This is a genomic window from Nitrosococcus halophilus Nc 4, assembly GCF_000024725.1.
Taxonomy (GTDB): domain Bacteria; phylum Pseudomonadota; class Gammaproteobacteria; order Nitrosococcales; family Nitrosococcaceae; genus Nitrosococcus; species Nitrosococcus halophilus.
This window is the reverse complement of sequence record NC_013960.1, coordinates 2486061-2543731: the sequence shown is the minus strand read 5'-3', so window position 1 is coordinate 2543731 and position 57671 is coordinate 2486061. Positions and strand designations below refer to the sequence as shown.

Sequence of the window (57671 nt, the reverse complement as noted above, 5' to 3'; positions counted from 1 at the left end):
ATTGCTTGCGCGGGGTTGGCTTTCACCTTCCCCATAGATACTCAAGCGCGGCGATGGAACCCCCTTCTGCTCTAAATAGACGGCCACATTTGCAGCACGTCGTACCGACAAATCTAAATTATATTCCTCCGATCCAGTGCTGTCCGTATGCCCGATCACATGGACCACCGTTTTGTTATATTTTTTCAAGACATCGGCGATTTTATCCAAGGTAGGGAGGAAAGCCTGTTTTAAAGAGGCGCTATCGTGATCGAAGGAGACTTCGCTAGGAATATCGAGTTTCAAGCTCTCGTCTTGCAACCGCTGAATCTCTAGCTGATGGCGACGCCTCTCCTCAGCTAAGGCGGCTTCCATCTCCCGTTGCTGATCATTCATATAGCCCACAGCCGACCCCGTTAATCCACCAGCCACTGCGCCTGCCAAAGCTCCCCAGCCAGCACCACTACCCCCATCAATAGCCGCGCCAATAGCTGCGCCGGCAGCCGCGCCACCCGCCGTTCCCACCGCAGCTCCTTTTTGCGTGTTACCATACCGCCCATCGACGGCACAAGCCATCATTCCCATGCTAACGGCTAAAATAAACCATAAGGGTTTATGATTTATACTTTTACTGATCACATTCATTTCTCCTCTTTTGTCGATGACATAACAGAATCTTAAGCTGAGCCTAGGATAAATTTCGCCTATACAGAGCTTCGATAGGATCCCCACCCTTCAAATTAAACCAATTCCTCATGCATATACAAACCTGTACAAACCTGGGCATTAATCGCTTCATTCTTTCTTATCCTCCTACTGCTGATTTTGATTAATTCTAAGGTAAATGGAGGCTTTAAGGTCGAAACCTCTTGGAACAGATAGAGCAGCAAAACCTGGATTTTGTAAATATCATCGAAGAAGGCGAAATTGACCGTTTGAACGGCCTTATTCGTGTTTCTGTATCCACCAATAGCAGTAAACGCGACGCCCTCAAGAAGATGGAAGAACAAAAACTCTCTAATTTGCCTGTGGTCAATGAAGCAGGCCAGTTTATTGGAATCGTGGAACGGACTAAATTGATTAGCAGTATCCTTGTTAGTCTGATTACCCAACCCTAGAAGAAAATAAGATCATTTCCTTTCCTTCCACTATCTTTATATGGATATGGGGAGCTATACAAAAACATCCCTTCTCTAAGTGGTAAGGGCTAGCACCCGGAGCCGGTTTATGCTCCAGCCTGGAAGATAGCTACAGCTCGGCCACTTTGGAGCAAACTTCCCAATGATGGCCTCGACTGCAACGAGGTACTGGTTAATAAGGCAAGGAGGTGAGCGATGAAAAAAACTTATGGTTTTCTTGCTGCTTTGTTGATGGGTGGGATATGGCAGATACCAAGCTCCGAAGCCGGTGCTTTAGATCCAGAAAATGGTAGCGGTGCACTTAAGCTTTATGTAACGCTGGAGGGTCCGGACGCTTTAGGGATAGTTGATCCGGAGTCGAAACGCCGGCTGGGGACCATTTTGGTCGGAGGAAAACCCCACGACGTCATCTGCGCTCCGGATGGATCAACAGCATACATCACCAATCCCGAAACCAACGACCTGAGCATCGTAGATACATTGACGGACAAGGTGAAGAAAACCGTGGAATTTGGTGAGGAGGCCACGCCCTGGCATGTGGAAATCTCCCCCGATGGCTCTCAGGTATTTGCCGCGCTCCAGGACCAATCAGCGGTGAGTATCATCGATACCACACAGAATCGGGTAGCATCAAAAGTCTCCACCGCAAGCGGTCCCTGGGCAATTGCCGCCCCAAGAGACGATATCGTTTACGCTACCCTCAACGGCAGTGTCAGCAAAGGCACGGCGAATAAGGCACGCAGTGAAGACATTGCGGTCTTCGACCCGACGGAGGCTTCGCCAACAGCAAAGTATCTGACCCTGGCAGCGGATACGGCCAATGGCCCCCATGGGATCGTATCGGCGCCGGATGGATCAACAGTTTATATCGCTGCCCAGGCAAGTCACGAAGTATGGAAAATCAGCGTGGATGACAACCGCGTAGAACGGGTCGCTAAAATCCCAGACCCTAACCCCAACGGAACGCCACTCAATCCAGGCTTCCCCACCGACCTTGCCATCAGCCCTGACGGCAACACCCTCATTGCCGTCAACCATGACCTGGACTCCATCACGGTCATCAACCTAAGAACCCAGAAAATCATCGAAACGGTTAGCACGGGTGAAGGCAGCGAACCTTGGGGTGCGATTGTGGCACCAGATGGACAGACGGTCTATGTCTCCACCAACGGGATAGATAGCCTTGCCTTCTTTCCCATGAGCGAACTCACCGATGGCACTGAAGGTGCCAACAAGGACACGATTGCGGGCCTACCCACTTCAGATGGTCTCGCATGGTGTAAATTGGCTCAGTAAAACCCCTGGGAACTGATTTTGCGGGGCCCTTGATCCAAAAAAAATCCAGCACCTCAACCAATTTAAATTCATGAAAGAGGGCCTCGCAACGTCATTGGCGAAAAATCGACAGGGGAAACCAATAGCGCGGGAACCATCAACCAGTGAACTCTTCGAGGAGGCTTACCAAATCGTCGGCATGTTGCTCCTCCACGGCCAGAATTTCCTCTAGCATCCGACGGGTAGTCGAGTCACCATCACCAAGGTAAGCCACCATCTCTCGGTAACTGTCGATGGCAATTCGCTCCGCAACCAGATCCTCCTTTATCATCTCCAGAAGAGATTCCCCCTCGATGTACTCGGAATGACTTCGAGAAAGCAGCCCCTCTGGCGAGAAGTTTGGTTCCCCATGAAGTTGCACAATACGCTGGGCGATCTGAGCCGCATGCATTTGCTCCTCATTGGCATGCTCGAGAAATTCTGTAGCCGCCCCCTGGGCATTGAGGCCTGCGGCCATATAATAGTGGCGCTTGTAACGCAATACACAAACAATTTCCGTAGCCAATGCCTCGTTCAAAAGCTTGAGTACCGTTTTGCGATCAGCGCCATAGCTGGCCGTTATTGCTCCCTGCTCGATATGCTGCCGGGCTCGCTCACGCAGTGTTTTGATGTCAGTCAAAAACGGCTTCTCTGTCATCGCTTTCTCCTCTCTTCATATTGTCACCCTGAGAGTTTTAACTATGCCCCCAAATTCCGGGGGATACCAGAAAATCCCACAAGGAGGCAACAACCTTACACCAACTTTAGATAATACATGGGCTCGTTAAAACAATAGACCAAAAACTCAGGCAATTTTGCTCACGTCGATACCAAGCTGCCTGGCAACGCCCTTACCATAGTCCGGGTCAGCTTTAGTGCAATAGGCGATCCAGCGGCGTGCAATCTCCTCTGGTACTCTAGTCATGGCGCTCGCGGTATTGGCAAATGGGGCCTCTTTTTGCACCGCCGTCATGAGTCGGAAAAGATTGCCCGCCTGAGTATAGTCACCATTGCCCTCGCCCCTGATATTTAATTAATAAGTCTAAACAAAGTTAATTGTGCTTAACCCTTAGGCACGCGAGTCCGCCGTGTTCATGAGTTCGCTGCGGATAAACTCTCGAAATAGCCGCACCCGCGCCGGGGCCTCCAACCCACTTAGACTGATCGCATAGAGCTTACCTGCGGCGACGGCCCACCCGGGGAGAACCGGGACCAGGGGTCCACCGGCAAGACTGGCGGCTGCCACCATGCTGGTGGGAAGCCGCGGTCTTCACGGTCAATGCCCAGGCCCAACCCGGCCTGCTTTACGACTATGCGGGCTTCCCCGCCCATACCTACCGCCTCACCTGGCCCGCACCGGGTGCTCCTGCGTTGGCCGCGGAGGTTGGCGCACTGCTGGCGGCGGAGGGCTTTACGGTGGCCGAAGACCATGAGCGAGGTCTGGATCACGGGGTGTTTATCCCCATGAAGCTGGCCTTCCCGGAGGCCGATGTGCCGGTGGTGCAGTTGTCGCTACGATCAGGCCTGGACCCCGCCGAGCACCTCAAGGCAGGCCAGGCCTTGGCGCCCCTTCGCCGCCAGGGGGTGCTGATCGTCGGCAGTGGCATGAGCTACCACAATATGGCGCAATTGCGCCACGGCGGCACAGCCCTCGATCCCGCCTCGCAGCATTTCGATGCCTGGCTAGCGGAAACCGTGGCTTTGCCGCCCGCGCAAAGGGAACCACGGCTGCTCGATTGGGCCCGTGCGCCGGGGGCACGGGACTCCCATCCACGGGAGGAGCACCTATTGCCCCTCCATGTGGTGGCCGGTGCGGCGGATGGGGACTCAGGGTTGAAAGTGTTCGAGGACCAGGTGCTCGGCAGTGTCCAGTCCGCCTTTCTTTTTGGGGATACCTATGGCCAACCGTAACCATCTGAGTCAAAGATGACCTTTGTATTGCCACCCGCAAATCTTAGCGCTTACTGGATTTGCACCCTAGCGCTAAGATTTGGGTACAATTTAAGTATCACAGCTATGCTAAAAGTGTTTTCACTATGCCCCCCTCAAGAGACTTAGTCACCGGCGTCATTTTAGCTGGCGGGCGAGCCCGCCGCATGGGAGAACAGGACAAAGGGCTGCTCACATTAAGGGGTAAACCTCTAATAGAATACTCACTTGCCCGTTTAGAACCCCAAGTCGCCAAACTGATGATCAACGCTAACCGCAACATTGAACGGTATCAAGCCTATGGCTATCCCGTCATCACGGATAGGGTCAGCGGTTATGCCGGTCCCTTGGCCGGAATGTTAAGCGCTTTAGCCATGATTGACACCGAGTATTTATTAACGGTCCCCTGTGACTGCCCTTTATTCCCTAAAAATTTGGCTTTCCGCCTCTTTGCCGCGTTGGAGAAAACCGATGCTGAAATTAGCGTGGTTTCCAATGGCATTCGGCGACAACCGGTTTTTCTCCTGCTCCATCGCCGGTTAGAGCAAGATCTCGCAAATTATCTTAATCAAGGCGGCAGAAAAATTGATACCTGGCTAGAACAACATCCCTTGGCGGAAGCTGATTTTTCAGATCAACCTGATGCCTTTCTTAATGTCAACACACCTAGGGATATCAACGAACTGGAGTCCCGCCTTGAAAAAAACGCCCCTTTGAATTCCGCTCCAGATCGGGAGTAACGCCATGGAAAAGAAGCTATTTACCCCCGCCGCCAGCTGCGTTGACAGCCACGACAGCACTGCACTGCCCATAGCCGAGGCGCTACAGCTTATCAGTCAAGCGCTAAAACCCGTTCGTGGTTGGGAAAGTGTCGCTATTCGCAAGGCTTTGGATCGGGTATTGGCCCAGGAGGTGATTTCTCCTAGGGAAGTCCCCGCCCATACCAATGCCGCCATGGATGGTTATGCTCTCCAAAACCAGGATCTGCCACAGAGTGAACCGCGGATGCTCAAAATTGTTGGCACTGCTCTTGCTGGCCAGCCCTATGAAAACCAAATCCGTGCAGGTGAATGCGTTCGAATCATGACCGGGGCCGTTATTCCCATTGGCGCAGATACAGTGGTGATGCAGGAACAGGTAGAACGCTCCGCTGATCGCATCCGGATTTTTCCTGGACAAAAACCAGGACAAAATGTTCGCCAGGCGGGAGAAGATATTGCCCTTGGACAGCAGGTTTTGAAACCAGGACGGCGGCTTACACCTGCCGATATTGGCCTGCTTTCCTCTTTGGGATTCGCGGAGGTCAAAGTCTGGCGACGCCTCCGAGTGGCCTTCTTTTCAACCGGAGATGAACTCCGCTCTATAGGTGAAACACTAGCCCCAGGACAAATATACGATAGTAACCGCTACACCCTTTATGCCATGCTCCAACGCCTTAATATTGACATGATCGACATGGGCGTAATTCCCGACCAACCTGAAGCGCTGCAAGAAACTCTAACCACTGCAGCGGATAGCGCTGATGTCATCATTTCCTCGGGGGGCGTCTCAGTGGGAGAGGCAGATTATGTCAAAGAAGCCTTGGAAAACTTAGGCGAAATCCGCTTCTGGAAAATCGCCATAAAACCCGGACGCCCCCTTGCCTTCGGCCACATCAAGGATACGGTCTTCTTTGGTTTACCGGGCAATCCGGTTTCGGTAATGGTCACCTTCTACCAGTGCGTACAACCGGCCTTGCTCCAACTCATGGGGGAATCCCCCTCTACCCCCCTTACGCTCAAAGTCCCCTGCCACTCAAAGTTCCGCAAAAAACCAGGCCGAACAGAATACCAGCGGGGAATCCTCGAACGGGATGAGCAGGGACAGCTAGGGGTCAAAACGACAGGCCGACAGGGCTCTGGTCTCCTGACTTCCATGAGCGCCGCCAATTGTTTTATTATTCTTCCAAGGAATTCCGGCGATATTGAACCAGGCACTTGGGTTGAGGTACAGCCCTTTGCCCACTTGGTATAGGGTTTGATATTGGCCTAGTTTTATCGGTGCCCTTTGCGAAAACGGATGAGGCGTTTACGCTTTTGCCGCTGGCGTTGAGTCAAGATATTGACTCGTCCTTTAAAAGGATTTTTTACTGTTCTAAATTCCAATGCTATCGGTGTTCCCACCAAGGCGAAAGCAGTCCGGAAATAATTTATAAGATAACGTTTATAATTCACGGGTACCGCTTCTGCTTGACTGCCATGGATAATAATCTTAGGAGGATTGTGCCCCCCTTGATGGGCATAACGAAGCTTAATCCGCCGTCCTTTCACAACCGGCGGTGGATGCTTCTCAACCGCAGCCGCTAAAGCCTGGTTAAGCTCAGCCGTAGGAAGGTGGCAATTGGCCGACCGGTAAGCTTTATCAATGGATGGAAAAAGCTCTCCCACCCCACTGCCATGCAGAGCGGAAATAAAGTGTACCCTCGCAAAATCAAGAAACGGCAGACGTCTATCCAAATCTGCTTTGACTTTTCGCCGCTGGTCCGAGGATAAACCATCCCACTTGTTCACTGCAATCACAACTGCCTTTCCACTTTCCAGTATCAAACCTGCCAAATGCAAATCTTGCTCCACCACGCCCTCACGGGCATCAATCACAAGAATCACGACCTGAGCAGCCTCTATTGCCTCTAGGGTTTTAGCAATACTGAATTTCTCTAACATGTCCAAGATCTTGGAACGGCGACGTATTCCGGCCGTATCTACTAGCGTGTAGTCCTGACCCTGATGACAAAAAGGAATGGCAATACTGTCCCTCGTCGTTCCAGGAGCCTCAAAAGAGAGGACTCGCTCTTCCCCAAGGAGGCGATTGACAAGAGTGGATTTTCCTACATTAGGGCGACCGACAACGGCAAACTGGAGCCCTCTAGCCTGGATTCCAGCTTCTTCCTTTCCCTCCAGGGGTAAAAGGGTTGATAAATCTTGCAGCAACCCTCCGACTCCCTGGCCTTGCTGGGCTGAAATAGTAGCCGGTTCCCCCAACCCCAGGCGATAAAACTCAGAAGCCACCAGTTCCTGATCTCGTCCCTCAGTTTTATTAATAACCAGCTTGAGCGGCTTCTGAGCACGGCGTAGCTGCTCGGCAATGGTCTCATCCAAAGCAGATAACCCCTCGCGACCATCAACAAGGAATAAAATAATGTCTGCTTCCTCTATCGCCAATTGCGCCTGCACCCGCATTAGCTCTCCAACGCCAGACTCCTGCTCTGTAATCCCCCCTGTATCAACGACCAGAAATGATTGCTCACCATAGCGGGCAATACCATATTTCCGGTCACGGGTTACCCCTGGCTGATCAGCCACAAGGGCATCGCGGCTCCGGGTAAGACGATTAAAGAGAGTGGATTTACCGACGTTTGGGCGTCCAACCAAGGCAACAAGAGCTTTCATATTGGCAGATTAAATGAGGCGGGAGAAGCAAAAATTATAAGGTACGGATATTACTAAACAAACTTGCAACGCCGTACAGGGATATAAGGATATTTTGACATCCTTCCCGCCCTAAAGGACGGGAATTCCTTCCGCAAGACGGCGATGCCCCGCCGCGAGAATGTTCATGGCTGCGTTCACGTCTCTATCGTGATGCACCCCACACCCAGGGCATGACCATTCTCTTATTCCAAGACCTGCCCTACCTCTCGGACTACCGTTGCTGATACCGCCACAGCACGAACAGGCTTGGGTAGTGCACGCTTCGTTGATCTCTACAAACTCGGCTTGCATCGCTTTCGATTTATAATCAAGCTGAGTTTTCAGCATCAACCCGCCCGCATCTAAAACAGATTTAGCCCTTTTAGTTGTAGCAAGGCTGGAACTGCTGACATTACCCACGACGATGAATGCGTTTTCATGAACCACTTGGGTTGTGAATTTATGGAGGGCGTCTAAACGCCTATTTTTGATCTTGGCATGGTAGGAATAATCCGCCGTGATTTCGTTAGCCGCATTCCAGACCTGATTGACTTCAAAGGCCATGCGCTCAAGAACTGGCTTATGCTTATCCTTGACTCTGACTTTCAGGGTTTTTATGTTGGCCTTAAGTTTCATCACTTAATATTAACAGAACCGCCCTACATCCCCTCCCTGAAGGAAGGGGCTTTGGGCGGAATTTCGGTAAAAAAAACGCCCAAGCTAGCCTAAGCAGAGTCAGGGAATTCTAAACCACTCAACCTACCAAGGATAGCAAAAAAGAGAAGCCTATGGACCCTCCTAGTCGGCAACCTGAATGGCTTTTAAGACTCCTCCTTGACTCCTCACGTAAAGGATGTCGTCTACCACCAAGGGAGCATTGACAATCCCTTCTTCTTCTATTTCAGTACGGGCAACAAAACGGCCGTCATCCTTGGCCAGCCAATGAACATAACCCGCCAAATCACCCACCACGATATAGTCTTGATAGGAAACGGGCGCTGTTGGTTGCCGCCTAAGCAATTTAGATTGGCGCCAAAGGGAAGCACCGGTACGGCTTTCCAGCGCCCAAATATGCCCTTCCGTATCGGTGACATAGACGGTCTCTCCGTCCACGCCGATACCTGCATAGGAGGACATCTCTCGAGTCCAAAGAACCTCACCATCCGCTAGCCACACCGAAGCCACTCGGCCATTATAAGTGACGATATAAAGATATCTCCCCTGCACCACCGGTTCAGAATCGATATCCACTAATCGGTCAAGTTCAGTTCGGCCCCGGGGGACAACAATGGTCCGCTCCCACAGCAACTGACCGCCGTCTAAAGATAACGCCACCAACTTGCCCCCAGCTAAACCCATAATGACCTTACGGTCGGCAATGACGGGGGCTGCGGCGCCGCGGAGCGTTAGGACCGGGACGTTGCGTTGATAAACCCATAATGGGGAACCACTACTGGCATCCAGTCCATAAACCTGACCATCTCCGGAACGGGCCACCACCATACCACCACCCACCCCCGGTGCTGATAATATTTCGCTAGAAACAGTAGCTTGCCAAATGGGCGAGCCATCAACAACATCCAAAGCGACGACCAACGCATCCTCAGTTCCCACAACGACCAGGCCATCGCCCACGCCGGGTCCGCCGGTAATGGGCAAATCCAGTTTCGTCTCCCAAAGCCGCTCCCCCGTGAGGGCATCAAAAGCGCTTACCCGACCTTTATAATCCGCGGCAATCACCTTGCCATCGATGAAAGAAAGGGGAAGCCGAAGGTAGCGATCTCCCGTCCCCTTCCCTGCCTTAGCAGACCATAGAACCTCAACCCCGATTTCAGGAACAAATTCTGTCAACTCCATGGGAGGTTCGCTAGTATCAGACTCCGGGAGGTATTCCTGCAGAGCCGTGCACCCCACCACGGAAAGGAGCAATAAAACGAAAAAAAGTCGGCTAATCCCGACAGCACCTGCCTGAAGATTCCCCCGCACCAAACCCAAACGCGGAAGAGTTGTGTTTTTCATCAAGGCTGAGCGATATTATCAAGCTTCATGCTCAATATCTGTCGGCGCGGTTCACCCGGTCCTAAATCTAGCAACGCCTCCTGATAAGCCTGCCGCGCCTCGGGTAGTTGGCCTAGCTCCACATGAGCATCCCCCCGCAATTCCGCGTAAGCAGAAGCAAAACTACCTGGCTCAATTTCAGCCAGTGTCGTTAGCGCCTCCTCAGGATTGCCTTCCGCCAACAGCAAACGGGCCAGACGCAAGTATATCACTCGTCGAAGTCCAGTATTCTGGGTGTGCTCCAGTGCATTCTTAAAGCGTTCCGCGGCAGCTTCAGCATCACCCCGCGCTTGATCTTCCTTGGCTAACATCAACACACTAAATAATCCATAGGGGGTATCGCTGTAATCTTGAACAAGACGCTCCGCGCTATTGTAGATTTCAGCACCGGCTTCCTGCGCTTTTGCCGTCAGTATCTGCTGATAGAGAGACGAGGCTTCCCTAATACGGTTCTGCTTATATTCCGTCCAACCCCGTAGACCAAAGAGTGCTAAGAGGCCGATAATGATTCCTACTAGCACAGCGCGGGCGTTTTCTCGCCACCATTGCTTGATGGCTTCACTTTTTTCCTGATCTGATGCGTAAATATCTAATGCCATTTTCAAAACCGAAAGCGTTTTAAGTATTTCCCTACCGAATGATACCCCGGGTGGAATTTTCAAGAAAATTCAGAAAAATCCGAACCTCAGAGCTCTTCTCTGCCAGCCGCTTTAACTCCTTAACAGAATCCTCAAAGCGTAACCCTTGGCGGTAAAGCAGCTTATAAGCATGACGCAGATCGCGTATGACTTCTTCACTAAAGTTGGCACGCTTTAGGCCTATATGGTTAATTCCCACCGGCTTTGCCATATGCCCTGCCACCAAAACATAGGGAGGAACATCCTTGTGGACGACACTGGCAACAGAACAGAAACCATAGGTCCCTATACTAGAGTACTGAGCGACCAGGGCATATCCCCCTAGCGTCACATAGTCCTCGATAGTCACATGCCCCGCCAGGGATGCATTGTTAGCAAAAGTTGTATGGTGACCTACGATACAATCATGGGCAATATGCACATAAGCCATTATCCAATTGTGATGACCTACACGGGTGACCCCTCCCCCCTGAACAGTACCTCGGTTAATCGTTGTATATTCTCTTATGACATTTTCATTGCCAATCTCAAGGAGTGTATCTTCTCCACCATATTTCTTATCCTGGGGGATATCTCCGATAGAGGCAAACTGATATATCTTATTCTTTTTCCCGATGCGGGTTGGCCCGCGAACAACCACATGTGGACCAATCCAAGTTTCAGCCCCGATCTGCACATTTGCCCCAATAATTGAGTAAGGCCCGACAGTAACAGTTTCGTGAAGTTCAGCACTAGGGTCAATAACAGCTCGAGGATCAATCACTTATGGATTTCCTTGTAGGAACACATCACATCAGCCGAAGCTACAAGGCTCCCATCCACCGTCACTTTCCCTGTAAATTTCCATAGACGGCGTAAGCTGCGTACCAGTTCAACCTCTAGACGCATCTGATCGCCAGGCTCAACCGGGCGTTTGAACCGTGCCCGATCGATGCCTGCAAAATAATAGATTGCCTCCTGTGAAGGCAATGTTGCTTGTGTTTTAAAAGCCAGTATACCGGTGGCCTGAGCCAAGGATTCAAGAATTAATACCCCCGGCATGACAGGCATCTCCGGAAAATGGCCCTGAAAGTATGGCTCGTTATAGCTTACATTCTTGATGGCCACGAGCGACTTCCCCGGTGTACATTCTATAATTCTATCGATCAGGAGAAAGGGATAACGGTGGGGAAGGTGCTTAAGTATCTCGTGTATATCCAGTGTATCCAATGAAAAAAACCTTGAATTTAGAAAAAAACCTTAGATAAATCTCTGGTTGGCGCTGGCCAGAATATACCTCACCATCAGGATACCAAAAGAACTTTACTGATATGTTTTAGCTTTTACCAACACTATTTTTACTTTCTTGATACTATACTGAATTTTATGTATTCACCATAGTGTGCTCCAAACCAGCCCCTCACTCCTATAATGCTCAAAGGATAAACTCTAGCCCCACAACACATTCAAGGACAGATATTCACCACCTGACATAGGGATGCCTTCGGACTTATTATCAAGGCAGTTAGGCAGATATTCGGCACTGCAACGGATTCGGACCCGGATTGTCACTGCCGTCCTTACCGCTAGTGCTTGCTGCGGGAGCGCTAAAAATCCACTCCACGACCTAACTACCTACTTCCGATAGCTCTATAATAATTAAGGCTTGTATTGAGATTTCAATAACTTAAGTACATCAGCGGTAATATCGACTTTATCACTGGCGTAAATAACTCCCTCGTAGACGACCAAATCATACTTTTTTCTCTCCGCTAAACTCACAATTGCCTTAGCGATTTCTTCCTGCAATTTTCGAAACTCTTCATTTCGACGAATATTATAGTCTTCTCGAAATATCTCTTGATCACGTTTAAGATCGCGATTTTGATTGAGGATATCCCGTTCTAATGCTTTACGATCGGCCTCGCTCATAATGGCCGCATCACGGTTGAACCTATCTTCCAGCTCGCGCAGTTCTTTTTGTTTTGCTACCAATTCCCTATTGCGTGCTTCAAATTCCTTTTTTAACCTCTCCAGCGCCGCACCTTTTTGCGGTGCCTCATCTAATAACTTAACTGCATTTACCGCACCGATCTTCAAATCGACAGCTTCTGCTGGCGTAACAATCATTATACAGCCCAGCAGAAAAATACCTCCTAGCGCGATCAATTTATATAATTTATTCAACCTTACCATGAGGCTACCTCTAACATTTAACGTGGCTAATTGCGTCAATAAGGGACTGACTTACTATGCTGGTTTTAAAATAAATATCAATTGTAGAATACATCGAAAATACTTTATTTAGGAGATAAAGTTAGAATGAAGTCCCAAGGGAGAACTGGAATACTTGAGGCTCGTCATTTGATTGCTCATTAAATGCTTTTGCCAAACTAAACTGCATGGTGCCAAAAGGCGATAACCAAATAGCCGAGACTCCAGCCGAATAACGGAGTTCTCCGAGCGTAATATCTTGATCTATACCGTAGACATTACCGGCATCAATAAAAGTACTCAAGCGCACGGATTTGAGCTCTTCAGCAAAGGGAATAGGAAAGAATAACTCGACATTACCCACCACCTTGACGTTGCCTCCTAGCGCATTATTATCAGTATCTTTTGGACCCAACGTATTATCCTTAAAGCCGCGCACGCTATGTATACCGCCGGCAAAGAAATTTTCGAAGAAGGGGAATTCTTCGGTATCTCCGTAGGCATCTCCGTAGGCAACATCACCATTTAGCATCAAAGTAAGGGATTTAGTCAGGGGATAGAACCATCGGTGACGATAACCCACCTTAAAAAATTGCAGGCTGCCTATCGGCACAGAGATCTCACCAAAGAGCCTTTGAAAGCTACCACGGGTGGGTAAGAGAGCATTATCTCGGCGATCACGTGACCAACCTAAATTAACATTAAAGATATCAAAACTACTTCCCTCACTATTTACAAAATCTTGATATTCTTGGGGGGAAAGTTCAGTCAGATTAATTTCCGAATTCTGATAGCCAAAACCGAGACGTAGCGTATCATTTTCGGTGACTGGAATACCAAAGTGCATATCACCGCCAAAGGAATCGGTGCTAAAACGGGCAATGTTGGCGTTACTAGGGTCAGTCTCCCGGTAAAAAATATTAAACCCACGGCTGATACCATCGATGGTATAGTAGGGATTGGTATATCCAAAACTGTAAATAGTATTAACCTCGCTATTATTGAAGCTGAGGCTTATATGTTTACCACTCCCTAGAAAATTTCGCTGGGTAACACTGGTGTTAAAAATAAAACCTTGGGACTGGGAGAAACCTAAACCTGCCGATAGGGATCCGGAGGGGCGTTCCACGACACTAAAATTTACATCGACTTGATCCGTTGTTCCCGGAACAGGCACCGTCTCCACATTAACATCTTCAAAATAGCCTAAGCGTTGGATTCGTAACCGGGAACGATTAATGAGTTCGGTCGCGACCCAACCCCCTTCCTGCTGGCGTATCTCTCGACGAATGACTTGGTCCCGGGTTTTGGTATTCCCAGAAATATTGACTCGCCGAACATAAGCACGCTTTCCTGGATCAACGAAAAAAGTCAAATTTACCTTCTTCCCTTCCTCATCCACCTCCGGCACAGCATTTACATTGGCAAACGCATACCCCTTATTTCCTAACAGATCGGTAATATGAGTTGTGCTTTCCGCAACAGCTTTGCGTGAAAAAACTTTGCTTGAAGCTATAGTTAAAGCATCAAATAGCTTCTCACGGGGCAGCACCAAATCTCCGGCTAACTTAATTTCTCCAATCTGATAGCGATCCCCTTCGGTAATGTTGACTGTAATAAATACCCGCTTTTTATCAGGGGTTATGGAAACTTGGGTGGAATCAATATTAAAGTTGATATAGCCTCGATCCAAATAATAAGAACGTAAAGCCTCAAGATCTGCTGCCAATTTCTGTCGGGAGTACTGGTCATCATGGGTAAAAAACGATAACCAATTGGTAGTACTCAGTTGGAATGCGCCTTGAAGTTCTTCTTCGCTAAAAGCCTGATTACCTACGATATTAATACCACCAATTTTGGCAACTGCCCCCTCCTTAATATTCACTTTAATAGCCACCCGATTACGTGCCAGAGGCGTTACCGTCGTATCAATTTTGACACCATATTTACCACGACTAAAATACTGGCGTTGCAGCTCTAGTTCTACTTTTTCCAGCAGTGATCGGTCAAAAACTCGACCCTCTGCAAATCCCACCTGTTTAAGTGCTTGTGAAAGCTGATCACCTTTAAGGTCTTTATTACCTATAAATTGGATGTTGGTAATCGTAGGCCGTTCCACCACCACCACGACCAAAATATTGCCTTCACGTTCCACCCGCACATCCTTGAAAAATCGGGTCTTGAATAATTCCTGAATGATATCCTTAACCCGTTGGCTATCAACTGTATCACCTACTTTAACTGGAAGATAATTGAAGACGGTGCCAGCCGAGATCCGCTGAAGCCCTTCAACCCGAATGTCCTTAACTACAAATGCTTCAAATTCTGCTGCCAGTACCCGGCTAATTAAAGCCAACCCCAAAATAGCAATCGTTATTCGCTTTTTTACAAAGTTCAAAGGCGCCCCCATTTATTTTTTTTGATTACTAAAAAGCCTTTTATCAAGGCTCTACTTTTTGGGGTTTACTTCTTGGGGTTTACTTCTTGGGCCTGTAGCTTATGTGCTTGAAAAAAATAACAGGAAAAACTATATATTTTTTTAAAACTTAGCCTTCAGCGGTTTTAATCCCTGGATAATATTTTGTTTTAATTCCCTTCCGCTAAAAACTTAAGTGAATTCTCCCAAGAAAACAGGTAGGCTGCTTCAAAAAAACCAAGCCCATATCCGCTTTAATACCAATTTCATGTAATTTTGCATTGTATAGATGCAGTCTAAACAAGCACTTGAAGCCTTAATAAATTGCATTCTTTGATTAAATTGGTATAACTATCCAAACAAACGGGCTAGGTCATTGTAAAAAGCTAGGCACATCAGCCCAATTAGCGCCAAAATACCGATTTGTTGTCCCAGCGCTTGGGCCTCCTCTGACAAAGGCCGGCCGCGTATCCATTCAATGAAATAATATAACAAATGCCCCCCGTCCAATACGGGAACCGGCAAAAGGTTTAGTATTGCGAGGCTAATGCTGACTACCGCAAGGAAGTTTAGGAAAGGCACAAAGCCGATTTGGACACTATATCCTGCATATTGGGCAATCGTTATAGGACCACTAATAGATTTGGTCGATACCTCCCCTGACAGCATTTTTCCTAACATTACCAGAGTCAGTGATCCAATTTCCCAAGTCTTCTCAACCGCCTGGGATATCGCCGCTAAAGGGGAATATTTTAAAGTGGCTTGGAGTTCCTCCGGTAATTCGCCCGGCGGCTGCGGCGCCGCACCAATACGACCAACGGAACCTTCCTCCCCCTCTACTGCTGCCGGCTGCAAGGTTAGAACGAGACGCTCCCTTCCCCGCTCAATCTCAACATTGAAGGATTCGCCGGGACGATCTCGCACAAACTCCACCCATTCATCCCAGCTATCAATGGGCTGGCCCCCAGCTGAAAGAATTCGATCCCCCGGTTGAAAGCCTGCCTGTACTGCAGGTTCATCAGGCAACACCTTTCCAATGACTGGTGCCAACAACGGCCGTACTGGCTGCACACCTAGCTGTTGCAACATATCCCTGATTTTTTCCGGATCAGTCTCTACCTGGCTCAGATCCAGGCTCAAAACCTCTTCTCCCTCAGGACCAGAGACAGTCACTGAAACACGAGGCCCACCTTGGGAAGCCACAAATAGGGCATGGCGTACCGCTACCCAAGTAGGCGTGGCTTGCTCCCCTACAGCAATAATTTCTTCGCCAGCTCGGAAACCGGCCTTCTCTGCCGGCGTGTTGGCAGTGACTTCACCCACCAAGGGTTTGATTCCGGCAATGCCGAGGACAAACGCCAACCAGTAAGCAGCGATAGCAAACAGAATATTTGCCATAGGCCCGGCCACAACCACGGCACTCCTCACACCGAGAGACTGGCGATTGAAGGCGCGAGGAAGATCCTCCTCGGCAACTTCTCCTTCCCGCTCATCAAGCATCTTCACATAGCCGCCCAAGGGAAGCGATCCGAGCACGTACTCAGTTTGGTCCTTTCCACGCCAACGCCATAAGGGCCGGCCAAAACCAATGGAGAATCGAAGGACCTTGACTCCCGATCGCCGTGCTACCCAAAAGTGCCCGTATTCGTGCACTGTGACTAGCACCCCAATAGCGACCAGAAAAGCGAGTATCGTTAATGCAATGGACATGGGCACCACCGCTGGACTTGTTCTTCGGCGACTTGCCGCGCCACTGTATCACTTTCTAGCACGGCAGCAAGGGAATGAGCTGCAATGGGCGTCACCCTACCTAACGTCCACTCAATAAGCTCTGGGATCTGGGTAAATCGGATACGCTGCTCAAGAAAGGCTTGGACCGCCACTTCATTGGCTGCATTCAAAATAGTGCTACAGGTTCCCCCCTGCTCCAATGCACTATAGGCAAGTCCCAGACAAGGGAAACGTTGCAGATCCGGTCGGCTAAAGGTTAACTGGCCTATTGCAAACAGATCTAGAGGGGTAACCCCCGGTTCTATCCGCTCCGGCCAAGCCAGCCCATAAGCAATAGGTGTTCGCATATCAGGGTTACCTAGCTGTGCCAAGACAGAGCCATCCACATAATCGACCATGGAATGGATGACGCTCTGGGGATGCAAGACCACTTCGATCTGGTGGGCCGGGGCATCAAACAACCAGCGGGCCTCAATAACCTCAAGACCCTTGTTCATCATAGAAGCCGAATCAACCGATATCTTACGTCCCATATCCCAGTTAGGGTGAGCGCAGGCTTCATCTGGAGTGACGTTGTCCAGCTCGGAAAGTTCCCGGTCTCTAAAAGGCCCACCTGAGGCAGTCAACAAAATGCGCCGTATCCCTTTGCGGTGCAAGGGGAGCTCGCGCCTCCCCGCCGGCATGCATTGCCAAATAGCATTATGCTCGCTGTCAATGGGAAGCAGCTCAGCTCCACTCTTATTAACCGCGCTCATAAATAGCTCACCGCTCATCACCAGCGACTCTTTATTGGCGAGCAAAACCCGCTTCCCTGCTCGCGCTGCCGCTAAGGTAGGAAGCAAGCCCGCAGCGCCGACAATGGCTGCCATGACATAATCCGTATCCGGAGACTTGGCGATAGTTTCTAAAGCTTCGCTACCACTGCTGACCTCTATCTCCGGTGCCACCGGACGCAACCGCTGGCGTAACTGTTCAGCAGCATCAGGATCAGCCATAACCGCCTGAGCAGGAAAAAATTTAAGGCACTGCTGATAAAGTTGTTCCACGGAACTATTCGCGGATAGGGCTTGAACCCGGTAGTGATCTGGATAACGCGCCAACACATCGAGGGTGCTCATGCCAATGGAGCCGGTCGACCCCAATATGGTGACTCCTATCATTGTAGCTGTCCCAGTATCCAGACACCTAGTGCAAACACGGGTGCTGCCGCAGTTAAGCTATCGACCCGATCTAACACGCCACCATGGCCTGGCAGCAAGTGTCCGCTATCCTTAACCGCACCCATGCGCTTAAATAAGCTTTCCAGTAAATCCCCCATCACAGAAACAAGAAGGGTTAACAAGCCAAGACCTACAAACCCCCACCACGCTAGCCCAGAAAATGCAAACACTTCCCCCCCTATTAATGAAAGCAGCAAACCCGCAGCAAGGGCGCCATAAACGCCCTCCTTCGTTTTTCCAGGACTCAGCGCCGGCGCTAGGCGGGTATGCCCAAAACGCCGTCCGACTAAATAGGCTGCACTATCTGCTAGCCAGACCAATAGAAAGAGAAACAATACCATTTTCGGACCGACGGTGGGTAATGCATGAAGGCCTATGGTAGCCCGCCAAGCAGGCACCAAGACTAAAATTCCCGCGATCAACCCTAGCGCAGGCATGTTCTGTAGTAAGGGGGTAGCGGGTCTGTGTTGTGCCCACCGCAGCAGTAAAATCGTACAAATACCCCACCAAATCGCGCCGACTATCGCTATCCCTGCTAAAGGTAGGAAACGGCTTCCCCAAAGCAACAGTAACACCACCAGGGCATAAAGTAACCGCGCTCCTTTAGCCTGCAGTCGGACTAGACCTGCCCATTCCCAAGCCCCAATACCCATCACCAATGCCAATGGCCAAGCGATTACTCCGGTGGGAAGAAAAAGCACAGCCCATACAGTGAGGGGTACTAAAATAGCAGCCGTAATGAGCCGCTGCCTAAACACGGTGGAAAGACTCCACTTGATCCGAGGTCCGACCAAAACGGCGTTCCCGCTGCAAAAAAGTTTCGATAGCTACAGCGAAAGCCGTCTTGTCAAAATCAGGCCACAGAATATCCGTAAAGTAAAACTCAGTATAAGCCAATTGCCACAATAAGAAATTACTAACCCGCTGCTCGCCCCCCGTACGAATAAACAAATCAGGTTCAGGCAAATCAGCGATAGAGAGGTGCGCCGCAAAAACTTCGGGGGTAATAGAGTCACTTGTCATTTGTTTATTTTCCACTTTGACGGCAACTTGTTTTGCAGCTTGAGTAATATCCCAGCGCCCACCATAATTGGCAGCCACCACTAGAGTAATGCCCTTATTCGTTGCCGTCAGAGCCTCGGCTTTCGCTATTTCCGACCGTAGTTCTTCCGAGAGCCCATTCCGATCACCGATAATACGAAGGCGCACATTCCATTCTTGCAGCCGATCCAACCGGCTCGAGAGAGCAGACTTGAATAAGTCCATTAAAAGCTGAACTTCCTGAGACGGGCGGTGCCAATTTTCACTGCTAAAAGCAAACAGAGTTAACACCTGCACACCTGCATTGGTACATGCCTGCAGGATCTCTTCTACCGCCTCAACACCTGCTCTATGCCCATAAAAACGCGGTCGATTCCGCTGCTTAGCCCAGCGCCCGTTACCATCCATGATAATCGCAACATGGCGGGGTATTTTTGATGACCGGACTTCAACCTGTCCGCTATCCATAATACTGCCTAGCGTTTTGCCCACAAGAGGGGGCCTATTAAAGAGTATCAAACTTCCATGAGATCTCGCTCTTTCGCTGCTAAAATTTCATCGACTTTAGCAATATTGCTATCAGTGATTTTTTGGATAGCCTCCTCAGCACGGTGTTGATCATCCTCGCTAATTTCTTTCTCCTTAACCAATTCCTTGATGGTCTGATTGCTGTCACGCCGGATATTACGCACAGCCACCCGGGCAGCTTCCGCCTCTTGCCTGACAACACGGACCATTTCCCGTCGCCGCTCTTCGGTCAGAGGGGGTAGCGGTATCCGGATAACCATCCCCGCCGTGACCGGATTAAGCCCTAATTCAGAATTCCTAATGGCTTTTTCAATGGCCGGGACCATTTGCTTTTCCCAAGGCGTCACCGCCAAAGTTCGAGCATCTTCCACAGCGACATTGGCAACCTGATTCAGGGGAACATTCGTCCCGTAATAGGAGACGGTAATGTGATCAAGAAGACTCGTATGAGCCCGATTTGCCCGCAACTTAGCAAAAGCCTGTTTCAAAGCCTCAAGACTTTTTTGCATGCGTTGGGCAGCATCTGCACAGATCTCATCAATCATTGCTGTTACTCTCTGGAAACCAGTGTTCCCACGTCTTCGCCCTTGATAATATGCGTTAGAGATCCCACCTTATGCATGTCAAAGACACGCAATGGCAGAGAATGATCTCGACACATTATAATAGCGGTCGCATCCATGACTGCAAGGTTGCGTGCTATAACCTGGTCATAGCTCAAGCGGGGGAAAAACTGTGCGTTAGGGTCCACCATGGGATCAGCTGAATATACGCCATCCACCTTGGTCGCTTTAATGAGCAAATCCGCCCCGATCTCGATAGCACGAAGACTAGCAGCGGTATCAGTAGTAAAAAAGGGATTGCCCGTCCCCGCAGCGAAAATGACTAAACGCCCTTTTTCAAGGTGACGGATAGCACGGCGACGTAAATAATCCTCACAGACCTCATTGATCCGAATAGCAGACATCACCCGGCAGAAGACCCCTAACCTTTCCAAGGCATCTTGTAAGGCGAGGGCATTCATCACCGTCGCCAACATCCCCATATGATCTGCGGTGACCCGATCCATGCCCGCAGCGGCTAATCCAGCACCACGGAAAATATTGCCGCCACCAATAACCAAACCGATTTCGATGCCGATGCGGTTTAATTCCTGCAGCTCTTGAGCAATTTGCTGGACTAGCTTAGGATCGATACCGTAGTTGGCCTCACCCATTAGCGCTTCTCCGCTAAACTTAAGCAAGATACGCCGATACTTGGGTTCTATACCCTCCAATGGCACCTGATCAATCTCCCCGGGCCTGTAACCTTACCTCTTCAGCAAAATTCTCTACTTTTTTCTCAATCCCCTCCCCTACTTCAAAGCGGACGAAGCGGCAAACACTAGCACCCGCGTTTTTAAGCAATTTCTCTACCTTAATATCTGGATCCTTGACAAAGGGCTGACCCAACAAGGTGATCTCGCTTAAAAACTTTTGCAAACGCCCTTCAACCATTTTCTCTATGATCTCAGGTGGCTTGCCGCTATCCTTGGCTTGAGCGATCAAAATGTCGCGCTCTTTATTCAACGCCTCTGCTGAAATATCTTTCGGCGTAATGGCCTGAGGCTTACTTGCTGCAATATGCATGGCAAGATCTTTGGCTAAGGCCTCATCTCCTCCCTCTACAGCAACCAACACGCCAATCCGAGTACCGTGGACATAACAACCAATACGTCCGTTTTCTGCCTCCATAAAGGTGAAACGACGCACATTGATATTTTCACCAATCTTGGCTATCAGAGCTTGACGTTTCTCATTGATGCTCTCGCCACTATCATCCAAAGCCATGGCAAGGAGATCGTCTAAGGCTGCAGGATTAGAAACTAACACTTTTTGTGCCACATCCGCGGCAAATTGGCGAAAATCCTCGTTCTTAGCGACAAAGTCCGTTTCTGAATTAATTTCCACCATTGCTGCCTTGCGGGCGTCATCGCCAATGGCGGTAACAATAATTCCTTCGGAGGCTACTCGCCCCGCCTTCTTATCAGCTTTAGCTAATCCTTGCTTACGCATCCATTCTATGGCAGCTTCGATATCGCCACCAGTTTCCACCAGGGCTTTTTTGCATTCCATCATTCCGGAACCAGTACGCTCACGCAGTTCCTTGACCTGTGCCGCTGTGATTGCCATTATTCCATTCCTCTGCGGTAATCGGGGCTGAATCGGACGCAAGGACAACTATAAAGCCAGGGCCTTGCCCCCTTCTTATCAAACCAACTTAACTCTAAATTATTTGTGACTAACTACTACCAGTGTCTGCTGTGGCCGCTTCCCCCCCCAGTGATTCTGGGGCTGTTCCTCCCTCGCTGGCCTCTTCCATCTCCACAAACTCATCTTTGCCGGCTTTACTGGCACTCGTCGCGGCAGCGGTGGCCCGTGCCTCAACAATCGCATCCGCAATACCACGAGCATAGAGACGGAGAGCACGGATTGAATCATCATTACCAGGGATGATGTAGTCCACCTTCTTTGGGCTACTGTTGGTATCGACTACCGCGACTACCGGAATACCGAGCTTAGCTGCCTCATCCACCGCAATTCGCTCATGCTCTACATCAATAATAAATAACGCATCAGGAAGATGCGTCATATTTTTAATGCCACCGAGGCTATTCTCAAGCTTGTCCCGCTCTCGTCGCACTGTTAACGCCTCTCGCTTTTTGAGACGTTCCAAGCTACCGTCCTGGATCATGGCCTCTAAATCATGGAGACGTTTGATAGACCGTCGCACCGTCTGAAAATTGGTTAGCATACCTCCCAACCAGCGGCGGTTAACGTAAGGCATGCCGCAACGCTCCGCTTCCTCATGAATGGCCTCCTGAGCCGCCCGCTTGGTGCCCACAAATAAAACCGTACCCTTATTTGCGGCTAATCGGCCAAGAAAGTTGGTCGCTTCGTTATATAATGGCAGAGTTTCTTCTAAGTTGATAATGTGGATGTTATTGCGTTTACCGAAGATATAGGGTGCCATCTTCGGATTCCAATAACGGGCCTGGTGACCAAAATGGACCCCGGCCTCTAGCATTTGGCGCATCGTCACATTCGCCATGGCATTTACCTCAATTGTGTTGGGGTTATTCCTCCGCATATCCCATATATCGACCTAAACCCGAGGCACCCCGATACATGTGCCGATATGCGTGTGATTTCATTTGCTTTAAAAGCGCCGGATTTATACCATAAAGTACCCTACTGGGACAATGGCAGAACCCTATCCTTTGGCCTCTGTCTAAAGTCTAGGAAACTAAATTTTCTTAAAAATTACATAGCATTAAAACCCTATGCCAGTCACTATCAAAACTTCAGAGGAAATTGAAAAAATGCGGGTCGCCGGCCGTCTTGCCGCCGATGTCCTCCATATGATCCACCCTCACGTGAAACCTGGAGTCACCACCGAGGAGTTGGATGCCCTCTGCCATGATTATATTGTTAACGTACAAAAAGCTATTCCCGCTCCTCTCAACTATCATGGCTTTCCAAAATCCATTTGTACTTCAGTCAACCACGTCGTCTGCCATGGCATTCCCAACAAAAAGCGGCTAAAAAAAGGGGATATCGTTAATATCGATATCACTGTGATCAAGGACGGCTACCATGGTGATACCAGCAAAATGTTCTTCGTCGGGGAACCTAGCATCATTGGCAAGCGAGTATCCCAAGTCAGTTATGAATGTATGTGCATTGGCATCGAGATGGTAAAGCCGGGCATCCATTTAGGAGATATTGGTCATGCCATCCAAGCCCATGCCGAGGCTAATAATTTCTCTATTGTGCGGGAATTTTGCGGGCATGGTATTGGCCGTGCTTTCCATGAAGATCCTCAAGTACTCCACTATGGTACCCCTGGCACCAAGCTTAGGTTGGAACCTGGCATGACCTTTACCATTGAACCGATGGTCAATGCGGGTAAACGCCATGTAAAACTCCTACCGGATAAGTGGACAGTCGTCACTAAAGATCACAGCCCCTCAGCCCAATGGGAACATACGATATTGGTCACCGATGATGGTTTCGAGGTGCTTACGGTCAGACCTGGAGATAACCTCTAGGCCAGCCAACTCGATTCCTCAGCGTGCCAAATCTCACGGGAAATTGCAGCCAACCTGACGCCTTATTCGATCCCGGCGCTTTTGCTGATTGGGTTGATACCAGCGAGAATCCCTTACCCCTACTCCGTTCTTTCCTTAAAGACGGCATCGAAACGCTTAAACAACGCTTTCTGGTGGGGATTCCCGCCACTGAGCTACTCCCGCTCCATGCTTGGCTGGTGGATCAAATTCTCATCCAGGCTTGCCGACTTCATACCAAAAAATGCGCTGAGCAGGTCGCTTTAATTGCTGTCGGAGGTTATGGAAGAGGTACGCTGCACCCCTATTCCGACATTGATATCCTCCTGCTACTGGCGGACGAAACCGACTCTGTTTTACAAGAGGCCATCGGCCACTTTATTTCTTTATTATGGGATATCGGCTTGGAAGTGGGGCATAGCGTGCGCACGGTGGAGGAGTGCCAGGAAGCCGCTCGCAAGGATCTTGTATTTATTACTAGCTTGATGGAAGCTCGCTTGCTCTTTGGACCCGAACACCTATTCAAGCGCTTGCAGGTGGCTATCGCTCCAGAGCAAATGTGGGGCAGCCGCCAGTTTTTTCTCGCCAAGCGGGCCGAACAGGCCACGCGCCACCATAGATATCATGATACCGCCTATAACCTTGAGCCCAATATCAAGGAAGGTCCTGGTGGGCTGCGCGATATTCAGATGATCCAGTGGGTATCGAAGCGCTATTTCAATACGTGGTCCTTTGATAGCCTTCTCCAACATGGGTTTTTGACCCCCTTAGAGCGAAAAGAACTGTTAGAAAGCCAAGACTTTTTTTGGCAACTTCGCTATGGTCTGCACACTTTGACGGGGCGCAAGGAAGATCGCCTCTTATTCGACTATCAAATCGCGCTTGCCAAACAACTTGGTTACCGCGCTCAAGGCCCACACTTGGCAGTCGAGCAGCTCATGAAAGATTATTACCGAACCGCTGGGAACATAGGGCGTCTCAACGAAATGCTGTTGCAGTTGTTCGAGGAAGAGATTCTGTTGGTGAATGAGAAAGTGGATATTCGCCCTATTAATAAACGCTTTCAGATTCGCAATAAATTTCTAGAGGTCACTGACCCCCAAGTATTCAAACACACTCCTTCTGCTCTGCTGGAAGTTTTCCTCTTGCTCCAACGACACCCTGAATTAAAAGGGGTACGGGCTTCCACCGTCCGCCTTATCCGAGAACATTGCTATCTGATTGACGATAACTTTCGGGCGGATTCGTCTAACCGCAACCTGTTTATGGAGATTATTCGCCAACCCCGGGGCATCACTCACGAGCTCCGGCGCATGAACAAATATGGCGTGCTCGGAGCCTATCTTCCTGCCTTCGGTAAAATTGTTGGGCAAATGCAATATGACATGTTTCATGCATATACGGTTGATGAGCACACGTTGTTCCTCATCCGTAATCTGCGACGCTTTGCCCTCCCCCAATATGCCCATGAATTTCCCTTGTGTTCAGAAGTATTTCAACGGATTTCTAAACCTAAACTGCTCTATTTAGCCGGTCTCTTCCATGACATTGCCAAGGGGCGTGGCGGCGATCACAGTGAGCTTGGAGCCAAGGATGCCTTAGAATTTTGCCTCCACCACGGCCTCAGCCACTACGATTCCCGCTTCGTCGCCTGGCTAGTGAGTCATCACCTGCTAATGTCCATGACAGCTCAACGGCAGGATATTAACGATCCGGAAGTGGTACGCGAATTCGCTATTAAAGTCAGCGATGAGATGCACTTGAACTACCTTTATTTATTGACGGTGGCGGATATCCGGGCGACCAACCCCAACCTTTGGAATAGCTGGAAAGACGCCCTTCTGAGCAAACTTTACACGGCCACTCACCAAGCATTGCGGCGGGGGTTGGAACACCCCATCGATAAAGCCGAACGGATCCGCGATGTTCAAGACGAGGCACGGCAAGCATTATTAAAAAACGGTTGGACTGAACAAAAGCTTGATGCCCTCTGGAAACAGATTGATGCAGACTATTTTCTGCGACATACGCCCAATGAGATCTGCTGGCACATTGAGGCTCTCGACCAGGCAGAACCCTCCAACGGGGCACCGCGAGTTTTAGTGCGCCCCCATAATCGGGAGGCTGATACGGCTGATACCATGGAAGTATTTATCTACGCCAGAGCCCATGCGCTTACCTTTACTGTCACTACGGGAACTATGGCCCAACTGGACCTGGATGTTTTGGATGCCCGGATCATTACCACCTGTCATGGCTTCGTCTTGGAAAGCTTTATTGTCCGCGAGGCAACCGCCGCTAGTACCAAAATCGATCTGGAATTTCGCTTACGGGAAATCCAAGAGACCCTTACCCGCCGGCTAACCGAACCTGATCAGGTGCCTTCCCACCGCTCTAGATTTATACCGCGAAGATTAAAGGTATTTAAATTTCCCACCAGAATAACTTTTACCGAGGATTGCCGTAATTGCTGCACCGTAATGGAGTTGACCACCAATAATTGGCCTGGGCTACTTTCCCGGATTAGCCAAGCCCTAGCTAACTGCCAGGTGCAACTGGTGAACGCCAAAATCACTACCTTAGGAACCCAAGTCGTTGATGTCTTTTTTATTTGCAACCAGGAAGATCAACCTTTAACCCCGCAACAGCAACAACAGCTAGAGAACACCATACACACCTATCTAGAGCGCTAGCCTCAAATGGTCACAACACCAAGACGGGAAAGAAGGGGGCCATAAGCGGTTTCCATTTAGATGGAATTCCATTGGATTTGGGTCTAATTTAAATGGGGAATGCCATCAATGGGTTCAGCACAGCAGGGAGGTTAGCCCATCCATGCCTTGAAACCCGCCAGCACCAGGGCGGCAAAAATGCCCGCTACTACGTCATCCAACATGATCCCTAAGCCCCCTGAAAGTCGACGGTCAAGCACCCGAATCGGCCAAGGCTTCCAAATGTCAAACAAACGAAAAAGGATAAACCCCCCGAGTATCCACCCCCAGCCGCTAGGTGCTGCCGTCATGGTTACCAAGAAACCCACGAATTCATCCCAAACAACACCTGAGGGGTCTTTAATCTCCAAATCCCTTGCCGTCACTTGGCAGACCCAAACACCCACCAGAAACAAGGCCAACACCAACAACAGATACTCCATCAGGGGCCAATCTTGAATCCACCAATAAAGAGGTAACGCCGGTAAAGTCCCTAGAGTGCCAGGAGCGATAGGGGAAAGGCCAAAACCAAAGCCAAAAGCAAGAAAATGGACAGGATTGGCCAATAAGTGACGTAAGTCAATTTTTGAAATATTTTGAGCCATAATCAAAAGTGACAATACCCTTGATGTTTGGGAATAAATGGAGTGCCATCCTGGAGGCGGCAGCGTAAGCCTAGCTCCTCCTCAATTGTCCCAATCAGGGTACAAGGACAACCTAGGGCCGACAATACTGCTTGGATTGGGCCATGGGATTCGGCAGGTGCGGTGACACACAGCTCGTAGTCATCGCCTGCCGCAAGGGCTAAGTTCCAAGCTTGGGTGGGCTCAAGAGAGGACTGAAGAGATTCTGAAAGCGGTAAAGACTCCATTTCAATCACTGCGCCGACACCACTGCGTTCCAGGATATGCCCCAGGTCCGCTGCGAGACCATCTGAAATATCAATGGCCGCACGAGCCAAAGGACGCAGAGCCAAGGCCTCACGGACCCGGGGTTGTGGCCAATCCAGTCGATGCTCGACGTAGCGCAAAACTTCCGGTGTTAACGGGAGCTCTCCCAACCGTGCCTGAAGAGCAAGCCCAGAATCGCCCACAGCCCCGGTCACGTAGACTCTATCCCCTGGGCGCGCCCCATCACGCCTTAAGGCTTTACCCTGAGGAACAAAACCATGTAGCTGCAAAGTGACCGTCAACGGCCCCCGAGTGGTATCCCCCCCTACCAATTGCACGCCATAGCTTCCAGCAAGCCCGCTTAACCCCTGGGCAAACCGGGCCAACCAGGCTCTATCGGCTTCTGGGAGAGTGAGCGCCAAAGTTGCCCAAGCTGGCTCTGCCCCCATAGCCGCCAGATCGCTCAGTCCCACCGCCAGAGCCTTATGCCCTAGGGCCGCTGGATCCACTTCAGCAGCAAAATGCACCCCGGCCACTAAAGTATCTATAGAAACCGCAAGTTCATAGCCTGGCGGGACAGTCAACAGGGCACAATCGTCACCCACCGCCAAAATGACATCTTCCCGTTGCCGAGTACAATCGGCAAAGAATTCCTCGATTAGGGCAAACTCATTCACAGCCTAAGGCTATCAGAAAATCTAAATAGGCGCACAACACAACCCAAACTACCGCTGGGTTTGCAGCCGCCGTCTTGAAGCTTGAGCTTGAAATTCAATAGCACGAACTTTGCGAGCTACTTTATCAAGAATGCCATTGACATAACGATGACCATGCTCAGCCCCAAAGCGCTTGGCCAGTTCAATGGCTTCGTTTAACACGACCCGATAGGGAATATCGGAGCGAAAAAGCAACTCAAAAGCCCCTATCCTCAAAATAGTGCATTCCACTGGATCCACTTCGTTAATAGGCCGATCCAGAAATGGCCCGAGACACTCATCTAACGCCTGTTGCTGTTGGGGTACCCCTTGGAGCAACTCTTGGAAATAAGCTTGATCAATACCCCGCGTGCCTTGGAAGATGAATCCAACATCGATCGTGTCCACATCCTGTCCCGTCAACTGCCACTGGTAAAGGCCCTGCAGCGCTGCCGCCCGAGCCTTAGAACGATTATTACTCACACCATTTCGCCCTTCGAGCTATGAATTTGCCGCAATACATTGACCATCTCAATCACAGAAAGTGCGGCCTCCACCCCCTTGTTCCCCGCTTTAGTACCTGCCCGCTCGATGGCCTGCTCAATGGTGTCCACAGTTAACACACCAAAACCGATAGGCAAGCCATGCTGCAGCGAAACCGATCCCAGCCCCTTGCTGCACTCCCCCGCGACATAGTCAAAATGGGGAGTAGCTCCCCGGATGACCGTCCCTAAAGCCACTAAAGCATCAAATCCACCTCGCTGAGCCATGGCCTGTATTGCCAACGGCAACTCAAATGCTCCCGGAACCCGAACGATTTCAATATCCTTGGAGGCCACTCCATGTCGCAGTAAGGTATCTACGGTTCCCTCCAGCAAACTGGCGACGATAAATTCATTAAACCGGGCAGCAGCAATGCCGACCCGTAGATTCCGGGTAGCATAATCTCCAGTAATGGTTTTGATGTTATTCCTCATAAATCCTCCGCAAGGAAACCCACGACTTCAGTCGAGGGAGGAATTGCGCTATATTTCTGTTCATCTGATATTAGTCAGGAGTCATTTACGCCGCTCTCTGCCCCCCTCTATATATTGTACTGGTCACTTCCTCCTAGGATACCCTATTCCTCAGTTCTTCCTTGCCTGTTCAAACAGAGCAATGGTTTCCACATGGGGGGTATGAGGGAACATATCCATCACCCCCGCATAGCGCAAATGATAGCCTTGCCGGTTCACCAATTCCCCCGCATCCCGGGCAAGGGTAGCAGGATTACAGGAAACATAGACGATTCGTTGCACCTGCAGTGCCGACATTTGCTGGACTGCGGTCAATGCTCCGCTTCGCGGCGGATCTAACACTGCTTTAGAAAAACCATTTTGAGCCCAAGCATGGCGAACCCAATCCAGCTCATTGAGATCAGCCACTTCAAAATTAACATTTCCCAACTGATTATGCTTTGCATTAGCCGTTGCCCGAGCAACTAGCCCCGCACTGCCCTCTACCCCCACCACCTCAGCCCCTGAACTTGCCAATGGCAGGGTAAAGTTACCCACTCCACAGAATAGGTCTAACACTCGATCATGGGACTTAAGCTCCAGTAGCGCCAGAACCTGTTGAACCATTTTGCTATTCACCTCCCTGTTTACCTGCATAAAATCGGTAGGCAGGAAGACCATTTCCAGATTCTCGAACTGGGAGTAACTTAGCTCCGCACTTTCAGGCCACAGCAAGCACAATGTCTCTATCCCTCCTCCTTGGAGGTAAATCTGCAAACCATGGGCCCGGCCAAAATCCGCTAGCTGCTCCATATCCGCTGTAGTCAGGGGCACTAGATGACGAAACACCAAACCTGTGGCATTATCACCGACTGCTACCTCGATCTGGGGAATACGATCATAGCAACTTAAAGAAGCGATAAGTTCCCCGAGTTCTGGCAACAGCAATCCAACCGACGGGTGCAGCACCTCACAACACTCAAGCGCTGCAATCAAACGTCCCCCTTTTTCCCGAAAACCGACGAGGACACGATCCTTCTTTTTGACGAACTTGACTCCTAGCCGCGCCTTCCGGCGATATCCCCAATCAGTTCCCGTCAAAGGGGTTAGCCACTGCTCGGGTTCAACCCCACCAAAGTGGCGAAATTGTTCTGTTAAGGTCTCTTGCTTGAGCTGCAACTGGGCTCCGGGACTCAAATGTTGCAAGCTACAACCACCACAGACTCCAAAGTGGCGGCAACGCGGCTCCACCCGAGTTGGTGCCGGCTGCAATACTTCTAGCAAGCGGCCTTCATCGAATTTACTGCGCCGACGCACATAATGAAACAGGACTTTTTCACCCGGTAGAGTCCCATCGATGAAAACCGTCTTACCATCGATGCGGGCGACACCGCGACCTTCATGGGTCAAAGCCTCGATGGAGCCAATCTGGGGCTCTTGGGAGAGCCTTTTCCGTTTAGGATGCTGTACCATTGCAGAGATGGAAAAAGAAAAAATCCAGAGACCTAGGGGATGAAACCGTTTTCCGGTCACCCATCAGTTTATAGGAGGTTTAGTTCCAGAGGCGCAAAAATTCCGAGAAATGGGCTTTGCTCTCAGCCCCGATCACATCTCGTACCAATTGACATTCCTGCTGATAGGCAGCTGGATCAAGGCGTCCTCGTATGAGCTCAAAACGCAAGAAAATAAGATAAGTATTCAGGACATCAGTTTCGCAATAGTTACGAATAGCCTCTAGCTCCCCCTTTTGAAACAAATCCCACACCTTCGTCCCGCTCATCCCCATCTTACCGGAAAAACCGAGTAGTGTGGCAATTTCATCCAAAGGGGCTGCAGCCCGGCTTTGATAGCCAGAGAGCACATCCATCAGATCTAAGTGACGCTGATGGTAGCGGCTGAGATAGTTATTCCAACGAAAACTTTGGTCCTCATCACCAATTTCCCAATAACGCGGCCCTGGAATGCCATGGAATAGGGCGCGATAATGTATCACAGGGAGATCAAAAGCGCTCCCATTCCAGGACACCAGGGTGGGCACAAATTTTTCAACGCCATCAAAGAAACGCTGCACCAGTTCTTCCTCCGGGGAAGAGGAATCACCCAATGACCAGACCTTAAACCTGTCCTGGGAGCGGAGTGCTACAGAAATCGCGACGATGCGGTGCAGATGTAAACGCAGAAAATCCCCCCCCGTCTCCTGGCGGCGCTTAGAAAACATGATTTCGGCCACAGCAGCCGCATCCAGATCCCCTAAATCATACAGGCGGCGTGCGCCTTCCACATCCGGAACGGTCTCAATATCAAAAACAAAAACGTTCATTAATTATCTTGCTAGCGCTTTTGCACCCATTGCCCTTGGGCATTCTGATACCACCAACCCGGGGGTGCCTTTTGGATCCAACGACGGGCAAAAGTACCTCGAAGTTGGGCTTCCCACTCAGGATGGCCATTAGCCCGGGCAATCTCTCGATAAAGAGCATTGCGATCATTGTTTTCGGCGGCAATCAATTGGTTGACCCTCGTTCGGTCCTTGAGGGGGATCCCTTGAGCCTCCCGTATCGCCACCAAACCATCATGAGTCAGCCCAATAGCGCCGCTTTGGAAATAAGGTCTAAGCTGATGGTGGCGCCGCTCCATAGAAGCGGTCAGGCGTTCAATGGCGGGGCTTGAAATATCCAGATTTGGTTCAGCCGCCGCCGCCGGAGTCAACAAAAAATCAAGTAACCGGCTCCAAGCAGAAGGTGGGGGGGGTGCCGCGCTCTCTTGCTCAGCAGGGGGGGGCGGTGCCGCTGGCGTGGTGGCATCCTGCTCCCACACATCCTCGATGATCCTATCCGCCGCCTTTTCTGCCGCGGCTGCAGGAAAATAAATATTGATAGTGACGCAGGCAGCTAATCCAACGACCATCACCAAACTCCACCAACGTAGCAGCTTAATCATTCTGTTCTCACTTTTGTTCCGTGACCGAACCGCTTGCTGAAGTCACTCTTTTCAACCGCTTAACTAGCACCGGCCAGTCCACCTGACGGGTATAACCGATAACATCAATGCGGGGAAGGCCGCCGCCGCGCACAATGTAATAGCCCCCATTGGCAGGCCCCAGGCCTCCCATCCTACAAATCTGGCGAAGCAGGCGGCAACTCAAGCCGATCTTGTCATAGGAAAAATCTTTAAAAAATTTTAGAAAACCTCGGGAAACCAGACCACTGGCACCTCCACCTAGCCGCGAGAGGCTATCCACCGCTTGCTGACTGATACGATGTCGCGAGGGATCATTTTCCGGAGTTGCAAATTTTGCGTCGAATTGGACTGGCTGCCAGTTCGCCAGACGAAGTCCCCGTATCTGACCGCTGATCTGACCTTCAATTTTACCAAAGGCAAAAGTTTGGGTCATGGTTTCCAAGTCTAGGCGATTAATATCAATATCCGCTTCAAGTTGCGGCAATACTCCCAAGGGATCTTCTAAGCGCAGATTCTGAGCCACAATCGTACCGTCAAATAGCCGCACCATCAAAGCACCTCCCACTTCCATGACCCCCTCCCGGTAACGAACTCGGGGAATGACTCCAGATAATTTCCCGGCGAGGACTGGCCAATCCAGGGCCTGGCTGAGTTTCTCCATGGAGAGGGGACTTAAAACCCCCTCCAACTCCCAATGGGCTAAGGGGATACCCGGATTTTTTAGGACAAAATCATCCATTAGCAAATAGCCATCAAGCACGGGTAACTTTAACGGCTGCCTCAGCCTTAACCCATTCTTTTTGCTTTCAGCAATTAGCCGCGCCTTACCCAGTTTCAAAGCGTAGAGGTGACCTTCCTGCCAATCCAGCTCTGTCATCAGTGGAGTGGCGTGAGTACTCCAGCCAAATTGCCCATCAAGGCCCCCAATACTGAACCGTCCCTGTTGGTCAACCATATCCACCCCGTGGAAAAAGGCTTTCAGCAACCACCCGTCAGGAAAGAGATATTCCACAACAAAGGCCAGGCGGCCACCGCTTTCCAGATCCCCCAAGGCCGTCCCCACTAAAAAAGGTTCCAACCAGTGTTGATACAAAGCGGGCATTGGGACCTGTGTCACCTGAACCCGGGCTTTAGTGATTCTTTGCTGGACCAACTGGAGGGACCCTTTGGCCTCCATGACCCCGGTTTGCTTCAGGCTGAATCGGGGGATTTCCCACTGTCCGTCAACCTCTCCTTGCCCTAGTGCCATATCGACATGGATGGGGGTTTCCGAGAAAGCAAAATACAAGGGATGAAAATAGGCTTCACCGCCATTGAGCACCATCTCAGCGGTCATCTCCCAACCACTTTCAGCATTTTTCCCCTTAAGTTGAACTCTGCCGGCCACCGCCTCCCCCACCTGGAGGGCCTTTGCATCAGAAAAACCAAGTTCATCAAACTGGACTCCAAGATTGACCTTATGCAGAAACTTGCCTTGCCCGGCTAATTTCATCTCTAATCCCAGCGTTCCCCTTAAGGAGAATGCCGAGGGCCAGGCTCCAGATGGCAATCCCCATGGAGCCAAGAGATCAAGTACATGGGCTAGGTTGAGAGACTGTCCAGAAAGGGATAACTGCCATTGTCCTTGCTCAAAGCGTCCAGAGATCACTGCGGAGCCGCCGGCCAATCTCAGTGCCTTGAACTCAAAGGAAAGCGTCTCAGTCACCCAATGATAACTCAAATTAAATGGGCTACTTCGAGCAGAGAATTTTTCACTAATGAAACTGGCCACTCCCTCTTGGCACTGAAAATGGGAAGCGGTCCATTCAATACGCCCACAGCGGATGTCCACTTGGTGCAGAATATCCAAGGGAGGCGGAAGTAACAGACGGTTGACATGAAGCCGGAGCGAGCGCCCGCCAGCAGCGTGGAACTGAAGATTAGCCCCAACCTGTTCTGCCCGCCAGCCAGCCTCGCCAAGATAGCCAATCGGGATGGTCAGTTTATCAACCGCCACAGCGCCCCCAGCGAAGAACCAACCAAGACCCAACAGTGTCCACCGCCAAGGGGTGTTAAGGAAGCCCAAAAGCCTAGCGGAGAAAAGCACACTAGGGAATGGGAAGAAGCGCCAACCTCTCTTCTTAGTGAGGAAACACCGGGGTAGAAAGATAACGATCGCCCCGATCACAAATAATTACCACAATCGTACTATGGCTGACTTCTTGGTCCAGACGAAGGGCTGCTGCAACGGCTCCCCCGGAAGAAATGCCAGCAAAAATCCCTTCCTTCGCGGCCAATCGCCGAGTAGTTTCTTCCGCCTCCTGTTGAGAAACATCAATAATCCGGTCGACTGCCCTGGGATCGTAGATCTTAGGCAAGTAGGCCTCTGGCCAACGGCGGATCCCGGGAATGCTCGCCCCTTCCGTGGGTTGGACACCAATAATTTGGACTGCCGGATTTTGGGCCTTGAGATAACGAGAGACTCCCATAATCGTGCCGGTGGTGCCCATGGAACTGACAAAGTGGGTGACCGTGCCGCCGGTCTCTTCCCAAATCTCGGGACCCGTTCCCTCATAATGGGCACGGGGATTGTCGGGATTAGCAAATTGGTCCAACACCCGGCCCTTCCCTTCAGCTTGCATAGCTAAAGCCAAGTCCCGGGCCCCTTCCATCCCTTCCTGTGGCGACACCAAGATAATCTCAGCCCCAAAGGCTTTCATCACTGCCTGCCGCTCTACACTCATGTTCTCTGGCATGATCAAGCGCATCCGGTAGTTCTTGGTGGCAGCAATCATGGCAAGGGCAATGCCGGTGTTCCCGCTGGTCGCTTCCACCAGAGTATCTCCTGGCTTAATCTCCCCCCGCTGTTCCGCATGCCGAATCATACTCAAGGCCGGTCGGTCCTTCACTGAGCCGGCAGGATTGTTCCCTTCGAGTTTCACTAAAAGGGTGTTGCTGGTCTTACCTGGTAGGCGTTGCAACCTTACCAAGGGGGTACGGCCAACAAAATCTTCAATAGTAGGATAATTTATCCTCGCCATATGCACTCCCCTATAAGTTGGCGGCGGACCCCAATGGTGCCCGGAGGGGAGACGGGGGATTGCTCATCCCTATTCCTCTAACCCGTAGCTCTATCACGATTACCCCAGTATTAGATTTAGCCCCTATCCGGATTTGGAATCGATTCCAGGTTGCCTCCCGCTACCAGCAATGTGACAAAGGCCACCGCGTAATCCTTTTCATCGGCCAGACTGAGCAGCGCACGACCGATACCTAAGATCTGAACCAGTTCGTGAGCTCGGCCCTGCCATATTAAGAAGGGTTGTCCCCGCTCAGTATGGCCCACCCCAATATGGCAAGGCCGCAAACCACTCCCAAAACCCGTGCCTAGAGCTTTGGCTGCGGCCTCCTTAGCCGCAAAATGCTTGGCCAGAAAAGACGCCGGCTGTTTACTTACGCCAAATTCTTTAAACTCATCCCCGGTAAGGATACGCCGGGGAAATCGCTCACCATGGCGTTCAAGCAGGGCAACTATCCGGGAAACCTGGACAATGTCAGTGCCAATCCCAAAAATCACCCGCGGGCCTCTCTCATCAGGCGTTTCATCTCCCTGACCGCCGCCTGCATCCCGGTAAACAGAGCACGAGCAATAATGGCATGACCAATATTGAGTTCGACAATTTCCGGAATCGCCGCAATGGCAGCTACATTCTGGTAGTTCAGTCCATGTCCCGCATTGACCTGGAGACCGGCTTCTCGCCCTTGTCTCACTGCCTCGACAATCCGCTGAAATTCTTTTTGCCGACTCCGTTCATCCTCGGCATCAGCAAAATGGCCGGTATGAATCTCAATGACCGGCGCTGCAGCTTGGGCGGCGGCCTCCACTTGATAAGGATCAGCATCAATAAACAAGGAGACCCTGATTCCCGCCTCCTTCAGGCGAGCGCAGGCCTCAGTGATACGCCCCAATTGGCCGGCCACCTCCAATCCTCCCTCCGTGGTCAATTCCTCCCGCCGTTCTGGTACCAGACAACAGTCTTTGGGGCCATATTTCTCAGCAATCGCCAACATCTCTTCGGTAACCGCCATCTCTAGATTCATCTTGCTAAGCAAAATATTGCTTAGCAAGGCCACATCCCGCTCCTGAATATGGCGGCGATCCTCCCGCAGATGGAGAGTAATTCCCTCCGCCCCCGCCTGTTCAGCTTCAATGGCGGCTTGGATCGGATCAGGATAACGGGTCCCCCGAGCCTGGCGCAGAGTCGCCACGTGGTCAATATTGACGCCGAGCAAAATAGCGTTACTTGCAGTCATGGGCTTTCATCTTTCTGCTTGCTTTACCTAATTGCCGTAATTCCTCCAACAGAGCCCGGCTTTTTAGGGGCTTATCCCCTAGCTGAAAGGCTAGTAACCACCGTAGCAGCTGCTTAGCCTCGTGCAGACTCACAGGATCCGCCAACTCTCCCCGGGCCAAAGCCTGCAAAGTACGTCCTCGGACCTTCATCCCTCCCAAATCTTCCGATTGGAATCGCTGCGGGCCTTTCTCTAATTGATAACTATACCATTGCTCCGCGTCTATCGGCCGATGGGTATCGGCTTCATGTGTTAAGGTTAGCCCATACCCCAAGTAGGTCAGCAAATCTCGTTCAAACAAGCGCAAAGCCTGCTGCCGCTGCTGGGAATTAGCCAGCGGCGGGAGTGAATGGGCATACACTGAAAATAGGGCTTCAAAAGGATCACGGCGCGGTAGCAGGCGCAACAGCAGCTCGTTAAGATAAAAGGCGCAGACCAATCCTTCTCCCGTCAAGGCGGGTCCCCTACCCGCTGCCTCCGCTCCAGTCAGAGTCACCAAATCACTCCGACCTACCCAAGAAAGCAACAAAGGACAAAATGGTTGTAATAAACCAATGGCTTTGGAACGCCGTTGCCTCACTCCTTTGGCAACCAATCCGACCCGCCCATAATCCTGAGTGAAAATTTCGACTAGGGCGCTGGTCTCCCGATAAGGGCGTAGATGAAGAACATAGGCAGGCTGAAGGTCAACCCTCATCCTCAATCTAGGATTTTGCTAGCTTCTCCCGCGGCCGCATATGGGGGAATAACAAGACATCACGGATAGAAGGGGAGTCGGTCAATAACATCACCAGGCGGTCGATACCAATACCCTCTCCCGCCGTGGGCGGCATGCCATATTCCAAGGCCTGAATATAGTCCATATCAAAATGCATTGCCTCCTGATCACCCGCTTCCCGGTCTTGTAATTGGGCCCGGAAACGTTCGGCCTGGTCTTCGGCATCATTCAGCTCAGAAAAACCATTGGCGATTTCCCACCCGCCAACAAAAAATTCGAACCGATCGGCTACCAAGGGATCCGTTTCATTGCGCCGCGCCAAAGGCGAGACCTCTGTAGGATAAGCAGTGATAAAAGTGGGGTTTTTAAGTCTAGACTCCACAGTCTTCTCAAAGATCTCAAGCTGTATCTTGCCCAGGCCATAACTTTCCCGAAGGGGAATGTCGAGATGCTCGGCTACACGACGGGCAGCGGGAAGGGTTTCCAAATCCGCGGGGAAGATATCGGGATTGAACGAGAGAATGGACTCTTTGAGACTCATCCGGGTAAAAGGGCTGCCAAAATCATAAGTTTCGCCCTGATAGGTAATTTCGGTCGAACCGAGCACCGTCTGCGCCAAGTCCCTCATCATGGCCTCGGTGAGATCCATCAGATCTTCATAGGTGGCGTAGGCCTGATAAAACTCCAGCATCGTAAACTCCGGATTATGGCGGGCGGAAAGCCCTTCGTTCCGAAAATTACGATTGATCTCGAACACCTTTTCAAACCCCCCCACTACGAGGCGCTTAAGATAAAGCTCTGGAGCGATCCGTAAAAACAGCTCCATATCCAGCGTATTGTGGTAGGTAATAAAAGGCCGAGCCACAGCGCCACCGGGAATTGCCTGCATCATAGGCGTTTCCACTTCGAGAAACCCCTTATCCCCTAAATAACGCCGTATCCGATCGATAATATAACTACGCCGACGAAAAGTTTCTCGGGTCACCTCATTCATGATGAGATCGAGATAACGCTGCCGATAGCGGGTTTCTTGGTCCGCCAAGCCATGAAATTTCTCAGGCAAAGGACGTAAGGATTTGGTCAACAGCCGCAACCCATCGACCCGGACGGAAAGCTCACCGCTGTTGGTCTTCATGAGCACACCTTCGGCCCCTACAATATCCCCAATATCCCAACGCTTGAATTCCCGATAACCTTCTTCCGGTAGCTGGTCGCGGCGGATATAAAGCTGGATTCGCCCCGACATGTCCTGAATATGGGCAAAGCTTGCCTTCCCCATAATCCGCCGGGTCATCATGCGGCCAGCCACTTTGACCCGCAAGGGCCGTTTCTCCAGTTCCTCTGCACTTCTATGGTGATATTCCGCCTGCAGCTCACCGGCCATCACATTGCGCCGAAAGTTATTGGGAAAGGGATTCTCCCGCGCACGAAGTTCAGCCAATTTTGCCCGCCGCTGGGCAATCAGCTCGCTCTCTTCCTGTTCAACCATCTCGTCTCTATACAGAATATTTTCTTGTTTCAACCCGGCTCAACACCCTACTTAAAGAATTATCTTTACAAGCAACTAGAGCCCACTTTTGAGACTCGCCTCGATAAATAGATCCAAATCCCCATCCAATACTGCTTGGGTATTACCCATTTCAACCCCTGTGCGGAGGTCTTTGATGCGGGACTGATCTAAGACATAGCTCCGAATCTGGCTGCCCCAACCAATATCCGCTTTCGCCTCCTCCGCTGCCTGTTTCTCCGCTTGGCGCTTGCGCATCTCCAGTTCATATAACTTGGCGCGAAGCTGAGCCATCCCATGGGCTTTATTCTGATGCTGGGACCGTTCACTTTGACACTGAACGACGATATTGGAGGGTAAGTGGGTAATCCTCACCGCCGAGTCGGTCCGGTTAACATGCTGCCCGCCGGCACCGGCGGCCCGATAGGTATCGATACGTAAATCCGCCGGATTGATCTCAATGTCTATCCTTTCATCCACTTCAGGATAGACAAATACCGAGGCAAACGAAGTGTGCCGACGATTACCCGAGTCAAAGGGTGATTTCCGCACTAAGCGGTGTACCCCGGTTTCAGTTCGCAACCAACCAAAGGCGTATTCCCCCTCAAAACGAATAGTGGCACTTTTGATCCCGGCAACCTCGCCCGCAGAGACTTCAGTAAGCTCAGTTTTAAAACCATGCTTTTCCCCCCAACGCAGGTACATTCTCAGCAGCATATTGGCCCAATCTTGGGCCTCGGTACCCCCAGAGCCCGCTTGAATGTCCAAGTAGGCATTGTTAGGGTCCATTTCACCTGCAAACATGCGTTGGAATTCCAACTTTTCCAAACGCTGCTCCATCGTCTCTAGCTCAGCGCTTACTTCCCGGGCAGTGTCTTCATCCCCTTCCTCTACAGCAAGTTCAAACAATTCCTTGATTTGGCCAATTTCCTCACCCAACGCTGCTAAGGGACCCACTACGGCCTGCAACTGCGCCCGCTCTTGACCAAGCCGTTGCGCCCGCTCCGGTTCATTCCAAACGGAAGGGATGGCCAGCTCCCGCTCGACTTCCACTAACCGTTCTTGCTTTGCCGCGAAGTCAAAGATACCCCCTCAGGGCCTCCAAACGCCCTTTGAGGTTACTGGCCCGCTGCATTACGGCGCCCTGTTCTATCATGGCTGACACCCTTTAATTACGGATTAAACAAAAGAAAAGCCGCTCATTATTTTCAAATTATACCTGAAACAGGAAAATTCACCCGAATATGGCGCTAGAAATTTAGGGCAGCAAGGGGAATGAAGTAAGATTTCAGAAGCCCTATTTAGGCAAATAGCGCAAGGGATCCACGGGCCGGCCCTGGTGGCGAATCTCAAAATGGAGTTTAACTCGGTCAGTTCCGCTGCGTCCCATTTCAGCGATCTTCTGCCCGCCTTTCACTAACTCGCCCTCCTTGCTGATTAATAACTGATTATGGGCATAAGCGCTAAGAAAATTATTATCGTGTTTAACGATAATCAGTTTCCCATAACGTGGCAACCCCATTCCGCTATAAACCACCTTGCCATCCGCCGCGGCGACTATGGGCTGGCCTAACCGGCCTGTAATCTCCACTCCCTTGCGCCCGGATTCCTTATGGGAAAACTGCCGAATGACTTCCCCCTCGGTAGGCCAATACCAACGAATACCTTGAACTGTCTTCGCGGTTCTCTCAGATGTTGATACCTTTGCCTCAGTCAATGGAGGCGAAGCTGCTAATTTAACCTTGGCCTTTTTATCATCAACTGCCTTTTTCGGCTTAGAGGTTGAAGCAGCGGATTGACCCTTAGAAGCCCCCTTAGAAGGGGAGGTCAGACGTAATTTCTGTCCCACATAGATGGTGTAGGGAGGGCGAATTTTATTCCAATGGGCTAGTGTGCGGTAGTGCACCCCATATCTCCAGCCAATGGAATACAGCGTATCTCCCTTCCTCACAATATAATAGGATGGACGAGGACCCAAGTGGGGAACAGCGCCAAGATGATGGACAGGAGCCATTCTCCCACCGCCGCTGCAGGCCCCAAGAAAAACTGTCATTGTCAAGGCCAGTAAAAAACGCACTGAAACAGACCCACAGTAGTCAAGGCTTCAAGAACAAAAGCCAAAGCCTCTTCTGGAGTACGATAGCATGCTACTTTTTATTTCATTGGCCACGGATTACCTTGACAAAAGCAAGTAACCTACAATCGCAATCACCACAGCCCCCCAGCCCATGACATCAACATATTTCCGAAGTGCAACTTCCATCCGGACCCCTCCCCAGCGCATTAAAGTTGCCACTAAAAAAAACCGAGTCCCCCGACCGGCTAGAGAAGCTAAAATAAAAGGGAGAAGTGGCATGGCCACCACTCCAGCAGCAATCGTGAATACTTTGTAAGGGATGGGAGAAAAACCGGCCAGAAGCACGGCCCATCCCCCCCAATTCTCAAACCAGAGGCGGGCCTTCAAATAGGCATCCCAATAGTCCAATTGGTGCAATAAAGGCTCCACTAGGCTAAAAGCTAACGCCCCGATACCATACCCTAGCAATCCTCCAAGCACCGATGCCACAGTGGTGAGCATGGCATAATGCCAAGCCCGATTGGGACACGCTAAGGACATAGGTGCCAACATGACATCAGGGGGCACTACAAAAAAGGAAGACTCGGTAAAACTGACCAAAACCAACCAACGAGAGGCATGGCGATGCCGCGACCAGCCCATGGCCTTGTTATACAACACAGAAAAAAATCGCATCAAATTTGCTCTCCTACGAGAGGCACAAAACTGACCCGCTCCAAGGTTTCTATTTCGAAATCGTCAGAGGTTCTAGTCACTAATATTAAGGATTGGGCCCCCTGCGCCCCTACCGGAATCACCATTCGCCCCCCTATAGCCAATTGTTTGAGTAATGACTGGGGTACCTCCATAGGCGCAGCGGTCACCAGTATACCTTGATAAGGCCCACAGGCTGGCCACCCCCAAAAACCATCGGCACATTTAAGTCGGATATTGGTGATCCCAAGGCGATTGAAGCGTCTTTGGGCCTGCATCAGCAGAGGCTTGATTCGTTCTACCGTATACACCAGCCCTGCTAAGTTCGCTAAAATTGCCGTTTGATAACCAGAGCCTGTACCCACCTCCAATACTTTCTGGAGCGGTCCTCCCGCAAGGAGTGACTCTGTCATACGCGCCACAATATAGGGCTGCGAGAGCGTTTGCCCAAAACCAATCGGGAGGGCCGTATCTTCATAGGCCCGACTTGAAAGCGCCTCATCCACAAAAATATGGCGAGGCGTCTTTTGTATTGCCTTGAGCACTTTAGGATCCCGGACACCCTCTTCACGCAACCGCTGGACCAGCCAGTCTCGGCTACGCTGAGAAGTCATCCCGGTGCCAAGCAAATTTTTTTTCATGGATTAGGGATTCGCCGCAGCCATCCAGCTACTTTGTCTAGGGCTTCATAACGAGTCAGATCCACTTGAATAGGGGTAATGGAAACTGCACCCTGGGCAATGGCATGAAAATCAGTACCCGGCCCCGCATCCTGACTCTCACCTGCCGGACCCACCCAATAAATGGGGCGCCCACGGGGGTCGGCACCTTTAATCACCGGCTCAGCCCGGTGCCGATGGCCTAAGCGTGTCGCTTCAAAACCCGTAATTTGGCTTCTAGGCAAATTGGGCACATTGACATTTAAGATGGTATCGGCAGGTAATGGATCTTCCATGAGCCTTGTGACCAGCCGACGCGCCACCCAGGCTGCAGTATCAAAATGCCCAGGCTCAGCAGAGGTCAAAGACACCGCAATGGCAGGCAGCCCCAGGAATCGTCCTTCCATGGCCGCGGCCACTGTGCCCGAGTAAATAACATCATCACCTAGGTTAGCTCCCCCGTTGACACCTGAAACAACCATGTCAGGCTCTTCTTCTAATAACCCGGTAATGCCTAGATGGACACAGTCAGTCGGGGTCCCTTCCACGCGATAAAAACCGTTCTCCCCAAGAGTTGCACGCAGCGGAGCATCCAAGGTGAGGGAATTGCTCGCACCACTCCGATCCCGGTCCGGTGCCACCACGATAACTTCTGCAATTTCGGCTAAACCATCGGCAAGCGCGCGGATTCCAGGAGCTAGGTAACCATCATCATTGCTAACGAGTATCCTCATTTTATTAGGAACACTATATTTTAGTTGCTAACCACTAAGGCACTCACTATCCGTCTTTTAATCGTAGGCGGATAAAGTCCCGCTCAAGATAATACTGGTCCAAATGAAACAGCTGGATTTTATCTTTCCTTAACCAAGGACACCATATCTCCGGGACCAAGTGGTACACCGAGAAATAGGCTACCCTTGCACCCTATTTAGCACCAGCAGGCATTAGAAATAAGCGAGGCGCCTGCGGGCGCCTCGTTGTCAATTTCCCAATGTTAACCAATTCTAGAGGGGAATACTTTGCTCTGTCTGACCGCCACCGTAACTGGAAAGACGGGGCGCTTGCCCACCCGCAGAGACCTTAATCGCACAGTATTTGAACTCTGGTATCTTAGCCACGGGATCCAATGCAGGATTGGAAAGCAAGTTGGCTGCCGCCTCATAGTAACAAAAGGCCATGAAAACCGCGTGCCTAGGTACCGCATCATCGGCCCTAGCCTCAAGAGTCACCTGGCCCCGCCGAGAAGCGAGCGTCACCCACCCCCCGGGCTTCACCCCCAATTCCTCTAAATCCAAGGGGTGGAGAGACGCTACCGCTTCTGGCTCAATTGCGTCAAGCACCGCAGCCCGACGGGTCATACTCCCCGTATGCCAATGCTCCAACTGCCGCCCGGTAATGAGGACCCATGGATATTCCTTATCAGGACGCTCATCAGGCGGTAAGATATCGGCAGGAACAAATTTACCCCGTCCACTGGAAGTCGGGAAGTTGTCAATAAAGACCACCGGCTCACCCGGATCCCCTTCTTGGCGGCAAGGATAGACCACCGCGCTTTCTCTTTCCAAACGCTCCCAGGTAATGCCCGCAATGCTTGGCATCGCCCGGCGCATCTCTGCAAATACCGTAGCCGGCCCCGAATAATTCCACTCAAGCCCTAGACGGCGGGCCATCTCTTGGATAATCCAGAGATCCTGGCGCGCTTCTCCCGGAGGGTTGATGGCCTGGCGCCCAAGCTGCACCCATCGGTCCGTATTGGTAAAAGTTCCCGTCTTTTCTGGATAGGCGGAAGCGGGTAATATCACATCGGCAAGATACGCCGTTTCGGTAAGAAAAATATCCTGCACCACTAAATGCTCCAGCTTAGCCAAGGCCTCCCGGGCATGGTGGGCATCGGGATCGGACATGGCCGGATTCTCACCTTCTATATACATCCCATGGAGTTTTCCGGCGGTAATAGCCTCCATCACTTCCACTACCGTCAGACCTGGCTGGGCATCTAGGGATGAGTCCCAAAGGGCTTCAAACTTGGCCTGGGCCTCGACGTTATCCACCCGTTGATAATCCGGAAACACCATGGGGATCAAGCCCGCATCAGAGGCTCCTTGCACATTGTTTTGACCCCGCAGGGGATGTAGGCCGGTACCTCGCCGACCAATTTGCCCCGTCATCAAAGCCAGTGAAATCAAACAGCGGGCATTGTCGGTGCCATAAGTATGTTGGGAAATCCCCATCCCCCAAAGGATCATGGAACCCTTGGAAGTGGCATAGAGACGAGCCACTTCCCTGAGAGTCTGGGCAGGAATCCCGCAAACGGGGGCCATCGCCTCCGGGCTATAGACCTGGAGGTGGCGTTTCATTTCCTCAAAGGCTTCTGTTCGTTCCGCGATAAATGACGGGTTTACCCAGCCCTCCTCAATAATTGTGTGCATCAACGCATTAAGCAGGGCCACATCAGTGCCCGGTTTGAACTGCAAAAAGTAAGTGGCATGGCGGACCAATTCGGAACGCCGAGGATCCATCACAATCAACCGAGTGCCTCGCTTGATGGCATTCTTGATCCAAGTCGCTCCCACCGGGTGATTAACCGTAGGGTTGGCGCCAATAAGAATAACCACTTGGGCCTGACCCACGTCCGCCACTGGATTAGAGACCGCCCCGGAACCGATACACTCCAACAAGGCCGCCACGGAGGAAGCATGGCATAGCCGGGTGCAATGGTCCACATTATTGGAGCCAAACCCCGTGCGCACTAGCTTCTGGAATAAATAGGCCTCCTCATTACTCCCTTTGGCAGAGCCAAAACCCGCCAGGGCCTTGGGGCCTTTCTCACCGCGGATTTTTTTCAACCCGGCAGCGGCAAACTCAAGGGCTTCTTCCCAGCTTGCCTCCCGAAATACCGTGTAGGGATTCGCCGGATCCATCACCAAATCAGCTGACTTGGGAGGAGCCTCTTGGCGGCGAATAAGGGGTTTGGTTAAGCGGTGGGGATGATGGACATAATCAAACCCATAGCGTCCCTTAACACACAAGCGGCCATGGTTGGCGGGACCATCCCGCCCCTCCACATAGAGAATCCGATTTTCCTTAATCTTGTAAGTAAGTTGACAACCCACTCCGCAATAGGGACAAACGGATTCTACCGCCTTATCCGATTGAATTAGACCAACCCCGCCAGCAGGCATGAGAGCGCCCGTAGGACAGGCTTGGACACACTCGCCACAGGCCACACAAGTACTCTCTCCCATGGGATCGCCCTGGTCAAAGACAATGGTTGAATGAGGTCCTCGGAAAGCATAGCCGATGACATCATTAACCTGCTCCTCACGGCAAGCTCGCACACAACGGGTACATTGGATACAAGCATCCAGATTCACCGCCATCGCCGGATGGGAGAGATCCGCCGGGGCTTGCTTGCGGGCAGAAAATCGCGGAGGTCCTAGCCTCAACTCCCGGGCCCAGTGATCCAGTTCCGAGTGGAGAGTATAAGCCTTCTCCGGCATATCCGAGAGCAACAATTCCAGCACCATTTTCTGGGAATGGCGGGCCCGCTGATTGTCCGTTTCCACCTCCATTCCTTCGCTGGGCTGACGACAACAGGAGGGGGCCAATACCCGTTCCCCTTTAATTTCCACCATGCAGGCGCGGCAATTACCATCAGGACGCATGCTTTCCTGGTAGCATAAATGGGGAATGAGAACCCCATTGCGCTTGGCGACCTGCAAAATAGTTTCTCCCGGCTGGGCGCTCATTTTTCTGCCATTCAGCTTAAATGAGATTAATTCTCCTTCCTGGAGCACTTCAGGATTAGCAGCCATCAGCCGACCTCCTCTGGAAAGTATTTCATGACACACCGCAGGGGATTAGGCGCGGCTTGCCCTAGACCGCAAATGGAGGCATCCGCCATGGCCTGGGCCAATTCCTCCAAAAGGGGCTGATCCCAGGTTGATACTTCCATGAGCTTAGAGGCCTTAGCCGTTCCAACTCGGCAGGGGGTACACTGGCCACAGGATTCATCTTCAAAAAACCGCATGGCATTTAAAGCCACCTCCCGGGCCCTGTCATGCTGAGAAAAGACGATAATGGCGGCCGAACCAATAAAACAGCCATAGGGTTGTAAAGTGTCGAAATCCAAAGGAATATCGCCCATGGAGGCAGGCAAGATGCCCCCCGAGGCACCTCCTGGGAAATACCCATAGAGCTCATGTCCCTCCAGCATCCCACCACAGTATTCCTCAATAAGCTCTTTGAGGGTAATGCCAGCCGGAGCCAAATGGACACCCGGCTTCTTGACCCGACCGCTTACCGAAAACGACCGCAGCCCCTGGCGTCCGTGACGCCCCTGGGAAGAAAACCAATCTGGCCCTTTCTCGACAATCTCTCGAACCCAATATAAAGTTTCCAGGTTATGTTCTAGGGTAGGGCGTCCAAACAATCCCACCTGAGCCACATAGGGGGGGCGCAACCGGGGCATACCCCGCTTGCCCTCAAGGGACTCGATCATGGCCGATTCCTCGCCACAGATATAGGCGCCAGCACCGCGCCTAAGGTGCAGTTGCGGGAGCTGGCAGGGGGGATCAGCATGCAATAAGGCCAATTCCCGCTCTAATAATTGCCGGCATCCCGCGTATTCATCCCGTAAATAAAGAAAAATTTCATCAATTCCTACCGCCCAAGCCGCAATTAAGGTCCCCTCCAGGAACCGATGGGGATCTCGCTCCAGATAGTAACGGTCCTTAAAGGTCCCTGGCTCGCCTTCATCAATATTGACTGCCATCAACCGGGGGGCCGGCTGCTGGCGGACGATCCGCCACTTGCGCCCCGCAGGAAAGCCAGCCCCACCCAGTCCCCGCAATCCCGACTCCTCCAGCATGGAGATAATACTTTCCGGATCCCGGCGGCCAGCCACACAATCTCGCCATAACTGGTAACCCCCTTGCTCGCAATACTCAGCATAGCTAAGAGAGGGGAATTGATCAGGACCACAGTGACCGGCTGCTACCGCAGCGACCACCTTATCGGCACTGGCGTGACCGATGGGATTCACGCCAACCACGGCCACAGGCGCCTGTTCACAACGCCCTACACAGGGAACTTTCTGGACCCGCACGCCTTCCCCCAAGACCGCTTTCAATTCGGCGATCAAAGTCTTGGCCCCCCCTATTTCGCAGGTCACCGAGTCGCAAACCCGAACGGTGAGAGGAGGAGGTGGAGACTCACCTTCTTTGATCACATCAAAATGGTGATAGAAGGTCGCCACTTCGTAAACTTCAGTTTGGGAAAGCTTTAATTCACGGGCGAGAGCAGCAATATGAGCTGCGGAGATATGATGATAGGTATCTTGAATTTGATGGAGAAATTCAATTAAAAGATCGGCTCGACGGGGGCTATCGCCAAGTAAAGCCCTTATTTCCTCAAGCGCTTTAAAATCAACCTGCCGCCCCTTAGGGGTAGGCCGTGCTTTACGAAGCGCTCGACCTTTTCTAAGTACGCTTACATCTTTTTTGCTCATGGGCCATGCCCCTTTGGACAGAATAACCTTCGCCCTTTAGACTTATTCTTTTATGGCTATGTTCCTAATACTCGCCTCCCCACTAACTCAAAGCTTAAAGTTCTTCATGGGCTAGCAGATGGCCCAAATAATCTCTAAAAGAGTCGCCTAACTCACCGTGCTTAAGACCATATTCCACGGTGGCCTGAAGATAACCTAATTTACTGCCGCAGTCATAACGCTTACCTTTAAAGCGATAAGCGAACATATATTCCTGGCTCAACAAGGTAGCGAGTGCATCAGTCAATTGAATCTCGCCGCCAACACCACGGGGAGTGGCCTGCAATAGATTAAAGATACGGGGCGTCAAAATATAACGACCCACGACTGCCAGTGAAGAAGGGGCCTCTACCGGTTTGGGTTTCTCCACAATCCCCTCCACCTTATACTCTCGCCCCTCAGCCAAACCGGGCTGGATAATACCATATTGATCGGTACTTTCCGGATCCACTTCCTCCACCCCGACTAAGCTGCAACGATGCTTACTAAATTGCTTCGTCATTTGGGAGAGGCACCCCTCCTCTTCCGCATTAATCAGATCATCGGCAAGGATCACCGCAAAGGGTTGCTCATCCACGACTGGTGCCGCACAGAGAACCGCGTGCCCTAACCCGAGGGTTTCCTCTTGGCGGATATAAACACAGGTCACGCCCTTGGGAATAATATCCCGTATCAATTCGAGTAGCTTGCTTTTGCCACGCCTTTCCAATTCCACTTCTAACTCGTAGGCCTTATCGAAATGATCAGGAATGGGTCGCTTATTTCGCCCGGTGACAAAAATCATGACTTTAATTCCTGCCTCAATAGCCTCTTCAACTGCGTATTGAATCAAAGGCTTATCCACAATTGGCAGCATCTCTTTCGGACTTGCTTTGGTCGCAGGAAGAAAACGAGTACCTAGACCCGCCACAGGAAACACGGCCTTAGTAATTGGTTGTGTCATAATTGACTCCTGTTGATTGCTATCACTTTGGAATCCGCCGGTTGAAATTCAACTTCTGCGCCCACTTTCGATAATATGCGCTCCAGTGCTTGCTTCACCTGCAATTCATCTCCTAACCGCCAAACCCCCTCTAACTCCGCTAACTCCCGTTCCAAACGCTGCCACTCAACAACCCCATGCTGGGCCAACAAAATTTTGGGTGATTCAGTAGGCAAAGGGGCTTCATGCTCATAAAATAATTCCTCATGGAGTTTTTCCCCTGGCCGAAGCCCCGTATAAACGATCTCCACCTCCGACTCCTGGCCAGAGAGACGGATCATTTCCTCAGCAAGCTCTGTAATCTTAATGGACTCCCCCATATCCAAAACGAATATTTCCCCCCCTTTACCAATCACAGCCGCCTGGGTAATCAAATGGCAGGCCTCGGGAATAGTCATGAAATAGCGGGTCATTTCAGGGTGGGTTACCGTGACTGGCCCGCCGGCGGTAATTTGAGCTTGAAATAATGGGACCACGCTTCCTGCCGATCCTAGTACATTGCCAAAACGGACCACAATAAATCGGGTGCCACTGCGCCGGTTAAGGCCCTGGCAAAGAAGTTCCGCGACCCGCTTGCTTGCCCCCATAACGCTGGTTGGATTAACCGCTTTATCAGTCGAAATTAAAATAAAAGCCCCGCAACCTATTTGTTGTGCCGCCTCCGCCAAACAGCGAGTCCCCAAAATATTGTTCCCCACCGCCTGCCGTGCTTGCCGTTCAAGGAGAGGCACGTGCTTATAAGCCGCCGCGTGAAACACCACTTCTGGAAGATGGCGCCCGAGGATCTCCTTCACACTGGTTTCATCGCCGACATCACACAAATAAGTGTAGAGATTAAGCGCTAAAAATCCCTGCCGCAGTTCCTGCTCAATGCGATAGAGTCGATATTCATTGTTATCGATGACAATCAAGGCAGCCGGTCCTAGGCGAGCCAACTGCCGGCAAAGCTCGGAACCAATCGATCCCCCCCCGCCACTAACCAGGAGGGATTTGCCCGCCAGACTTTGGCGAATGCGATCCCAATCCAAAAATACTTCGTCCCGCCCAAGCAAATCATCAATGGCCACTTCACGAAGTTCCTTGATACTTGCCTGACCCGAGACCAAGTCTTGCAAACGGGGCAAAGTGCGATAGGGGATACCCGCCTGTTCACAGAGGGAAACAGCACGGCGCATCTGTCGGCTATTAGCGGAAGGCATGGCAATCACGGCCACATCCGCAGCCATCTCATCTGCCTTGGCAGGCAACTGCTCCAACACCCCGACCACGGGGATCCGCCGCACCTGCCGTCCGACCAGATCGCGCCGGTCATCCAGAAACGCCACCGGCAAGTAGTTTGCCTCACCTAACATATCACGGGCCAGCAAGTCACCAGCCCGCCCCGCCCCTAAGATCAGGACTCGTTTTCGATGAGGACCCGCAGCCAGGGTAAGGCGGCGATCTTTCCACATCCGATAAGCAAGCCGGGGACCTGCCAGTAGAAGCAAGGAAAAGATAGGATAAAGCAGCAGTATACTTCGGGGCACCCCGTGTAAACGATTGATAAGGAAAAGTGTGAGCGCAACTAAAAGGGCCCCGTAACCCACGGCGCGAATAATATTGAGTAAATCAGGAATACTGGCAAAACGCCACAAACCTCGATAAAGCCCTGTCCAGATCAAAACCACACTCTGGACCACGATGATCACCGGCAAAGCGCTGAGGCAAGACTCCCAATCCACCCAATAGGGCGACAAATTGTAACGGGTAAGATAGCCAAGCACCCAGGCTAAGCAGACGGCCAGGATATCGTGGGCAACCACCACCGCCCGTCGCTTTTGGGCTCTCAAAAAAGGGCCGATTCCATTCTTTGGCACGGCTTAGTCTCTGTCCTCCCTCATCGGGCAAAATTACGCCACGGGGACTATTTGCTCCACCTGTCGAAAGCCTCGCGGCAAAGTATGGCCACGCCGGGCCCGCTCCCCCCGATAGAATTCCAGATCCTCTGACTTGAGCGTTAGGTGACGACGCCCCGCAAAGATTTGCAGCGCTCCCCCCGGGGGCACAACGGCCAGAGCACGCACCGCCTCTTGACGCTGGGCAGAGCGGGGCGAAGGAATATGAATAAGTTTCACCCCCTTACCCCGGGTCATGATAGGAAGTTCGCCTAGAGGGAACAATAGCAAGCGGCCGGTATTGGTCGCAATCGCTATCTGCTCCACCTCTATGTCAGCCACCGGTACTGGGGGAAGAGCCCTCGCTCCCGCAGATAAATTCAATACCGCCTTACCGGCCCGATTCTTGGCGTATAAGTGCTTTGCCTGGCACAGGAAACCATAACCCGCGTCACTCGCCATCAGGTAGAAGATCTCTGGCTCCGCCAACAATACGGCGACAAATTCTGCCCCCGGAACAACTTGGAGGTGTCCACTCAAGGGCTCCCCCTGTCCCCGGGCCGAAGGCAGGCCATGGGCAGGCAAAGTATAGCTACGTCCAGTGGAGTCTAAGAATATTGCCGGCTGGTTGCTGCGGCCACGGGCGGAAGCCCGATAACCATCCCCCGTACGGTAGCTAAGGGTTGTAGGATCCACCTCATGGCTTTTCGCTGCCCGTACCCAGCCTTTCTCAGACAAAACCACGGTAATGGGCTCCGCCGGCAGCAGGGCTTGCTCATCTAACGCGGTTGCCGACGGCCGTTCCACTATCGGTGAACGGCGAGCGTCACCAAATTTCTCAACATCTGCAACCAATTCCTTACGCAATAAGCCTTTGATCTGACGTTCTGAACCAAGGATCTTCTCAAGCCGTTTCCGCTCTGCCGCCAGGGCTTTATCTTCAGCTCGAATTTTAGTCTCCTCCAAGCGCATGAGATGGCGTAATTTTAGCTCTAAAATGGCTTCAGCTTGACGATCCGAAAGCTCAAACCGCGCCATCAAAACAGGCTTGGGTTCCTCTTCCTTGCGGATAATGGCAATGACTTCATCAATGTTCAAATAGGCAATCAGCAGACCCGCTAAAATTTGGAGGCGATCCTGTACCTTCTCCAAACGATGCTGGAGGCGACGGCGTATAATCTCAATGCGAAAATGGAGCCACTCCGCCAACAGATCACGAAGATTTTTTACCTGGGGCCGGCCATCTAGACCAATGACATTGAGGTTGACTCGGTAGCTACGTTCTAGATCCGTGGTAGCAAACAGGTGGGACATCACCGTTTCCACCTCCACTCGCCGGGTACGGGGTACCAAAACCAAGCGAGTGGGATTTTCATGGTCAGACTCGTCCCGAAGATCCACCAGCATAGGCAACTTTTTAGCCTGCATTTGCTGGGCAATTTGCTCCAAAATACGCGCCCCCGAGACCTGATAAGGCAAGGCATTGATGACGATATCACCCTTCTCCAGGGTATAGCAGGCCCGCATCCGCACACTTCCGTGTCCCGTCTGATACATTTTGAGCAGTTCTGTTGGCGGCGTAATGATCTCAGCCTTGGTGGGATAATCCGGCCCTGGAAGGCAATCACAGAGTTCAGCCACAGTCGCTTTGGGCCGTTCCAACAATCGTAGACAAGCGGCGACCACTTCTCCCAGATTATGGGGCGGAATGTCCGTGGCCATCCCCACCGCAATCCCGGTGGCCCCATTGAGCAACACATGGGGAACCCGCGCCGGAAGCAGGCTCACCTCCCGCAAGGTGCCATCGAAGTTCGGTACCCACTCCACCGTTCCTTGCCCGATTTCCGATAGCAATAGCTCGGCAAAAGGCGCTAAACGGGCCTCAGTGTACCGCATGGCGGCAAAAGATTTAGGATCATCGGGGGAGCCCCAATTTCCCTGCCCTTCAATTAAGGGATAACGGTAGGAGAACTGCTGGGCCATGAGCACCATGGCCTCATAGCAAGCACTATCTCCATGGGGATGATATTTTCCGAGGACATCGCCGACAGTGCGGGCCGATTTTTTATATTTGGCACTGGCCGATAAGCCCAATTCAGACATGGCGTAAATAATACGCCGTTGCACTGGCTTTAACCCGTCCGCCAGATGGGGGAGCGCCCGATCTAAAATGACATACATGGAGTAATCCAGGTATGCCTTTTCCGCAAAATCCCCCAGGGACCGTTCTTCAATATCGGTATTCATGGATATGCTCATAGCTCGGCCAAATTACCCCTTTCCTCCAGCCACTGCCGCCGATCAGCGGCCCGTCGCTTGGATAGAAGCCGGTCCAGCAACTGGTCCGTGTCATCATGGGGAGCCACCGTCAAACGCACCAATCGTCGTGTTTCTGGCGCCATGGTCGTCTCCCGCAGTTGCATGGGGTTCATCTCCCCTAGACCTTTAAAACGCTGTATATTTATTTTTCCTCTAATCTTTTCCGCGGCAATCCGGTCGAGGATCCCTTGCCGCTCAGCTTCGTCCAGGGCGTAGAAAACATGCTTACCCACATCGATACGATACAGGGGTGGCATGGCCACATAGACATGACCGGCTTCAACTAGGGGGCGGAAATGGCGTAAGAACAACGCCGAAAGTAAGGTGGCAATATGGGCGCCATCAGAATCAGCATCGGCAAGAATACAGATTTTACCGTAACGCAAGCCATCAAGATTATCAGAACCCGGGTCCACCCCTACCGCAATCGCAACATTATGTACTTCTTGAGAACCTAACACCTGGGCTGGATCCACCTCCCAGGTATTTAGAATCTTGCCACGGAGGGGCATGATAGCCTGGAATTCCCGGTCCCGGCCCTGCTTGGCACTGCCACCGGCCGAGTCCCCCTCCACCAAGAAAAGTTCCGTAAGGCTCACATCCTGACTGGTGCAGTCAGCCAATTTCCCAGGGAGTGCGGGACCGGTCTGGATTCGCTTGCGCACCACCCTTTTAGCCTGGCGCAAACGCCGCTGGGCGTTGCTAATCGCCAGCTCCGCAATCGCTTCCCCAGTAATCACATGCTGGTTGAGCCAAAGGCTAAAAGCGTCTTTGATGACTCCCGAAACAAAACTCGCACATTCCCGGGAAGATAAGCGTTCTTTCGTCTGTCCAGAAAACTGAGGGTCAAGAAGTTTAACCGAAAGAACATAACTTACTCGATCCCAAACATCATCCGGGGCCAACTTGACCCCCCTTGGCAGCAGATTCCGAAACTCACAGAACTCCCGAATGGCCTCCAGCAGTCCCGCCCGCAAGCCATTGACATGGGTCCCACCCTGGGGCGTGGGAATCAAGTTAACGTAACTCTCCGCCACCACCTCGCCACCTTCTGGCAACCAAGCTAGAGCCCAACAGACCTCTTCGGTATTGCCCTGCATTTCTCCGGTAAAGGGTTGTTCAGGCAGCCGCGGGGTCTCGCCTAACTCATCCCTGAGATAAGCCAAGAGACCCTCTTGATAACACCAATTGACCGTCTCCCCTGTGGCAGCCTCCCTAAAGATTACGTTAAGACCTGGGCACAGTACCGCTTTCGCACGCAAAACATGCTTAAGCCGGGCTACAGAAAATTTAGGGGTATCGAAAAATACCGGATCCGGCCAGAAATGCAGGAGAGTGCCTGTATTGCGCTTCCCCACTTTATTAACCGCCCTTAAAGCGGAAATCCGCTCGCCGTTGGCAAAAGCCATGTGATATTCGCAGCCATTGCGTCGAATCCAGACCTCTAGGCGGGAGGAAAGGGCGTTGACTACCGACACCCCTACCCCATGCAATCCCCCCGCAAAGCGATAACTTTTCGAGGAAAATTTACCGCCCGCATGAAGCCGGGTGAGGATCACCTCCACCCCCGGCAACTGCTCTTCTGGATGGAGGTCAACCGGCATCCCCCTTCCGTCATCACCCACCGACAAGGAGCCATCGGGATGGAGAACAACTTCAATCTGGGTGGCAAAACCAGCAATGGCCTCATCGACGCTATTATCGATAACTTCCTGGGCCAAATGGTTCGGTCGTTGGGTGTCGGTATACATGCCCGGCCGCTTACGCACCGGTTCCAAGCCAGTGAGCACTTCAATTGCGGCGGCGTTGTAGTTTCCACTCATATTTTTTGCATGCAAGTACCTCTATCCCTAGACGAGAAACGCTAGCGACAGGGTAATCCTAATGGAATACGTTAAGTTGTTTATTAATCCTCACCTACCCTAGAGGGCAGATATTCTCTTCGCTGGCTCAACGCGTCTGGGAAACCACGTATCGGTAGGCCAGGGGTCAATCAGCGACTTTGTTACCTTACCTCATTCCGAGTGACTGTGACGATAGGTAATCACACGCACCCGTTCCAGGGTCACGAGACCTTCCCCAATCAGGGTGTCTAATTCAGGCAGAAACTCAGCAATCCGCTCCGGCTGATCCACAATCTCCACTACCATAGGCAAATCTTCCGAAAGGCGGAGGATCTTGGCAGTATGAATGCGACTGTTGGCCCCAAAACCTAAGGTGCCACGAAGCACAGTGGCACCCGCCAGGCCGCCACGGCGAGCTTCTTCTACGATAACTTCATACAATGGCCGGCCCTGGTGCTTATCGCTTTCTCCAATGAAAATGCGGAGCAGTTCGGCCTCCGATTGCAACTTCATAGTCCCTGCCTCCTAAAACATTCGACTGACAGCAAAACCAAGAAATACGCAAGCTAATCCCAAAACATTCTGACTGATAAGATTGGCTGCAGCTAATAGCCATTCAGAATCCCGTACCAGTTGGCTACTCTCAAAAGCAAAGGTAGAAAATGTCGTGAATGCCCCCATAAAGCCAGTCAACACAATAAAACGGGTCTCACCGCTGAGGAGCAGCCGCTCCTCAGCCAACGCCCAAACCATTCCAAAGAGGAAACAGCCGACCACATTGACTGCTAAAGTTCCCCAAGGGAATTTTTCGCCGCAAAGTTTCTGCACAAATCCTGACAGGGCATAGCGAGAAAGGGTCCCCACCGCTCCCGCGAAAGCTATCCAAGCTAATTTTTGCCACATAATTCGTTCACCACAGGGACTCTATATCCAGACCGCCACCCCTATTGTCCATTTTTAACAATCCCCCCTTGCCCCAAGGCAACTTCACTAACTAAAAGACGATATTTATCCCCACTCAAGCAACCCTATCATAAACCCCAAGACTATTAGGATGATTCCCGGCTAACTTTAAGCTAGAGTTAGCTTACTTCTTAGTTATCTCATGGGCAGCGACATTATGGGCCGTGAAATCCCTTCCAGCCATTTTAGTCCAGAGGACTTTAAAGCATTCACCGAACACCTCAATGCAGAAACACAACTTATCGGCCAGTGGTTGAAGCAAGGCCATTTCGCTTATAAAAAGCGGGTCGGATATGAACTTGAAGCCTGGCTGGTTGATAATAACTTCCGGCCCGCTCCCATCAATGAACGCTTTCTACAGGCGCTCGATAATCCCTTGGTCGTGCCGGAGTTAGCCAGCTTCAATATAGAACTGAATAGCCCTCCTGAGTATTTATCCGGAGATGTCTTTAAACGGATGGAAGAGGGTTTAGAGAAAACCTGTCGCCAGTGCCGCACCCGAGCCCGTTTACTCGGCTGTGAATTGGTAACCATTGGGATACTGCCTAGCCTCAGAGAAGCAGACCTGGCCCTTGAACATATGTCCAACCTCTCCCGCTACCGAGCACTCAATGAGCAGGTCCTGCGCCTGCGACACGGTCGCCCGCTCCGCATCAATATTAAGGGGCAAGAACATCTTCGCACTGTCCATAATAACGTGATGTTGGAGGCCGCGACCACCTCTTTCCAGCTGCATCTCCAGGTGCCCACCCGCAACGCTGCTCGTTATTTCAACGCCGCCATCCTCCTTTCAGGCCCTATGGTTGCCGTCTCCAGCAATTCCCCTTTCTTATTTGGCAAAGATCTTTGGGAAGAGACCCGAATTCCTTTATTTGAGCAATCCGTCTCCGTGGGGGGGCACAAGAACTCCGAGGAAGGAGACCTCAAGAGAGTGTCTTTCGGTACCGGGTATATCAAAAAGTCCCTGCTAGAGTGTTTTCAGGAAAACCAAAGCCACTTCCCAGTGCTCCTGCCAGTTTTATTTGACGAACCCCCGGAGAACCTCGCCCACCTGCGCCTTCACAACGGGACTATCTGGCGCTGGAATCGGCCGCTCATAGGATTTAATACTCGGGGTGAACCCCACCTGCGGATCGAGCACCGGGTCGTCCCCGCGGGCCCTAGCATCACGGATACCATTGCCAATGCGGCTTTATTCATAGGAATGATCGAAGCCCTGATAGAAAAGGAAGACCCCCCTGAAAAAAACCTTCCATTTCACTTGGCACGACACAATTTCTACGCCGCTGCGCGGCAGGGTCTAGACGCTGAACTCTACTGGTTAGACGGCAATCGGGGAAAAGCTTCTGCCTTGTTCACCGAACGCTTACTTCCCCTGGCTCGAACAGGTCTTGAACATCTTGAGCTTAATCAACATGATATTCAACATTACCTGGGGATCATCCAGCAGCGTATCGCCACGGGCCAAACGGGAGCCCGCTGGCAACGACGCTATGTGGCCGCCCATGGCCACGACATGGATGCCCTCACCGCCGCCTATACGGAATGGCAACACCGGGGAAACCCGGTGCACGATTGGACAGTTTAAAGAAAGCGCCAACTCCAGGCGCCAAGAGCCTGCTTATGCTAACGATACGACATGAAGTGCCCAAAGGGTTACTGGACTTAGAAGCCCATGAACTTTATAAAAAATTAGAAGGGCCGACCCTGTTTCACCTGGAAGGACGGCGCACCCCCCCTCTGTTTGTCTCCGTCCTACTCCATGGCAATGAACCTGTCGGCTGGGAGGCGGTGCGCAGTCTCTTAGGTCAATACCAAGATCGGGAATTACCACGGGCGTTATCCCTTTTCGTGGGTAATGTTGCCGCTGCCCGCTATCGTCTCCGGCGCCTCGACAGCCAGCCCGATCATAATCGAATTTGGACTCCAGGCCCCACCCCGGAACATGCCATGGCGGCCCAGGTTTATGAAGAAATGGCTAAATCCGGTTTGTTTGCCAGTATCGACATCCATAATAATACTGGCCTTAATCCCCACTACGCCTGCGTCAACAAGCTCGCCTCCCCCTTTCTCCACCTAGCCGCCCTCTTCAGCAGGACCGTGATTTACTTTGTGCGCCCCCAGGGGGTGCAATCCCTGGCCTTTGCGGAGCTAGGG

Annotated in this window: 55 protein-coding genes (2 of these 55 cut by a window edge); 9 read left to right on the top strand and 46 right to left on the bottom strand. The window is 51.5% G+C overall.

All coding sequences use genetic code 11. The annotated features are described in order from the left end of the window. Positions 1 to 624, bottom strand: partial view of a YiaD family glycine zipper/OmpA-like lipoprotein gene (locus tag NHAL_RS12070; RefSeq protein WP_238985344.1) — the 5' portion only. 114 nt of this gene lie to the left of the window's left edge; the window shows 624 of its 738 coding nt (coding positions 1-624); the start codon lies at positions 622 to 624; its stop codon lies off the left edge, out of view. A 224-nt stretch (positions 625 to 848) separates the two neighbouring features. Here NHAL_RS12070 and NHAL_RS12065 point away from each other — a divergent pair, with 224 nt between their 5' ends. Continuing rightward, the gene (locus tag NHAL_RS12065; protein ID WP_013033420.1) at positions 849 to 1097 is read left to right on the top strand and encodes a CBS domain-containing protein; all 249 of its coding nucleotides are present in this window, start codon (positions 849 to 851) and stop codon (positions 1095 to 1097) included. Positions 1098 to 1313: 216 nt separating this feature from the next. After that, entirely contained in the window at positions 1314 to 2414 is a 1101-nt protein-coding gene (locus tag NHAL_RS12060; RefSeq protein WP_013033419.1) for a YncE family protein, read from the top strand. Positions 2415 to 2550: 136 nt separating this feature from the next. Here the strand turns inward: NHAL_RS12060 and NHAL_RS12055 are convergent, their stop codons facing one another. The 3 genes from NHAL_RS12055 to NHAL_RS12050 form a co-directional block, all read right to left on the bottom strand. Then, complete coding sequence (locus NHAL_RS12055) at positions 2551 to 3090, bottom strand: ferritin-like domain-containing protein (protein WP_013033418.1); 540 nt, start codon at positions 3088 to 3090, stop codon at positions 2551 to 2553. 147 nt (positions 3091 to 3237) lie between these two features. After that, a complete protein-coding gene (locus NHAL_RS20500) occupies positions 3238 to 3459 on the bottom strand; it encodes a catalase-related domain-containing protein (RefSeq protein WP_275261119.1) in 222 nt (73 codons plus the stop codon). A 42-nt stretch (positions 3460 to 3501) separates the two neighbouring features. After that, positions 3502 to 3681: a type 2 periplasmic-binding domain-containing protein gene (locus NHAL_RS12050; protein ID WP_041354924.1), complete on the bottom strand. Its 180-nt coding sequence runs from the start codon at positions 3679 to 3681 to the stop codon at positions 3502 to 3504. On the opposite strand from NHAL_RS12050, the gene NHAL_RS12045 reads away from it, so the two are divergent. From NHAL_RS12045 to moeA, 3 genes are all read left to right on the top strand, one after another. Beyond that, complete coding sequence (locus NHAL_RS12045; protein ID WP_338040073.1) at positions 3612 to 4343, top strand: DODA-type extradiol aromatic ring-opening family dioxygenase; 732 nt, start codon at positions 3612 to 3614, stop codon at positions 4341 to 4343. The two genes, NHAL_RS12050 and NHAL_RS12045, sit on opposite strands and share 70 nt — an antisense overlap. A gap of 125 nt (positions 4344 to 4468) precedes the next feature. Next, positions 4469 to 5101, top strand: a complete 633-nt coding sequence (gene mobA / locus NHAL_RS12040; protein ID WP_013033417.1) for a molybdenum cofactor guanylyltransferase MobA — start codon at positions 4469 to 4471, stop codon at positions 5099 to 5101. 4 nt (positions 5102 to 5105) lie between these two features. Next, on the top strand, positions 5106 to 6374 hold the full coding sequence (gene moeA, locus NHAL_RS12035) for a molybdopterin molybdotransferase MoeA (protein WP_013033416.1): 1269 nt from the start codon (positions 5106 to 5108) through the stop codon (positions 6372 to 6374). Between the two features lie 20 nt (positions 6375 to 6394). Here the strand turns inward: moeA and der are convergent, their stop codons facing one another. The 16 genes from der to rpsB form a co-directional block, all read right to left on the bottom strand. Further along, positions 6395 to 7789: a ribosome biogenesis GTPase Der gene (der, locus tag NHAL_RS12030; RefSeq protein WP_013033415.1), complete on the bottom strand. Its 1395-nt coding sequence runs from the start codon at positions 7787 to 7789 to the stop codon at positions 6395 to 6397. A 111-nt stretch (positions 7790 to 7900) separates the two neighbouring features. Then, positions 7901 to 8446 carry an RNA-guided endonuclease InsQ/TnpB family protein gene (locus NHAL_RS12025; RefSeq protein ID WP_013033414.1) on the bottom strand — a complete coding sequence of 182 codons (546 nt, stop codon included), beginning with the start codon at positions 8444 to 8446 and terminating at the stop codon, positions 7901 to 7903. 162 nt (positions 8447 to 8608) lie between these two features. Next, positions 8609 to 9829, bottom strand: coding sequence for an outer membrane protein assembly factor BamB (gene bamB / locus NHAL_RS12020; RefSeq protein WP_013033413.1), 1221 nt, complete (start codon positions 9827 to 9829; stop codon positions 8609 to 8611). Then, positions 9829 to 10467: a YfgM family protein gene (locus NHAL_RS12015; protein ID WP_013033412.1), complete on the bottom strand. Its 639-nt coding sequence runs from the start codon at positions 10465 to 10467 to the stop codon at positions 9829 to 9831. The genes bamB and NHAL_RS12015 overlap by 1 nt, the downstream gene beginning before the upstream one ends. 31 nt (positions 10468 to 10498) lie before the next feature. Continuing rightward, positions 10499 to 11269: an acyl-ACP--UDP-N-acetylglucosamine O-acyltransferase gene (lpxA, locus tag NHAL_RS12010; RefSeq protein ID WP_013033411.1), complete on the bottom strand. Its 771-nt coding sequence runs from the start codon at positions 11267 to 11269 to the stop codon at positions 10499 to 10501. Further along, positions 11266 to 11715, bottom strand: a complete 450-nt coding sequence (gene fabZ / locus NHAL_RS12005; protein ID WP_013033410.1) for a 3-hydroxyacyl-ACP dehydratase FabZ — start codon at positions 11713 to 11715, stop codon at positions 11266 to 11268. The genes lpxA and fabZ overlap by 4 nt, the downstream gene beginning before the upstream one ends. Before the next feature lie 429 nt (positions 11716 to 12144). After that, positions 12145 to 12681, bottom strand: a complete 537-nt coding sequence (locus tag NHAL_RS12000) for an OmpH/Skp family outer membrane protein (protein ID WP_013033409.1) — start codon at positions 12679 to 12681, stop codon at positions 12145 to 12147. Positions 12682 to 12802: 121 nt separating this feature from the next. After that, positions 12803 to 15109 carry an outer membrane protein assembly factor BamA gene (bamA, locus tag NHAL_RS11995; RefSeq protein WP_013033408.1) on the bottom strand — a complete coding sequence of 769 codons (2307 nt, stop codon included), beginning with the start codon at positions 15107 to 15109 and terminating at the stop codon, positions 12803 to 12805. A gap of 357 nt (positions 15110 to 15466) precedes the next feature. Further along, entirely contained in the window at positions 15467 to 16825 is a 1359-nt protein-coding gene (gene rseP, locus NHAL_RS11990; protein WP_013033407.1) for an RIP metalloprotease RseP, read from the bottom strand. Further along, positions 16810 to 18006, bottom strand: coding sequence for a 1-deoxy-D-xylulose-5-phosphate reductoisomerase (gene ispC / locus NHAL_RS11985; RefSeq protein WP_013033406.1), 1197 nt, complete (start codon positions 18004 to 18006; stop codon positions 16810 to 16812). Before ispC ends, rseP begins: the two co-directional genes overlap by 16 nt. Next, a complete protein-coding gene (locus tag NHAL_RS11980; RefSeq protein WP_013033405.1) occupies positions 18003 to 18824 on the bottom strand; it encodes a phosphatidate cytidylyltransferase in 822 nt (273 codons plus the stop codon). Before NHAL_RS11980 ends, ispC begins: the two co-directional genes overlap by 4 nt. Further along, complete coding sequence (locus NHAL_RS11975; protein WP_013033404.1) at positions 18817 to 19575, bottom strand: isoprenyl transferase; 759 nt, start codon at positions 19573 to 19575, stop codon at positions 18817 to 18819. The genes NHAL_RS11980 and NHAL_RS11975 overlap by 8 nt, the downstream gene beginning before the upstream one ends. A 47-nt stretch (positions 19576 to 19622) precedes the next feature. Further along, entirely contained in the window at positions 19623 to 20180 is a 558-nt protein-coding gene (gene frr, locus NHAL_RS11970; RefSeq protein WP_013033403.1) for a ribosome recycling factor, read from the bottom strand. Positions 20181 to 20185: 5 nt separating this feature from the next. Then, on the bottom strand, positions 20186 to 20917 hold the full coding sequence (gene pyrH, locus NHAL_RS11965) for a UMP kinase (protein ID WP_013033402.1): 732 nt from the start codon (positions 20915 to 20917) through the stop codon (positions 20186 to 20188). Between the two features lie 4 nt (positions 20918 to 20921). Further along, positions 20922 to 21806 carry a translation elongation factor Ts gene (gene tsf / locus NHAL_RS11960; RefSeq protein ID WP_013033401.1) on the bottom strand — a complete coding sequence of 295 codons (885 nt, stop codon included), beginning with the start codon at positions 21804 to 21806 and terminating at the stop codon, positions 20922 to 20924. Positions 21807 to 21915: 109 nt separating this feature from the next. After that, the gene (gene rpsB, locus NHAL_RS11955) at positions 21916 to 22725 is read right to left on the bottom strand and encodes a 30S ribosomal protein S2 (protein ID WP_013033400.1); all 810 of its coding nucleotides are present in this window, start codon (positions 22723 to 22725) and stop codon (positions 21916 to 21918) included. Between the two features lie 232 nt (positions 22726 to 22957). On the opposite strand from rpsB, the gene map reads away from it, so the two are divergent. Both map and glnD read left to right on the top strand, forming a co-directional pair. Further along, positions 22958 to 23725: a type I methionyl aminopeptidase gene (map, locus tag NHAL_RS11950; RefSeq protein ID WP_013033399.1), complete on the top strand. Its 768-nt coding sequence runs from the start codon at positions 22958 to 22960 to the stop codon at positions 23723 to 23725. 23 nt (positions 23726 to 23748) lie between these two features. Then, positions 23749 to 26436 carry a [protein-PII] uridylyltransferase gene (gene glnD / locus NHAL_RS11945; RefSeq protein WP_013033398.1) on the top strand — a complete coding sequence of 896 codons (2688 nt, stop codon included), beginning with the start codon at positions 23749 to 23751 and terminating at the stop codon, positions 26434 to 26436. A gap of 131 nt (positions 26437 to 26567) precedes the next feature. On the opposite strand, the gene NHAL_RS11940 is transcribed toward glnD, so the two are convergent. The 26 genes from NHAL_RS11940 to crcB all read right to left on the bottom strand — a co-directional run bounded on the left by NHAL_RS11940 (position 26568) and on the right by crcB (position 55454). After that, a complete protein-coding gene (locus tag NHAL_RS11940; RefSeq protein WP_013033397.1) occupies positions 26568 to 27059 on the bottom strand; it encodes a phosphatidylglycerophosphatase A family protein in 492 nt (163 codons plus the stop codon). 2 nt (positions 27060 to 27061) lie between these two features. Then, the gene (thiL, locus tag NHAL_RS11935; RefSeq protein WP_013033396.1) at positions 27062 to 28021 is read right to left on the bottom strand and encodes a thiamine-phosphate kinase; all 960 of its coding nucleotides are present in this window, start codon (positions 28019 to 28021) and stop codon (positions 27062 to 27064) included. A 48-nt stretch (positions 28022 to 28069) separates the two neighbouring features. Continuing rightward, positions 28070 to 28522, bottom strand: a complete 453-nt coding sequence (gene nusB / locus NHAL_RS11930) for a transcription antitermination factor NusB (protein ID WP_013033395.1) — start codon at positions 28520 to 28522, stop codon at positions 28070 to 28072. Beyond that, a complete protein-coding gene (ribH, locus tag NHAL_RS11925) occupies positions 28519 to 29016 on the bottom strand; it encodes a 6,7-dimethyl-8-ribityllumazine synthase (RefSeq protein ID WP_013033394.1) in 498 nt (165 codons plus the stop codon). The genes nusB and ribH overlap by 4 nt, the downstream gene beginning before the upstream one ends. Positions 29017 to 29166: 150 nt before the next feature. After that, positions 29167 to 30507: a 23S rRNA (uracil(1939)-C(5))-methyltransferase RlmD gene (gene rlmD, locus NHAL_RS11920; protein ID WP_013033393.1), complete on the bottom strand. Its 1341-nt coding sequence runs from the start codon at positions 30505 to 30507 to the stop codon at positions 29167 to 29169. Between the two features lie 79 nt (positions 30508 to 30586). Beyond that, positions 30587 to 31354 (bottom strand): 3'-5' exonuclease, encoded by a 768-nt coding sequence (locus NHAL_RS11915; protein ID WP_013033392.1) that lies wholly within the window; start codon positions 31352 to 31354, stop codon positions 30587 to 30589. 11 nt (positions 31355 to 31365) lie between these two features. Continuing rightward, complete coding sequence (locus tag NHAL_RS11910) at positions 31366 to 31974, bottom strand: YdbL family probable chaperone protein (RefSeq protein ID WP_013033391.1); 609 nt, start codon at positions 31972 to 31974, stop codon at positions 31366 to 31368. A 7-nt stretch (positions 31975 to 31981) separates the two neighbouring features. Then, positions 31982 to 33991: a hypothetical protein gene (locus tag NHAL_RS11905; RefSeq protein ID WP_013033390.1), complete on the bottom strand. Its 2010-nt coding sequence runs from the start codon at positions 33989 to 33991 to the stop codon at positions 31982 to 31984. A gap of 124 nt (positions 33992 to 34115) precedes the next feature. Further along, on the bottom strand, positions 34116 to 35015 hold the full coding sequence (gene cysM, locus NHAL_RS11900; RefSeq protein ID WP_013033389.1) for a cysteine synthase CysM: 900 nt from the start codon (positions 35013 to 35015) through the stop codon (positions 34116 to 34118). Positions 35016 to 35131: 116 nt separating this feature from the next. Continuing rightward, a complete protein-coding gene (acpS, locus tag NHAL_RS11895; RefSeq protein WP_013033388.1) occupies positions 35132 to 35551 on the bottom strand; it encodes a holo-ACP synthase in 420 nt (139 codons plus the stop codon). After that, on the bottom strand, positions 35548 to 36288 hold the full coding sequence (gene pdxJ, locus NHAL_RS11890) for a pyridoxine 5'-phosphate synthase (RefSeq protein ID WP_013033387.1): 741 nt from the start codon (positions 36286 to 36288) through the stop codon (positions 35548 to 35550). Before pdxJ ends, acpS begins: the two co-directional genes overlap by 4 nt. Then, on the bottom strand, positions 36275 to 37024 hold the full coding sequence (gene recO / locus NHAL_RS11885; RefSeq protein ID WP_013033386.1) for a DNA repair protein RecO: 750 nt from the start codon (positions 37022 to 37024) through the stop codon (positions 36275 to 36277). Before recO ends, pdxJ begins: the two co-directional genes overlap by 14 nt. Positions 37025 to 37031: 7 nt before the next feature. Then, positions 37032 to 38534, bottom strand: a complete 1503-nt coding sequence (lysS, locus tag NHAL_RS11880; protein ID WP_013033385.1) for a lysine--tRNA ligase — start codon at positions 38532 to 38534, stop codon at positions 37032 to 37034. A gap of 75 nt (positions 38535 to 38609) precedes the next feature. After that, a protein-coding gene (gene prfB, locus NHAL_RS11875; RefSeq protein WP_013033384.1) for a peptide chain release factor 2 occupies positions 38610 to 39708 on the bottom strand; the annotation gives its coding sequence in 2 pieces (ribosomal slippage) (positions 38610 to 39632 and positions 39634 to 39708; 1098 coding nt in all). Between the two features lie 141 nt (positions 39709 to 39849). Next, positions 39850 to 40566 (bottom strand): peptidoglycan DD-metalloendopeptidase family protein, encoded by a 717-nt coding sequence (locus NHAL_RS11870; RefSeq protein ID WP_013033383.1) that lies wholly within the window; start codon positions 40564 to 40566, stop codon positions 39850 to 39852. A 159-nt stretch (positions 40567 to 40725) separates the two neighbouring features. Further along, the gene (locus tag NHAL_RS11865; protein ID WP_013033382.1) at positions 40726 to 41304 is read right to left on the bottom strand and encodes a YqaA family protein; all 579 of its coding nucleotides are present in this window, start codon (positions 41302 to 41304) and stop codon (positions 40726 to 40728) included. After that, positions 41304 to 41963, bottom strand: coding sequence for a protein-L-isoaspartate(D-aspartate) O-methyltransferase (locus NHAL_RS11860; protein WP_013033381.1), 660 nt, complete (start codon positions 41961 to 41963; stop codon positions 41304 to 41306). Before NHAL_RS11860 ends, NHAL_RS11865 begins: the two co-directional genes overlap by 1 nt. Continuing rightward, complete coding sequence (gene surE, locus NHAL_RS11855; RefSeq protein ID WP_013033380.1) at positions 41960 to 42715, bottom strand: 5'/3'-nucleotidase SurE; 756 nt, start codon at positions 42713 to 42715, stop codon at positions 41960 to 41962. The genes NHAL_RS11860 and surE overlap by 4 nt, the downstream gene beginning before the upstream one ends. Positions 42716 to 42988: 273 nt before the next feature. Next, positions 42989 to 45799 carry a formate dehydrogenase subunit alpha gene (fdhF, locus tag NHAL_RS11850; RefSeq protein ID WP_013033379.1) on the bottom strand — a complete coding sequence of 937 codons (2811 nt, stop codon included), beginning with the start codon at positions 45797 to 45799 and terminating at the stop codon, positions 42989 to 42991. Beyond that, a complete protein-coding gene (locus tag NHAL_RS11845; RefSeq protein ID WP_013033378.1) occupies positions 45799 to 47493 on the bottom strand; it encodes an NAD(P)H-dependent oxidoreductase subunit E in 1695 nt (564 codons plus the stop codon). Before NHAL_RS11845 ends, fdhF begins: the two co-directional genes overlap by 1 nt. A gap of 94 nt (positions 47494 to 47587) precedes the next feature. Further along, positions 47588 to 48475 carry a UTP--glucose-1-phosphate uridylyltransferase GalU gene (galU, locus tag NHAL_RS11840; protein ID WP_013033377.1) on the bottom strand — a complete coding sequence of 296 codons (888 nt, stop codon included), beginning with the start codon at positions 48473 to 48475 and terminating at the stop codon, positions 47588 to 47590. After that, positions 48472 to 50370: a polysaccharide biosynthesis protein gene (locus tag NHAL_RS11835; RefSeq protein WP_013033376.1), complete on the bottom strand. Its 1899-nt coding sequence runs from the start codon at positions 50368 to 50370 to the stop codon at positions 48472 to 48474. Before NHAL_RS11835 ends, galU begins: the two co-directional genes overlap by 4 nt. Before the next feature lie 33 nt (positions 50371 to 50403). After that, entirely contained in the window at positions 50404 to 52647 is a 2244-nt protein-coding gene (gene parC / locus NHAL_RS11830; RefSeq protein ID WP_041354918.1) for a DNA topoisomerase IV subunit A, read from the bottom strand. Further along, positions 52644 to 54530: a DNA topoisomerase IV subunit B gene (gene parE / locus NHAL_RS11825; protein ID WP_013033374.1), complete on the bottom strand. Its 1887-nt coding sequence runs from the start codon at positions 54528 to 54530 to the stop codon at positions 52644 to 52646. The genes parC and parE overlap by 4 nt, the downstream gene beginning before the upstream one ends. A gap of 192 nt (positions 54531 to 54722) precedes the next feature. Continuing rightward, entirely contained in the window at positions 54723 to 55064 is a 342-nt protein-coding gene (locus NHAL_RS11820; protein ID WP_013033373.1) for a DUF190 domain-containing protein, read from the bottom strand. A gap of 12 nt (positions 55065 to 55076) precedes the next feature. Beyond that, the gene (crcB, locus tag NHAL_RS11815) at positions 55077 to 55454 is read right to left on the bottom strand and encodes a fluoride efflux transporter CrcB (protein ID WP_013033372.1); all 378 of its coding nucleotides are present in this window, start codon (positions 55452 to 55454) and stop codon (positions 55077 to 55079) included. 202 nt (positions 55455 to 55656) lie between these two features. Between crcB and NHAL_RS11810 the strand changes: the two genes are divergently transcribed. Beyond that, positions 55657 to 57102 (top strand): glutamate-cysteine ligase family protein, encoded by a 1446-nt coding sequence (locus NHAL_RS11810; RefSeq protein WP_013033371.1) that lies wholly within the window; start codon positions 55657 to 55659, stop codon positions 57100 to 57102. A 35-nt stretch (positions 57103 to 57137) separates the two neighbouring features. Next, a protein-coding gene (locus NHAL_RS11805) for a M14 family metallopeptidase (protein WP_013033370.1) crosses the window boundary here: on the top strand, positions 57138 to 57671 show its 5' portion. 474 nt of this gene lie beyond the right edge of the window; 534 of the gene's 1008 nt are visible here — the first part of the coding sequence; it begins with the start codon at positions 57138 to 57140; the stop codon falls past the right edge of the window.

Excerpts from the sequence above, each read along its gene's own strand:
- NHAL_RS12060 (WP_013033419.1), top strand. The coding sequence starts at position 1,314 with ATGAAAAAAACTTATGGTTTTCTTGCTGCTTTGTTGATGGGTGGGATA.
- NHAL_RS12055 (WP_013033418.1), bottom strand. The coding sequence starts at position 3,090 with ATGACAGAGAAGCCGTTTTTGACTGACATCAAAACACTGCGTGAGCGA.
- NHAL_RS12050 (WP_041354924.1), bottom strand. The coding sequence starts at position 3,681 with ATGGTGGCAGCCGCCAGTCTTGCCGGTGGACCCCTGGTCCCGGTTCTC.
- mobA (WP_013033417.1), top strand. The coding sequence starts at position 4,469 with ATGCCCCCCTCAAGAGACTTAGTCACCGGCGTCATTTTAGCTGGCGGG.
- moeA (WP_013033416.1), top strand. The coding sequence starts at position 5,106 with ATGGAAAAGAAGCTATTTACCCCCGCCGCCAGCTGCGTTGACAGCCAC.
- der (WP_013033415.1), bottom strand. The coding sequence starts at position 7,789 with ATGAAAGCTCTTGTTGCCTTGGTTGGACGCCCAAACGTCGGTAAATCC.
- NHAL_RS12025 (WP_013033414.1), bottom strand. The coding sequence starts at position 8,446 with ATGAAACTTAAGGCCAACATAAAAACCCTGAAAGTCAGAGTCAAGGAT.
- bamB (WP_013033413.1), bottom strand. The coding sequence starts at position 9,829 with ATGAAAAACACAACTCTTCCGCGTTTGGGTTTGGTGCGGGGGAATCTT.
- NHAL_RS12015 (WP_013033412.1), bottom strand. The coding sequence starts at position 10,467 with ATGGCATTAGATATTTACGCATCAGATCAGGAAAAAAGTGAAGCCATC.
- NHAL_RS12000 (WP_013033409.1), bottom strand. The coding sequence starts at position 12,681 with ATGGTAAGGTTGAATAAATTATATAAATTGATCGCGCTAGGAGGTATT.
- bamA (WP_013033408.1), bottom strand. The coding sequence starts at position 15,109 with ATGGGGGCGCCTTTGAACTTTGTAAAAAAGCGAATAACGATTGCTATT.
- rseP (WP_013033407.1), bottom strand. The coding sequence starts at position 16,825 with ATGTCCATTGCATTAACGATACTCGCTTTTCTGGTCGCTATTGGGGTG.
- ispC (WP_013033406.1), bottom strand. The coding sequence starts at position 18,006 with ATGATAGGAGTCACCATATTGGGGTCGACCGGCTCCATTGGCATGAGC.
- NHAL_RS11975 (WP_013033404.1), bottom strand. The coding sequence starts at position 19,575 with ATGGATAGCGGACAGGTTGAAGTCCGGTCATCAAAAATACCCCGCCAT.
- frr (WP_013033403.1), bottom strand. The coding sequence starts at position 20,180 with ATGATTGATGAGATCTGTGCAGATGCTGCCCAACGCATGCAAAAAAGT.
- tsf (WP_013033401.1), bottom strand. The coding sequence starts at position 21,806 with ATGGCAATCACAGCGGCACAGGTCAAGGAACTGCGTGAGCGTACTGGT.
- rpsB (WP_013033400.1), bottom strand. The coding sequence starts at position 22,725 with ATGGCGAATGTGACGATGCGCCAAATGCTAGAGGCCGGGGTCCATTTT.
- map (WP_013033399.1), top strand. The coding sequence starts at position 22,958 with ATGCCAGTCACTATCAAAACTTCAGAGGAAATTGAAAAAATGCGGGTC.
- NHAL_RS11940 (WP_013033397.1), bottom strand. The coding sequence starts at position 27,059 with ATGGCTCAAAATATTTCAAAAATTGACTTACGTCACTTATTGGCCAAT.
- ribH (WP_013033394.1), bottom strand. The coding sequence starts at position 29,016 with ATGAGGAATAACATCAAAACCATTACTGGAGATTATGCTACCCGGAAT.
- rlmD (WP_013033393.1), bottom strand. The coding sequence starts at position 30,507 with ATGGTACAGCATCCTAAACGGAAAAGGCTCTCCCAAGAGCCCCAGATT.
- NHAL_RS11915 (WP_013033392.1), bottom strand. The coding sequence starts at position 31,354 with ATGAACGTTTTTGTTTTTGATATTGAGACCGTTCCGGATGTGGAAGGC.
- NHAL_RS11910 (WP_013033391.1), bottom strand. The coding sequence starts at position 31,974 with ATGATTAAGCTGCTACGTTGGTGGAGTTTGGTGATGGTCGTTGGATTA.
- cysM (WP_013033389.1), bottom strand. The coding sequence starts at position 35,015 with ATGGCGAGGATAAATTATCCTACTATTGAAGATTTTGTTGGCCGTACC.
- pdxJ (WP_013033387.1), bottom strand. The coding sequence starts at position 36,288 with ATGACTGCAAGTAACGCTATTTTGCTCGGCGTCAATATTGACCACGTG.
- recO (WP_013033386.1), bottom strand. The coding sequence starts at position 37,024 with ATGAGGGTTGACCTTCAGCCTGCCTATGTTCTTCATCTACGCCCTTAT.
- lysS (WP_013033385.1), bottom strand. The coding sequence starts at position 38,534 with ATGGTTGAACAGGAAGAGAGCGAGCTGATTGCCCAGCGGCGGGCAAAA.
- NHAL_RS11870 (WP_013033383.1), bottom strand. The coding sequence starts at position 40,566 with ATGGCTCCTGTCCATCATCTTGGCGCTGTTCCCCACTTGGGTCCTCGT.
- NHAL_RS11865 (WP_013033382.1), bottom strand. The coding sequence starts at position 41,304 with ATGCGATTTTTTTCTGTGTTGTATAACAAGGCCATGGGCTGGTCGCGG.
- NHAL_RS11860 (WP_013033381.1), bottom strand. The coding sequence starts at position 41,963 with ATGAAAAAAAATTTGCTTGGCACCGGGATGACTTCTCAGCGTAGCCGA.
- surE (WP_013033380.1), bottom strand. The coding sequence starts at position 42,715 with ATGAGGATACTCGTTAGCAATGATGATGGTTACCTAGCTCCTGGAATC.
- fdhF (WP_013033379.1), bottom strand. The coding sequence starts at position 45,799 with ATGGCTGCTAATCCTGAAGTGCTCCAGGAAGGAGAATTAATCTCATTT.
- NHAL_RS11845 (WP_013033378.1), bottom strand. The coding sequence starts at position 47,493 with ATGAGCAAAAAAGATGTAAGCGTACTTAGAAAAGGTCGAGCGCTTCGT.
- galU (WP_013033377.1), bottom strand. The coding sequence starts at position 48,475 with ATGACACAACCAATTACTAAGGCCGTGTTTCCTGTGGCGGGTCTAGGT.
- parC (WP_041354918.1), bottom strand. The coding sequence starts at position 52,647 with ATGAGCATATCCATGAATACCGATATTGAAGAACGGTCCCTGGGGGAT.
- parE (WP_013033374.1), bottom strand. The coding sequence starts at position 54,530 with ATGAGTGGAAACTACAACGCCGCCGCAATTGAAGTGCTCACTGGCTTG.
- NHAL_RS11820 (WP_013033373.1), bottom strand. The coding sequence starts at position 55,064 with ATGAAGTTGCAATCGGAGGCCGAACTGCTCCGCATTTTCATTGGAGAA.
- crcB (WP_013033372.1), bottom strand. The coding sequence starts at position 55,454 with ATGTGGCAAAAATTAGCTTGGATAGCTTTCGCGGGAGCGGTGGGGACC.
- NHAL_RS11810 (WP_013033371.1), top strand. The coding sequence starts at position 55,657 with ATGGGCAGCGACATTATGGGCCGTGAAATCCCTTCCAGCCATTTTAGT.